Origin of the sequence: Paenarthrobacter sp. NCHU4564, from assembly GCF_052156435.1 — a bacterium.
Classification (GTDB): domain Bacteria; phylum Actinomycetota; class Actinomycetes; order Actinomycetales; family Micrococcaceae; genus Arthrobacter.
In genome coordinates this window covers 114,548-156,391 of record NZ_JBQLIS010000011.1, presented here as the reverse complement: position 1 = coordinate 156,391, position 41,844 = coordinate 114,548, and the positions used below count along the sequence as shown (strand labels likewise).

Genomic DNA, 41,844 nt, shown 5'->3' with positions numbered 1-41,844 from the left:
ACAGGTTCGACGCCGGGCTCGGCGCCGGCTGCGGCAATGACCGGGATCGCCGCGGTAGCGGGTTCGGGGACAGGTTCCGGCTCGGCAGTGGATGCTGCAATGACCGGGATCGCCGCGGTAGCGGGTTCGGGGACAGGTCCCGGCTCGGCGGGTGCGGCAATGACCGGGATCGCCGCGGTGGCGGGTTCGGGGGCAGGTTCCGGCTCGGCGGGTGCGGCAATGACCGGGATCGCCGATGTTGGCGGTCCGGGTGTGGTGGATTCGGCGCGGGTGGGCACAGGGACGGCAGGGATGGCGGCAGTCCGGGCCTCTGCTCCAGCAGCGGGACCGCTGGCGGGGGCGCCGGCAGTTTCCGCAGCCAGAACCGCCTGTGCTGCGCGCTCGCGCTCGGCCGCGCGGGCCGCTGCGCGCGTCATGGGCGCCTGGGTGGGAGTGGCCGCGGTGGCGGGTGCCGCCGTCGTGGTTTCTTCACCGGTGACCTGTCCGCTGGGTTGGGCCCGACGGCGTCCGGTTGGCTTGGTGCGCTCGGCGGCCCCTGGGGCACGGCGCGGCTGATCCATGGTTGGGGACATGGTGTTTGCCTCTCAACGCCTGCGAGGTTAGCTGTCGGGTTCGGACGAGGCCGTCCGGCCGCGCATGGCGACTTCACCCCAAGGGCCTGCGGAGAACAGGCCCGGGAACTCTGGGTCCCCCGTCTCTGCCGCGGATCTGGCGGATTCCGGGATGCGGCAGAGCTCGGCGTCAGCCCGGAAGCGGCCCAGCGGAGATTCGGGTCGCCCTTCGAAGGTACAGGAGCACGGAAGTAAAGTCACATTAATGTAACGGACGGAACGCCTAAGGGTGGTCCGGGTCCGCGGCGCCTACCCTTCGGGGTCCGCCCGGGAGTGCCCTGTTTATGCACATAGGGGATTGCACCCTAGCTTTGGGCAGGTACGGGCCGGTAGACATGAGCTATGGATCTTCCCGTGATGCCGCCCATTTCGCCCATGCTCGCCAAGTCCGTCCCGAACATCCCGGATGTCGGGCACTATGAACCCAAATGGGACGGGTTCCGGACCATCGTGTTCAAGGACGGGGATGACATCATCCTGGGCAGCCGCAACGAGAAACCCATGACCCGCTACTTCCCTGAACTCGTGGAGGCGCTGAAGAAAAACCTGCCGGAGAAGTGCGTGGTGGATGGCGAGATCATTCTCATCTCCGGCAACCGGCTGGACTTTGAGGGCCTGCAGCAGCGCATCCACCCAGCCGACAGCCGGGTCCGGATGCTCGCAGAGAAAACGCCGTCCTCCTTCGTGGGGTTCGACCTACTTGCCCTCGGTGACGAAGACTTCACCGGCAAACCGTTCAGGGAGCGCCGCTCGGCGTTGGAAGACGCGCTTGCCGCGGCCGAACCGCCGGTGTATGTGACGCCTGCGGTCACCGACTTGGAGCGGGCTCAGGAATGGTTCGTACAGCTTGAGGGAGCAGGGCTCGACGGCGTGTTGTCCAAGCCGCTCGACGGCATCTACCAGCCGAACAAGCGGGTGATGTTCAAGACCAAGCATGAACGGACAGCGGACTGCGTGGTGGCCGGGTTCCGGTGGCACAAAACGGCGGACGTTGTCGGGTCCATGCTGTTGGGCCTCCATGATGATTCCGGCAAGCTCCATCATGTGGGAGTGGTGGCGTCCTTCCCCATGGCAAAGCGGAAGGCGCTCGTGGAGGAGTTGGAGCCCTACAAAGTGGACATCGGCGACCACCCGTGGGGCGAGTGGGCCAGCCAGGAAGCGGGTGCCGCGGTCAATTCGAGGATGCCGGGCGCCCAAAGCCGGTGGAGTGCGGGCAAGGACTTCTCGTTCGTACCGCTGCGGCCCGAGCTCGTGATCGAAGTGGCCTACGACTACATGGAGGGCGACCGGTTCCGGCACACCACCCAGTTCCGCAGGTGGCGGCCGGACCGGACGCCTGCCAGCTGTACGTACTCACAGCTGGAAGAGCCCGCAGATTACGACCTCGGGGAGATCCTGCGGTTGTCTTAGCGCTACTCCTCGTGCCCCTGGTCCATGCTCATGCTGTCCTCGGCCGGTGGGGTTTCTCCGGGAGGAACTCCGCCGCCCGGCTCAAGGCCGGTCACGTTACCGTTCTCCGGGTCAGGGTTGGCTGAGGCTGCGGGATCGCTGTTTTCGTCCTGGCGCAGGTCCGGGTCTTCGTGGATGCTGTCGGGTTCGGCTGCTCCACTTGCGCCGAAGGTCTGAGGGTCGTCTTCCGGGTCATAGCTGGTCATCGTCAAGCCTTCCTAAGTAACCTTATGATCATGCTTGCACCGCCAGCCTAGCCGGGTGGTCCGGCAGGCAACAAGGGGCGCCGCTGCCGCCTGCCGTCGTCGTACTCCCGATCCTAGGTGTGCGGAGATGTTGCCGACACGAAGCTGCGGATGGCGTCCGCAACCGCCTTCGGGCGCATGTGCTGGGCCACGTGTCCCACCCCCGGAATCTCCACCAGCCGCCCGTGCGGGACCGCCCGCGAGAGGCGCAGCGACCATTCAGGTCCGGCCACGTGGTCGCGGCTTCCGCGAAGAACCAGCACCGGCACATTGACGTGCGACAGGCGCTGTTCAGTGGGGTAGTCCATCATGACCGGCAGTTCGGTGAGGTACCAGCGCGGACCGCAGCGGAGGTAGTCGGACACCACGATCCAGTTGGACGTCGGGCTTTCCCTGAGGAGGCCGTCCAGGAAGAGCGCCAGCGATTGGCGTCGCAGGTTCTTATGCCGGGAATCGACCACGGGCCCCATGAGGACCAGGTGGCGGATGCGGTCGGGCTCGTACAGGGCGGCCTCGATGGCGAACTGCACGCCCATCGAGTGCCCCACCAGGACGTAGGACTCGATTCCGCTGGATTTGAGGGCCTCGGCGATGTACCGCCCATAGTCCTCCACGGAGAGTTGGTGGTCGGGCTTGGGGGTGCCGGCGAATCCGGGCAGGTCCAGCGAGTACGTGGTAGCACCCTCGGCCAGGACCGCGTGGAGCCGGGCGAGGTAGCGGTGGGAGACTCCAATGCCGTGGATCAAAATGTACGCAGGCCCGGCTGGCCGCGGCGCTCCAGGTGCCATGGCAGGGGGCGGTTGGGTTCCCTCCGTCCAGAGGATACGGCCGGTCAGCCCGGAAACTTCGACGTCGGCAGACAGCAATGTTGTCAGCTTCCCCTTGCGCCCGGCCTGGCTTGCCAATCGATCATCCTCGCTGTCTGTGGTGGTGTGTTCAGGACCGTTGCAGGAACACTGCGGCTCCGGGTCCGCTGAGTTCATTGTCCGCTACCGGCCGTCCTGAGACGGCCAGAAGCAGGGAGATGGCAGGCCCCTGCACTTCAGGACCGTGCCCGTGCCTGAAATCGGTATCCGTGGCCACCAGCGTCCATCCGGTGGCGAACTCCTTGCCGCCTCCCATTGCGGTGGTCGTCCGCGCCTGGTATCCGAGGGCGGTGGCTACCGGCGCAGGCGGGTAGCTGCGGGACAAACCCAGCGGACGACGGATGTCCTCGCCGTGGACGAATGCTTCCACCAGCCGCGTTTGCGGCGCTGCCGGCGGTCCGGACGTCCGGCTGGCTGCAGCGCCAAAGGCCCGCAGCGTGCCCTGCGGGTCGTGGGTGCGCTCGCGGGCAACACCCTCGGCATTGTCCCGATCGAAGTCGAAGCGCGCGGTGATCATGCGGCGGATGAAGCCCCAGCGGGTGGTCTTCGCCGTATCCACGAGGTGGGCCACGACATCGTGGACATCCCAGCCGGGACACAATGATGGTGTCCTCCAAAGGTGGTCGGGCAGCGACTGGAGGTCGTCAATAAGCGCGCGGCGTTCCTGATGCACTGTGGGCCAGATGCTGGAGCGGGGACTCAACGCCATACAGCCATTGAACCCCATCCTGTCACGCGGGTGGTTACTCCCGTGCCGCGTCGTCCGATTCCGCGGCATCGTTGGCGTTGTGCGGCCGTGTTCCCGGCGCCTGCGGTGCGTTTGCAGCGTCAGCAGCGTCCCGGCGTCGGGCGATCTTTGATTCGGTCCACATGGCCACCGCGACGAAGACCACGCACGCGAACATGAAGGTGGCCACGAAGTTCAATCCCAAGGCCGATCCCAGGGGTGCGGCAAGGGCCATGGCGGCCAAGCCGGCCACTATATGCCACCCTTTGAAATTGCCCACCAAACAAGCGTAACCCCGGCCTTTATGGGTGCTGGCCCGTTGGCTGGGATCGTTGCTTGATCCTTATCACTCCGACGTCATCCCGACGCCTGTTGCGTGCCGTCCGACGGGGCCTTGGAACCGGCCTCTTCCTGCTTCCGTTTCTGGGTTTCCAGCCAGGTCATGATCGCGGCCTGGCGGATGCGGCGGTGCGTGCCGCGATATTCCACGGGGATCTCGCCCCGATCGGTCATATTGCGCAGGTAGGTGTGCGAGATTCCCGCCAGCTCCGCTGCCTGGGACGTCGTGAGCATTTCTTCCACGCTGCCCACGGTGACCGCTTCGCCCCGGCTGAGGCGTGCGAGAAGATCCACGACGGCGTCCCTCGCCTGGTCGGGGAGGCGATGGACCGTGCCGTCCACAAACACGGTGATGTCGTTGCTGTCCTGCAGGGAGCGCGCGATTTTCCGGGCGTCCTCGGCCGGGAGCCCGGGCGTGACGCGGGGAGCTATCAATGCCATGGCAGAAGCCTAGCGCGCCACTTTGCCCGCCATGACGCCGTTCCGCTGCAAGCACTGGCCGTGCGCAGTGCAGGGTATCCGGCCGCGCCATGAAAACGTGTCAGGAGGACCCGTTGACAGTCAGGAGGTAACGCGCGTAACCTGAATCACACGTTCGAAGTAACGCGCGTTACCTAATCAGGATCCCGGAGCATTCAATGGCGAAAAGCACCACCCCCAAGCAAGCTGCAGCCGTGCGGCAAAGGGGCGTCACCATGAATGACGTCGCCAAGCACGCAGGCGTCTCCAGGACCGCAGTCTCGTTCGTGCTGAGCAACCGCGAAAATGCCAGCATCTCCGAGGAAACGCGCACCCGCATCAACCAGGCCGTGCAGGATCTGGGCTACCGCCCCAATGCCGGAGCCCGGGCGCTGGCATCCCAACGCAGCGACTGGTACGGGATCGTCACCGAGATCGTCACGGCACCGTTCGCCGTGGACATCATCAAGGGAGCCCAGGACCAGGCGTGGCTTGACCGGCGGTTCCTGCTGATCGCGCCCTCCGACCAGGCCGACGCAGCAGGACCCAACCAGGGCATGGAAGATGCAGCCATCGAAAAGCTGCTGGAACAACGAGTGGAAGGACTTCTTTACGCGGCCACGTACCATCGTGGCGTTCACGTCCCGCAGAGCGCCAACGAGGTACCCACCGTACTGATCAACTGCTTCGACGCCGACGGAAAGCTGCCCTCGATCGTCCCGGACGAACGCGCCGGGGGACGGGTCGCCGTCGAGCGTTTGCTCCAAGCCGGCCACCGCAGGATCGGCGTTATCAACCTGGACCCGGACATCCCCGCAGCAGTGGGCCGGCTGGAGGGTGCCCGCGAAGCACTCGCCAACGCCGGGCTGGAGCTGGACCCTGACCTGGTGGTTTCCGGGAACGCGACCGCGGACGGCGGCTATGAGGCAGCCGGCCGCATCCTGGACCACTATCCGGTGGGTGCAGGCAGGCCGACCGCCCTGTTCTGCCTCAACGACCGCATGGCGATGGGCGCCTACGACGCCATCAAGGAACGGGGCCTGACCATCCCCGGAGATATCGCCGTGATCGGCTTCGACAACCAGGAACTGATCGCGGCCTACCTCAGGCCAAAACTGACCACGGTTGCGTTGCCGTTCGAACAAATGGGCGCCCTGGGAGTCAGGACGCTCGCCGCTCTCACAGCAGGACAGCCGATCACTGCCGACCAGCAATTGGTCGACTGTCCGCTGCTAGAACGCTCCTCGGTCTGACCGCGAAATCACTTCCGAAGAGCAAACCCCTCACCCATTCCTTCACCTCGGACGATGAAGACAGGAAAGAGATACCCATCATGACACAACCCCGATTCCTCAGGGCTGCCCGGATCACGGCGGCCGGCCTGGCGGTGGGCGCCATGCTGCTGACCGGCTGCGCCGCCACGGGCGGAAACAAGAACAACGACGCCGGAGCGAACGCGAGCGCGCTCCTCACCATTCCGCGCGAGGACATGGGCACGTTCGTCCAGAACTTCAACCCGTTCGCTCCCACGGTGAACCCGATGGTCCAGCAGTCCATCTACGAATCCCTGCTGATCTTCAACCCTGCCAAGGGCGACACAGTGCCGTGGCTGGCAACGGAGTGGAAGGCGGCCGAGGACGGCAAATCCATCACCTTCACCCTGCGCGATGGCGTGAAATGGTCGGACGGCCAGCCGCTGACAGGCGATGACGTGGCCTACACCTTTGAACTCCAGAAGAAGCTCAAGGGCGGTTTCGAATACCTGGACACCGTGACGGCAGAAGGCAACAAGGTCACTTTCGCCTTCAACAAGCCGTGGTCTCCGGCCTTGTACGACGTCGGCCAGCTCACCATCCTGCCCAAGCACATCTGGTCAGCCCTGGCGGACCCGGAAAAGGACCCGAACGCCAAGCCTGTGGGCACCGGACCCTACACGGAGGTGGACAGCTTCCAGGCCCAGTCCTTCGTTCTGAAGAAGAACCCCAACTACTGGCAGCCGGAAAAGCAAAAGATCGCCGGCATCAAGATGCTCGCCTTCGCGGGCAACGACGGCGCCAACCTCGCCGCTGCGAACGGCGACGTTGACTGGGCCCCGCAGTACATCCCGAACATCGAAAAGACGTTCGTTTCCAAGGACAAGGAACACCGCCAGTACTGGTTCCCTCCCACGGGCGCCATGATCAACTGGCAGCTCAACACCACCAAGGCGCCGTTCAACGACGTTGATGTCCGCAAGGCGCTCAGCATGGCCGTGGACCGCGACCAGGTGACCAAGATCGGCATGAGCGGTTACGCCAAGCCGGCAGACTGCACGGGCCTCTCCGGCAACTACGAGACCTGGAAAAACAGCAAGGTCAAGGACAACTGCACCTGGACCAACCACGATGTCCAGAAAGCCAACGAACTCCTGGACAAGGCCGGCTACGCGAAGGGCGCGGACGGCAAGCGCACGCTGAAGGACGGCACGCCGTTCGAGTTCAAGATCTCCGTGGGCGCTTCCTCCTCCGACTGGCTGTCCGTGGCCAACGTGATCGCCCAGAACCTCGCTGAAATCGGCGTGACCGCCAAGGTCGATTCCCCGGACTGGGCTGCCGTGGTGGCCGGGTACGAGACCGGCGACTTCGATTCCGGCATCGTGTGGTCCGCCAACGATCCCAGCCCGTACAAGTACTTCAACACCTCCATGGGTTCGGCGACCGTGAAGCCGGTGGGCACCAAGACCTTCGACAACTACCACCGCTTCGGCGACCCCAAGGCTGATTCCCTGCTGGCCGAGTTCGCTGCAGAGTCCGATGAGTCCAGGCAGAAGGACATCGCCAACAAGCTCCAGGAAGAGTACAACGACGTGGCACCCCTGGTGCCGCTCTTCTCCGGCCCCGAGTGGGGCGCGTTCAACGACACCCGCTTCACCGGCTGGCCCACCCAGGACAACCCGTACGCCACCCTGTCCGTCCGGGCTCCCACCACGGTGCTCGTCCTGACCACGCTGGAACCGCGCAAGTAGCATAGCCGGCTATCCACCGCACGCCCGGCGGCCTCGTCGCCGAAGGACAGCCCGCCGGGCGTGCCCCCAAACGTCTCCGCAATTCCCGAATTGGAGGGAAACCGTGCGCTTCATCCTGCGCCGACTGGGTTTCTACCTGATCGCCTTCTGGGCATCCATCACCTTGAATTTCCTGCTCCCGCGCTTCATGCCCGGCGACCCCGTGTCCCGCATGTTTGCCCGCTCCCAGGACAGAATGCAGCCCGAACAGATCGAGGCCCTGCGCAAACTGCTGGGCGTTGACGACCGTCCCATCTGGGAGCAGTACGTCGACTACCTGCACAACGTCTTCACCGGCCGGATGGGCGTCTCCATTTCCCGGTTCCCCACCCCGGTGACGGAGGTCATCTCCTCCCAGATCGGCTGGACCCTCCTGCTGGGCGGGACCGCGCTGGTGATTGCCGCCGTCGTGGGCAACCTGCTGGGGATCGTGGCAGCCTGGCGGCGCGGCGGGGCGATCGACTCCGCACTCCCGCCGGTGCTGGTGTTCATCGGTTCCTTTCCGTACTTCTGGCTGGCCATGGGGGCGCTGTACCTGTTCGGCGTGGTGCTGGGCTGGTTCCCGATCCGCCACGCGTTCTCCGACGGTTTGGAGCCCGGGTTTACGTGGGAGTTCATCGGCGACGTCGGTGCGCACCTGGTGCTGCCCGCGTTGACGATCGTGCTGGTCTCGATCGGCGGCTGGATGTTGGGGATGCGCAACACCATGATCGCCACGAACTCCGAGGACTACATCCTGATGGCCGAGGCCAAGGGGCTTCGCCCGGGACGCATCATGCTCCGCTACGCCGCCCGCAACGCCATGCTGCCGTCGGTGACGAGCTTTGGGATGGGCCTGGGGTTCGTGGTGGGAGGTGCGCTCCTCACCGAGGTGGTGTTCGCCTACCCCGGCGTCGGCTACCAGCTCCTCAACGCCGTGCAGGGCCTGGACTATCCGCTCATGCAAGGGCTGTTCCTGACCATCACCGCCGCCGTGCTGCTGGCCAACTTCCTGGTGGACATCCTCTACGTCCGCCTCGACCCCCGCGTGCGCAGCAACTAGGAGGAACATCATGGCAACCGCAATCCTGCAGCAGCCCACCAAGGCCGCTGCCAAACCCAAAACCAACCGCAGTTTCCTCCGCGGGCTGCTCGGCAACAAGAAGGCCTTGTCCGGCATGGCCGTGATGGTCGTGTTCATTGTGCTGGCCCTCCTTGCCCCCGTCTTGTTCCCGGGCGATCCTTCCCGGATCACGGCGATGGCTTCCATGGAGCCCGACGCCGAACACCTGCTGGGCACCACCGCCAAAGGACAGGACGTGCTGGCCCTGACCATCCACGGAGCCCGCAGCTCCCTGCTGGTGGGACTGACGGTCGGCTTCGCCTCCACCTTCATCGGGATACTCGTAGGGCTGGCCTCGGCGTACTTCGGCAAGTTCATCGACGATGCCCTGTCGCTGGTAACCAACGTCTTCCTCCTGCTGCCCGGCCTGCCGCTGCTGGTCATCCTGGCAGCATTCCTCCCACCGGGGCTTGGCACCGTGATCCTGGTGCTGATCGTCACCGGGTGGGCCGGCTCCGCCCGGGTGTTGCGCTCGCAGGCCCTGTCCATCCGCTCCAAGGACTTCGTGGCAGCCGCCGTGGTCTCCGGGGAACGGGCAGGCCGCATCATGTTCCGCGAAATCCTGCCGAACATGGCATCGATCGTCATGGGCACGCTCCTGGCCTGCGTCATCTACGGAATCGGTGCCCAGGCGGGCCTGGAGTTCCTGGGCCTGGGCGATGTCAGCACGGTCTCCTGGGGCAACAACCTGTTCTGGGCCGGCAACGAGGGCGCACTGCTCACAGGAAGCTGGTGGGTCTTCGTGCCATCCGGGGTGTGCATCGCGCTCGTCGCTTTCGCCCTGGCCCTCATCAACTACGCCGTGGACGAGATCACCAACCCCCGTCTCCGCAAGATCCGGAAGCCAACCGCCGTGTCCACGACCCGCGGAGCCCACGCCACCGCAGAAAGGAGCGCGGCACTGTGACTGTTTCACAGGTTTCCTTCGGCTCCCACGAGCCCGTCCTCGAGGTCAGGAACCTCACTGTCCAGTACGTCGGCGACACCCGCTCCACCACCGCCGTGGACCGCGTCTCCTTCAGTATCGGCACGGGCGAGGTGTTCGGCCTGGCGGGTGAGTCCGGGTGTGGAAAGTCAACCATCGCCAACTCGATCATGCGCCTGCTCAAGGACCCGGCAAAGATCGCAGGCGGCAGCATTTCCTTCGGCGGGAAGGATGTCCTGGCCATGGGCCCGGAGGAACTGCGGAGGTTCCGGTGGCAGGACGTCGCCATGGTCTTCCAGTCCGCCATGAACTCCCTCAACCCGGTCCTGACCATCGGTGAGCAAATCGTGGACATCTTCACCACCCATGCCGGCTACTCGCGCAAGGAGTCGCTGCGACGGGCCGGCGAACTGCTGGAACTGGTACGGATCGACCGGTCCCGCCTCAAGTCCTACCCGCACCAGCTCTCCGGCGGCATGCGCCAACGGGCCGTGATCGCCATGGCCGTGGCCCTCAAGCCCTCCCTGCTGATTCTCGACGAACCCACCACCGCCCTGGATGTGGTGGTGCAGCAGGAGATCATGGCCCAAATCAAGGACCTGCAGCGCGAACTGGGCTTCTCCGTCCTCTTTATCACCCACGACATGTCCCTCATGGTGGAACTGTCCCACCGCATGGCCGTGATGTACGGCGGGCGCATCGTGGAAACCGCCAAAGCGCAGGACGTCTACAAGGACCCCCGCCACCCCTACACGCAGGCCCTCATGGGAGCGTTCCCGCCCCTCACCGGTCCCCGGCTTCCGTTGGCGGGATTGCCCGACGGCGTGAAGTTCCGGAACATCCCCGACCTCGCCGAAGCAGCACCCGGCCATTTCGTGGCCCCCTTCAATGCCGACGTCACCACTTCCGATCCGCTCTCCCTGGAAGGAGCTGTCCGATGAGCCACGCGGCCGTCCAGGCAAACACATCCACGGCACCTGCCGGCCAGGCGCCAGCCCTTGAAGTCCGCGGACTGGGCAAGTCGTTCCCTGTCGGTGGCCTGTTCTCCCGCCAGTCCGTCCGTGCGCTCCACGGAGTGGACCTGTCAATCGGCCGCGGCGAGATCGTTGCCTTGGTGGGGGAGTCCGGTTCCGGCAAAAGTACCCTGGCCCGGTGTGTGGCACGGCTGGAGAAGCCGAGCGAAGGCGCCATCCTGGTGGACGGCGTGGATGTCCTCAAGCGCGACCGTTTCCAGGCCTCACGGGCGTTCCGATCCCAGCTGCAAATGGTGTTCCAGGACCCCTTCGGCTCCCTGAACCCGGCCCACAGGATCGAACATTTCCTGCGGCGCTCGCTGGCCATCCACGGCAAGGGCGGTACCGGCACAGGCGGTACCGGCACAGGAATCCAGGAGCGGCTGGAGGAGCTCATGACCACCGTGGGCCTGCAGGCGGACATGCTGAACTCCTACCCGCACGAGCTCTCCGGCGGGCAACGGCAGCGCGTGGCCATTGCCCGTGCGCTGGCGGTGGAGCCCGCGGTGATCCTTGCCGATGAGCCCACCTCCATGCTGGATGTTTCCGTCCGGATCGGCGTGCTGAACCTGATGCGGAAGCTGCGGGACGAGCAAGGCATCTCCATGCTGTACATCACCCACGACCTCGCCTCCGCCCGATACCTGGCCGACCGCACGGCCGTGATGTTCGCCGGGGAACTGGTGGAGGAAGGGGAGTCCCTGGACCTGCTGGCCAACCCTGCCCATCCGTACACGCAGCTCCTGGTGTCAGCGGTTCCGGACCCCTCGCGCGCCGGGTCCTACGACCCCGTCCGCCGCGCCGAACTGCGGCAGGCCGTCATGGCCTCCACGCACTGCCCGTACAACGGCGACCTGGACCAGCCGTGCTCGGCCCACCAACCGGTCCGCCACCGGATCGGCGACCCTGCCGGCAGGCACTGGGTCCGCTGCCACCTCTACCGGCCCAGCTCAGGCGCGGGCGGTCACGCGCTCGCCAGTGAACCGGCAACCGGGCAGCCCGCTGGACCCGGCCACCCGGCGTCGAACCTTAACGAAAAGAAGGCTTCCGCATGACTGAACTGACCCACCCGCTCGCCACGGTTCCCCGCGACGAGCTGGTTGCCCGTGCCGAAGCCGACCCGTTGCGGCCGCGTTTCCATTTCGTTGCACCGGCCGGCTGGCTCAACGACCCCAACGGCGTCTGCCAGTGGGACGGCACCTACCACCTCTTCTACCAGTACAACCCCGAGGGCGCCTTCCACCACCGCATCCAGTGGGGCCACGCCACCAGCACCGACCTGGTCACCTGGACCGACCAGCCGGTGGCGCTGGAACCGTCGGCGGGTCCGGATGCGGACGGCTGCTGGTCCGGCGTGTTGGTGAACGACGGCGGCACGCCCACGATCGTCTACTCCGGCCGCCTCGGCGAGCGCGAACTGCCGTGCGTCGCCGTGGGGTCGCCCGATCTGGCCACGTGGACCAAGATTCCGCAGAACCCCGTCATCGCCGCCCCGCCCGCCGGCGTGGACATCACCGCCTACCGGGACCACTGCGTGTGGCGCGAGGGCACCGTGTGGCGGCAGCTGGTGGGTTCTGGCATCCGCGGGCGGGGCGGGACGGCGTTCCTCTACGAGTCCGCGGACCTCCGGACCTGGGACTACGTGGGTCCGCTGGTGATCGGGGATGCCTCCCAGGGCGACCCCGCCGGCAACCACTGGACCGGCACCATGTGGGAATGCGTGGACCTGTTCCGTGCCGGGACTGGTTCCCTGGGGTCGGTGCCGGAGGATGGCTCACCCGATGTGCTGGTCTTCTCGGCATGGAACGACGGCGACACCCGCCACCCGCTGTACTGGACCGGCAGGTACGCGGGGGACTCGTTCGAACCCGCTGCCCTGCACCGCCTGGACTACGGTGGCCGGTTCTTCTATGCGCCCCAGTCTTTCCTGGACGAATCCGGGCGCCGGATCATGTTCGGCTGGATGCAGGAAGGGCGGTCCGACGCAGCCATGGTGGAGGCCGGCTGGTCCGGTGTGATGAGCCTGCCGCGCGTGGTATCGCTGGCGGACGACGGCACCCTCAAGTTTGCCCCGGTGCCTGGGATCACCGCGCTGCGCCAGGAGCACGTGACCCTGCCGGGCCGGGTGCTGGTGGGCGCCGGGACGCCCGTGGATACCGGAGTCCGCGGCAGGCAGCTTGACCTGGAACTTGAGGTGCAGCTGTCGCCGGGGGCGGTGTTCCGGTTGGCCGTGCTCACGTCCGATGACGGTGCCGAGACCACGGTGGTGGAGCTGTCGCGGCCTGTGGATCCAACGCAGCCGGACGGCGTCCTGCGCCTGGACCGCACCCGGAGCAGCCTCGCCCCGGCTGCTGGGGCGGCGGCCCCGGCACTGGATGAGGTGGATGTGGAGGAGAAGTCCGGACCCGTTCCCTTGGTCGACGGGCACGTGTGCCTGCGCGTCCTGGTGGACCGGTCCGCCGTCGAGATCTTCGCCAACGGCAAGCCGCTCACGGCCCGGGTGTATCCCAGGCTCGGCGGCGGGAACGTCACCGTGTCAGCGGCGGCCGGAACCGTACGCCTGCTCAGCTTCGACGCCTGGACGATGGCCGATATCTGGACCGCCCCCACAGCCCCAGCCACCCAACCCCAAGCCGCCCAACCTCAAGGAGGTACCCGCACCCTCTTCCCGTAGCACCAACGCTCTATCACCTAATCGACGTTTTCCCCGGACCCTCTCTCACTAAAACGCAGGTTCCGGGGAACGCTCTCTCACTTCGAGATCAAAGGCGATCTGTTATGCACAAGAGAATAGTTGCGGGCCTCACAGCAGCGGTCCTCGGTGTCGGCTTCGCGGGGACGGGAGTCACTGCCCCGGCAGTGGCGCTCAACCCCGCGCCCGTCACCCTCAACAGCACCACCAGTCCCATCCCCGACGTCGCCGGCACCAGCGGCACGTGGACCCGGACAGCGCAGGGCGGGTACACCGCCGTCGCGCCTTCCGGGCAGAACGCGGCGGCAACCAGCGAGCAGGTGATTGCCGGCACCGCCCGCTACACAGCCTCCGTAAAGGTCGACGGCGGCAGCCCTTACGGTGTGGGGGCGCTGGTTTTCCGGGCGACTCCCGACGCCGGCGCAGGCTACGCAGCCACGATCGACCCCAACCTGGACCGGGTGAGGTTGTTCGACCTCGCGAACGGCCAGGACATTGTGGCACCCGTACCGCTGCCGCTGAACACCGGGCAGTCCTACAGCGTGGATGTCCACGTGGACGGGCCGCGGATCTACGTTGCAGTGGACGGAGTCTCCCGCATTGACGCCACGGACCACCGCTATGAATCCGGCCGGGTGGGACTCCACGCGTTCAACGGGACTGTGGCCTTCGGGACACCGGGCGTCCGGACCATCGATGCGAATGTCCACGGGTGGGGCCTCACCGGGGGCGGATGGTCGGCCACGGCTACCGGCTTCCGCGGCGCCGCTCCGGCGAACACCAACATCCGCGCCATCGCCACCGGCCAGTCGCCCACGGACGTGGACTTTGCCACGGACATCCAGGTGACGTCCCAGTACGGCGTGGGCACGGTGTTGTTCCGGACCAACGCGTCGGGTACCAACGGGTATGCGGCAGAGGTCGATCCCAACGCAGGAAGGCTGCGCCTCTACCGGGTTTCCGACAACGCCACGCTGGGAACCTACACAACGGCCATCGCCCTGGACAAGGTTTACCGGCTCCGGGTCACAGCCCTGGGCAGCAACTTGGCAGCCCACTGGCAGACCGACTTCCTGGACCCCAACGGTGCCACCCCCTCGATCACGGCCACGGATTCCACGCACGCTTCCGGGCACGTGGGCGTCGGCTCCTACAACGGGACTGCGGTCTTCCAGAGCATGACATTGCGCGGGCTCGAGACCTCCTTGCAGGGGTGGCGTACTCCTGCCGGTTCGTGGGAGCCGGATGCGGCAGGGCTTCGCGCCTCTGCGGCGAGCGGCACCGCGGTCCGGTTTATCCCGGCGGTAGCGTCCGACGTCGTTGCCTCCTTGGACCTGACCGTCACCTCGCCCTCGACCGCCTCAGTGGTGGTCCGCAGCGGTGCCGACGGTGCGGGCGGGCTGGAACTCAGGGTGGACCCGGCGACGGGAACCGCCAAACTGTACAACCGGGCCAGTTCCGCGCTGCTGCTCTCCGGCGCCCTGCCGGGCCACAGCTTCAAAGCGGGGCAGCTCAACCGCGTCCAGTTGACGGCCCGCGGTACGGAAGCCTCGGTACTCATCAATGGCACCCCCGTACTGAATGGCCAGGTTCCAGCCGCTGCAGGCACGGGCTTTGCGTTGCTGGCCACCGGCACGGCCTGGTTCCAGAGCGTCCGCGCGGACAACGTGGACCAGTACATGAACGGCCTCTACCAACCCGGCTACCACTACACCCAGAACTCCGGAAACAGCTCCGACCCCAACGGCCTGGTCTACCTGGACGGTGAGTACCATCTCTTCCACCAGGACCGTGGACGCTGGGCCCACGCGGTGAGCTCCGATCTCCTGCACTGGAAGCAACTGCCCATCGCGTTGCCGCACATGGCGGCGGGGGAATCGTGGTCAGGGTCGGCCGTGGTGGACGCTTCCAACGCGAGCGGGCTGTTTCCGGGTGGGGCCGGACTTATCGCCTACTACACGAGCTTCAACCATGATGCTCCCAACGGAAACCAGTCGGTCCGTGCGGCGTACAGCACGGACAAGGGCCGCAGTTGGCAGACCGTCCAGGCCGCACCCGTGGTGGAAAACCCGGGCGGCCCCAATGGCGGCTGGGACTTCCGGGACCCCAAGGTCGCCTGGGACGCGACCTCCGGCAGGTGGGTCATGGTGGTGGCCGGCGGAGACCACATCCGCTTCTATTCCTCCACAGACCTGCTCCACTGGACGTTCAAGAGCACCTTCGGCTACGGCGACTGGGTGCGGGGCGGGGTCTGGGAGTGCCCGGACTTCTTCGAACTCCCTGTGGAGGGACAGCCCGGCGTGAAGAGGTGGGTCCTGTGGTGGAGTACAGGGGCAGTACGCGCCACCAACGGTTCAGCCGCGCAGTATGTCACCGGAAGCTGGAACGGTACGTCGTTCACCCCGGACACCCCTGCCTCGACCGTGCTGCAAGCCGACCATGGCCGGGACTACTACGCCGCCATGAGCTTCTTCGGTGCCCCTGACAACCGGCGGATCATGATCGGCTGGATGTCCAACTGGGACTACGCCTTCAGCCCGCCCACGGGCCGGTGGAACGGGCAACTGTCCGTGCCGCGCGAGGTCAAACTGGTGGACGTACCCGGTGCCGGGCTTCGGCTGACGCAGGCTCCCGTGGTGGAGGAACAGTCGCTGCGCAGTTCCACCTGGCAGGTTTCGGATGTCCCGGTAACGCCGGCCTCCGCGAACCCGTTGGCCGGAGCCTCCGGACGTTCGTTCGAGCTGGAGGCCGAGGTCGGAATCCCATCGTCCGGCGGCGCTTCCTCCTTCGTCTTCGGGCTCCGCAAGGGGACTGGCTCCACCGGTGCGCAGGAGACCAGCGTGAAGTACGACGCCGGAGCTGCCGCCCTGACCGTGGACCGCGGAACCTCCGGGCGGGAGGACTTCACCCGGTACTTCGCCGGCTCGGCGCAGGACAATTCCACGGCGCCATGGGCTTCCACCACGGTGGGCTCTGAACGGCGGATCAAGCTGCGGGTCCTGGTGGATGCTTCCTCGGTGGAGGTCTTCGGAGGTAACGGCACGGCAGCCATCACATCGCTGATCTTCCCGGACCCGTCCTCCACAGGGCTGTCCTTCTCGGCCACCGGAGGGAATGCCCGGCTGGTGTCCGTCAAAGTACACCAGCTCAGCGACACTGCCCGCCTGACCAGTGCGCCGCCGTCGGGCATCCTGCCTCCCGCCACCGGATCAGCCCGCCACAACCTGGGCGCGTATGCGGTGGTGCCCGGCGGGACATGGGAAGCCACGGGCGCAGGGTTGGCCGGAACGTTCGACAAGGACTCCACAGCCCTGAGCCAATCCACCTATGCCAACGTGCGCGTCCAGGCCACAGTGCGGTTCGGCGGCGAGGCCTTCGCCGGTGAACTCCTGAACCGCGACCTGGCTCCGGAGAAAGGCTACGGCGGTGCGGGTTCCATGCTGCTTCGGTCCTCTGCGGACGGATCCAGTGCCTACTACGTGAACCTGGACCCCAACCTCCGCGTAGTGCGGGTGTTCAAGCTGGTCAACGGCGTGTTCACGGTCCTGGCGAGCGTGCCTTCCGCCGTGGGCCATGGGGTGGGCTACTCCGTGGATGCCGCTGTCATCGGCAGCAGGATCACGGTGTCGGTGGACGGTGCGCAACTGATCGACGTCACGGACACGGCCCTGTCCTCGGGCAGGGTGGGCGTGAACGTCTTTGACGGCCGGGCCGCCTACCAGGACGTGCTGGTGACGGCCTTGCCATAGCCCGCGAAACGGACCTGGGCAGTACAGCTAGACGGCGTCCAGGTCCGTTTCCAGCAGCTTCACCAGCGCATCCAGCGCAGCGTCGGCACCCTCACCCTCTGCCCGCAGCACCACGACGTCGCCCTTGGCAGCCCCGAGCGTCATCAGGGACAGGATGCTGGCGGCGTCCATGGCTTCGTCAGCGGGTTCGCCCTGCATGGCGATCGTGACATCCACGGGCTGCTCGCCTGCTGCCTCCGCGAAGAGGGCGGCAGGACGGGCATGGAGGCCGGAGCTGCTGGCGATGGTTGCTGTGCGTTCGGGCATGGGTTTCTCCTTGCGGTTGGTCGTGGCTGAACTGGTCGTGCGGGACTAGAGGCCGAGCTCTTCGAGCACGGGGAGCTTGGCGCGGACCCACTCGCGGGCCTCGGTGGCGCTGGGCGCTGAGAGGGCCAGCCGCGCCAGTTCCTGTGCCTGTTCCAAGGTGACCGTCTTCAGGACGGTTCCGACGGCGGCCAGCGAGCGGGCGGTCATGGACAGGGTGGAGACACCCAGTCCGGCGAGGACGACGGCGAGGGCCGGGTCCGCGGCAGCCTCACCGCAGACGCCGATCGGCTTGCTGTCCCCTTCGCGGCCGGACGCTTCCAGCGCCGAGCCTTCCACGGTGAGCTGGACCAGCCGGAGGACCGCCGGCTGCCACGGAGTGTTCAATTCCGCGAGCGGGCCGAGCTGCCGGTCCGCAGCCATGGCGTACTGGGTGAGGTCGTTGGTGCCCAGCGATGCGAATCCCACTTCCCGGAGCACGGACGCCGCAGTCAACGCTGCCGAGGGCACTTCCACCATGACGCCGGGGGTCTTGAGGCCGGCCGCGGCACACAGGGACGCGAACCGCCCTGCTTCGGCTGCCGTGGAAATCATCGGTGCCATGACCCAGACATCGGCTTCGGATTCCGAGGCAGCCTGGGCGATCGCGGAGAGTTGCCGTTCCAGCACGCCCGGCGTGGTGAAGTCGGTGCGGTAGCCGCGGACACCCAGCGCAGGGTTGGGCTCGGTGGCATCCGTGAGGAAGGGCAGCGGCTTGTCGGCGCCGGCGTCCAGCGTGCGGAGGACCACTTTCTTGCCGGGGAAGGCATCGAACACGGCCTTGTAGGCCGTGGCTTGCTCATCCACGGAGGGCTCGGTGTCGCGTTCCAGGAAGCAGAATTCCGTGCGGAACAGGCCAACGCCTTGTGCGCCCAGGCCTGCAGCGGCCACGGCGTCCTTGGCACCTCCGACGTTGGCCAGGAGCGGCACCAGGTGGCCGTCCGCCGTCGTGCCGTTTCCGTCGAAGGAGGCAAGCGTGGCGGAGGTTTCGGCCCAGGCGGCGGCGGAAGCGCGCTGTTCCCCCGAAGGAGAGGCTGCGACAAAGCCGGCGGCGCCGTCCACATAGATTTCGGTGCCGTCGGCGATCCCGTCCACACCGTGCGCCGCCACCACGGCAGGCAGCCCCAGGGAGCGGGCGATGATGGCGGTGTGGGACTGCGGGCCGCCGCCGGAGGTAACCAGCGCCTGCACGACGTCGGGATTCAGCGTTGCGGTGTCGGCGGGAGCGAGGTCTTCGGCCACGAGGATGAACGGCGTTGTGGAGGCGGGGATGCCGGGAGCAGGGACGCCGCGGAGTTCGGCCACAATGCGGGCACGGACATCCAGGACATCGGTGGCGCGCTCGGCCATGTAGCCGCCGAGGTTGTGCAGCATTTCGGAGACGGATGCACCGGCTTCCCAGATGGCGCGCTCGGCCGAGGTCCCGCCGTTGATGAGCTTGGTGGCCGACTTCAGCAGCATGGTGTCCTTGGCCATGAGTGCGGTGGCTTCGAGGACCGCCTTGCCATCACCGGAGGCGGATTCGGCACGGTTCTTCAGTTCGTCATGGACGGATTGCGCTGCTGCCTTCAAGCGCGCGACGGCGTCTTCCGGACTTGCGTCCGCGGCGAGCCGTTCGCCTGACGGTGGTTCGCTGACTGGCTTGGGCATCTGGCGGACCGACCCGATGATGCGGCCCGGGCTTACCCCTACTCCCTGGAAATTCTGCACTGAATCCTCTGTTCCTGCTGGTTGGTCAAGACCCCCCGGCGTCGGCACCGAGAGCCTGCGAAACTTAGCTTACAAAATTCCCTTGTGAGCTACTTCATATAGCAATGCTATAGGTGCTAGGGTAGCGGTTATGAGTTTCGATGACCAGCTTCCGCCCAAAATTCGGTTGCTTCGCGCAGCTGCCGAATTGCTGGCGGTTTCTGAAGGGTCAGCGGTCTCAACGCGCCAGATCACCAAGCTTGCCGGGGTCACGGCGCCAACGCTTTACCACCACTTCGGCGACAAAGAGGGCCTGTTCGACGCCGTTGTTTCGGCCGGTTTCGAAGAGTATGTGGCCGGAGAGCGCGATTTTGCACCGTCCGGGGAGCCCCTGGAGGATGTCCGGCGGATGTGGGACAACCACGTCCAGTTCGGCCTCACCCAGCCCCACCTGTACTTGGTGATGTTCGGCAACATCCGTCCGGAAAGCCGCCCGTCCATCGTGGCCGACGCGGAAGCCCTCCTGGAGGAAATGCTGAACAAGGCCGCCATCGCCGGTCAGCTCAACGTGCCGCCCCGCGAAGCTGCACGCAGCATCCTCGCGGCCAACGTGGGCGTCACGCTCATGCTGATCGCAGAACCGGTGGAAGAGAGGAACCTGGAGCTTTCCACCATGACCCGGGATTCCATGATTTTTGCCGTCTCCACGGACACCGCCCGTGGCGCCGCAGCGGAGGATTCCGGCAAATCCTCCGTGGTTGTTGCGGCAATCGCCCTGAATGCGGCACTGCAGGCCTCGCATTCGGACCAACTGTCCAGCTCTGAACTGAAGCTCTTCCTGGAATGGCTTCACCGCATTTCCAGCAGCTCCTAAGGCTGCTCTCTCGATCTATATCGACTGACCCCGCGCCGCCGCGGGACACACGTTAGGAATTCACATGGCAACAGAGACCGTTGCGAAGCCCCGCACCAGCCTGCGCGTTGGCGTCCAAAAGTTCGGAACCTTCCTGTCCGGCATGATCATGCCCAACATCGGCGCTTTCATCGCGTGGGGCCTGATCACAGCACTCTTCATCGAGAAGGGCTGGATCCCCGTTCCTGCCCTCGGTGGCTTCGGCACGAATGCCGAGGGAGTTCCCAACGTGGGCCTGGTTGGCCCCATGATTACCTACCTCCTTCCGCTGTTGATCGGTTACACCGGCGGCAAGATGGTCTACGACGTCCGTGGTGGCGTGGTGGGTGCCATCGGAACCATGGGTGTCATTGTCGGCGCCGGTATCCCCATGTTCATCGGCGCCATGATCATGGGCCCGCTGGGTGGCTGGACCATGAAGCAGCTCGACCGCATCTGGGACGGCAAGATCCGCCCCGGCTTCGAGATGCTGGTCAACAACTTCTCTGCCGGTATCTGGGGAGCCATCCTCGCGCTCCTCGGGTTCTACGGCATCTCCCCGGCCGTCACGGTGTTCAGCCAGGGCGCCGGAAACGTAGTGCAGTTCCTGGTCAACAACGGCCTCCTGCCGCTGACCAGCATCTTCATCGAGCCGGCCAAGGTCCTGTTCCTCAACAACGCCATCAACCACGGAGTCCTGACCCCGCTTGGCATCCAGCAGTCGCTGGAGCAGGGCAAGTCAATCCTGTTCCTGCTCGAAGCCAACCCCGGCCCGGGCTTGGGCATCCTGCTCGCGTACATGTTCTTCGGCCGCGGTGCAGCCAAGGCGTCGGCGCCGGGCGCTGCGATCATCCACTTCCTCGGCGGCATCCACGAGATCTACTTCCCGTACGTCCTGATGAAGCCGATCCTTATCCTCGCTGCCATCGGCGGCGGCATGACCGGCATCGCCACCCTGGCCATCACCAACTCCGGCCTTGTTGCTCCCGCTGCACCTGGATCCATCATCGCGGTGATTGCACAGACCTCGCGCGACAGCTACATCGGCGTGATCCTCTCGGTTGTCCTGGCCACCGCCGTCTCCTTCCTGATCGCATCCCTGATCCTGCGCACGTCCAAGAACAAGGGCGAGGACGACCTCAGCGAGGCAACGTCCCGCATGGAAGCCATGAAGGGCAAGAAGAGCTCCGTTTCCTCCGCGTTGGTCGGTGAAGGCGCTGCGGCCACCCGCGGCGAGGGCACTGTCCTGACCCGCCCGGTCCGGAACATCGTGTTCGCCTGCGACGCCGGCATGGGTTCCAGCGCCATGGGAGCCTCGGTGCTGCGCAACAAGATCAAGGCGGCCGGTTTCCCGGACGTCAAGGTCACCAACTCGGCCATCGCCAACCTGAGTGACACGTACGACGTGGTGGTGACCCATGAGGATCTCACCGAACGCGCCCAGCCGCGCACCTCAAGTGCCGTGCACTACTCGGTGGACAACTTCATGAACAGCCCCAAGTACGACGACATCGTCGAGTTGGTCCGCTCCAGCAACAGCGGTGACGCAGGCACGACGGCGGAAACCACCGCCGGTGCGCCCGCCGCCGCAGCTGCGGGTACCGGAGCTGCCGGTACCGCGCCGGGGACGAGCCATGGTGCCCATGCCGCTGAGCCGGCTGCCGCCGTCGGGGGCAAGGGAGTGCTGCTCCGCGACAGTGTGGTCCTGAACGGCAAGGCCGGCGACCGCGATTCCGCGATTGACGAGGCCGGGCAGCTCCTGCTGGACCGTGGTGCCGTGGACGTGAGCTACGTGCACGCCATGCACGAGCGCGAGGAATCCGTCTCCACGTACATGGGCAGCTTCCTGGCGATCCCGCACGGCACCAACGACGCCAAGGACCACATCAAGCATTCGGCAGTGTCAATCGTCCGTTACCCGGAGGGAATCGACTGGGGCGGCAAGCAGGTCAAGTTCGTGGTCGGAGTGGCCGGCCTGAACAATGAGCACCTCCACATCCTGTCCACCATTGCCAAGATCTTCACCAACAAGGCCCAGGTGGCCCAGTTGGAGGAGGCAACCACGGCGGATGAGGTCCTGGAGCTGTTCGGAAAGGTCAACGCATAGTGAAGGCAGTCCATTTTGGGGCGGGCAACATCGGACGCGGATTCGTGGGGCTCCTGCTGCACGAGGCCGGCTATGAAGTGGTATTCGCGGATGTCGCGGATGCGCTGATCAGCCAGCTTGCATCCGCTGACAGCTACGACGTGCACGAGGTCGGCGAGAACGCCGCGGTCAAGACCGTGGACGGTTTCCGGGCGCTTAACTCGGGCACGCAGGAAGCCGCGGTTGTGGAGGAAATCTCGACGGCGGACGTGGTCACCACTGCGGTGGGGCCGCACATCCTGAAGTTCGTGGCGCCGGTGATTGCCCGGGGACTGGCCGCCAGGTCCGCTGACCTGGCGCCGCTGCAGGTGATGGCCTGCGAGAACGCCATCAACGCCACGGACCTCCTGCACCAGGAAGTCCTGGCTGCCTGGGACGAGTCGGCCGGGGACCTCGATTCCCTGGCTGTCTTCGCCAATACCGCGGTGGACCGCATTGTCCCCAACCAGGCGCCGGGCCAAGGCCTCGACGTCACCGTGGAGACCTTTTACGAGTGGGTGATCGACCGGACTCCGTTTGGCGGGAACGTCCCGGTCATTCCGGGTGCAACATTTGTGGATGAGCTGGGGCCGTACATCGAGCGCAAGCTGTTCACGGTGAATACCGGGCACGCATCGGCGGCGTATTTCGGGTACCAGGCGGGGCTGGAGAAGATCTCCGACGCCATGGCTGACCCTTCAGTGGCAGCGAAGGTCCGTGCTGTCCTGGAAGAAACCAAGGAACTCCTGGTCGGCAAGCACGGCTTCGAGGAAGCTGCGCAGGAAGCGTATGTGCAGAAGATCCTGTCGCGCTTCACCAATCCGCACTTGCCGGACACCGTTGTTCGTGTGGGCCGTGCGCCGCTGCGGAAGCTGGGCCGGCACGAGCGTTTCATCGGCCCCGCGGCTGAGCTCGCCGAGCGTGGCTCAACTCCGGTAGCCCTGCTCGAGGCCATGTCAGCGGCCCTTCGTTTCGACGATGGCTCCGATGACGAGGCCGTAGAGCTTTCCACCATGCTCGCCGAGCTTCCTGCTGCCGAACTGGTGGAGCGCGTCACGGAACTGACCCCGACGCATCCGCTGTTCCCCGCCCTGGAGAAGCTCGTGGTGGACCGCCAGGCCGAATCCTGATCCTCTCTCACCAAACACCCCCTTAAGGCCGACCCTCTCTCACCAAAGCCCCCCTTAAGGCCGACCCTCTCTCACCAAAGACCCCCTTAGGGCCGACCCTCTCTCACCAAACACCCCCTTAAGGCCGGCCCTCTCTCACCAAAGACGCTCGTAGGGCCGGCCCTCTCTCACGTCCTTCCGGAACGCTGGATTCACGTGAGAGAGCATCGCCGGAAAGGGGGTGTTTGGTGAGAGAGCATCACCGGAAAGGGGGTGTTTGGTGAGAGAGCGTTTGGGTCTACGAGGGGAGAAAAAACGTGACTTTGGCCACAATCGCCCCGGGGAGAGGCTTTCGGTTTTGAAGTTAGCCTCACCTTACTAATAGAGTCACAGGAGCAATTAGGCAACGTAACTGTGACGTATTAGTGAGCGGAGTACCGGCGTGAAAAAGAGGCTGTCAAGCTACATCGGGGCAATGGCTGCAGGGGCGGCCTTGCTGGCCGTGACTGCGTGCGGAGGCGGGGCCACTGCGTCCTCGCAGGCCGGGGAAGCCACGACCATCACCATCGAGCACGCCCAGGGCTCCACCGCCAACGTTCCCGTGAACCCGCAGAAGGTGGTCACGTTCGACCTCGGCGTCCTGGACACCATGGACGCTCTCGGTGTCGACCCCACCGGTGTACCCGAGGCCAGCTACCCGGACGCCCTCAAGAAGTACTCCGACGCCAAGTACTCCAAGGTTGGCTCCCTCAAGGAACCCGACTTCGAAGCGGTCAGCTCCGCAGCCCCGGACCTGATCATCATTTCCGGCCGCACTGCCGGCGCCTACGGTGAATTGAGCAAGATCGCCCCCACCATCGACCTCTCAATCGATGCGGCCAAGCCCATGGAGAGCTTCAAGGAGCAGACCGAAAAGCTTGGCAGGATCTTCCAGAAGGAAGACGACGTGGCCGCCAAGCTCGCCGAGGTGGACAAGACCGTTGCCGACACCAAGACCAAGGCTGCTACCGCCGGCAAGGGCCTGATCGTCCTCACCTCGGGCGGCGAAGTCACCGCATATGGCGCCGGCTCGCGCTTCGGCATCATCCACGACGTCCTGGGCGTCCCCACGGCCGCCGACGTCAAGTCCGAGGGCTCCCACGGTGAGGCCGTTTCCTTCGAGTACATCAAGGAAACCAACCCGGACATCCTCTACGTGATCAACCGCGACACCGCCATTGGAACCGCCGGGTCCGCTGCCAATCCGATCCTGGACAACGAACTCGTAAAGTCCACCAACGCAGCCAAGAACAACAAAATCGTCAACCTCGATCCCGCCGGCTGGTACATCGTGGGCTACGGACTGAACAACGTCCAGGCCATGGTCACCGCAGTGGCCGACTCGGTCGCCTGACTCTTCCTGAGGTGACAACTACAGCCGTGCGCGCCACGGCACCAGCACGCCGCAACCGGACGGGCCAAACAGCCCGCCTGGTTGCGGCCGCTGCCGTTGTGCTGGTGATCGCGGTTGGCAGCATCTTCGTTGGCGTCAGCGACGTCTCGCTCCAGTCGTTGTTGGCGAACGACGCCGGAACCTGGGAAATCTTTTGGGTTTCGCGGGTGCCGCGCACCTTGGCTGTGGTCCTGGCCGGGATGGCGGTGGCCGTCGCTGGACTGATCATGCAACTCATGGCGCGGAACCGGTTCGTGGAGCCCTCCACGGTGGGGACCGTGGAATCCGCGACGCTGGGAATTTTGGTGGTGACCGTGCTTGCCCCGGAGTCTCCGATCCTCACCAAAATGATCGTCGCCAGCGTCTTCGCGATCCTTGGCACGGCCCTGTTCCTGGCGATCCTCCGCCGGCTCCCGGCCCGCAACACCCTGCTCATTCCTTTGGTGGGCATCATGCTGGGCGGCGTCATCGCGGCTGTCACCACCTTCTTTGCCTACCGCTTCGACCTCCTCCAAACGCTCAGCAACTGGATGATTGGCGACTTCTCCGGTGTGCTGCGTGGCCGTTACGAGTTGTTGTGGATTGTGGCCGTCCTGGTTTTGGTGGGCCTCTTTGCCGCGGACCGGTTCACTGTGGCCGGCATGGGCCAGGACTTCACCACCAACCTTGGCCTCAACTACGCGCGCACCATGCGGCTCGGCCTGATGATCGTGTCGCTGATCTCAGCCGTAGTTGTGACAACCGTTGGTGCCGTTCCGTTCCTGGGGCTCGTGGTCCCCAACATCGTGTCCCTGCTCTTTGGTGACAACCTGCGCCGCGCTGTTCCGTGGACCGCCTTGTTCGGTGCCGCGTTCGTGCTGGTCTGCGACATCATTGGCCGCACCATCAGGTTCCCGTACGAGGTTCCGGTGGGCATGGTCATGTCGGTGCTGGGTGCCGTGATGTTCCTTTTCCTGCTGTTGAGGAAGCGAAATGCCTGAAACCTCGCTCATGCCGCCGGTTTCCCCGGCATCACTGTCCGTACGGACCCGCCTGCGCGAGGCCGCCCGAAGCACCCCGCCGGGACTGGTGGTCACTGTGCTGGCGATTGCCGCCGTCGTGCTTGTTGCCGTTTTCCTGATGATCGACCTCAAGGGAAACGTGGCCTATGTCCTGCCGCGACGCGGGATCAAGGTGTCCGCCATGCTGCTGGTGGCCGTGGCGGTGGGTGTTTCCACGCTGCTGTTCCAGACCGTAACGGCCAACCGCATCCTGACCCCGTCCATCATGGGTTTCGATTCGCTGTACATCCTGGTGCAGACCGCCCTGGCGTTCGTGGCCGGAGCAGCGACGTTGGCAGCCGCGCCGTCCACGGCAACTTTCGGCCTGGAAATTCTGCTGATGGTGGGGTTCAGCGCATTCCTGTACCGGTGGATGTTTACGGGGGCTGCGAGGTCGTTGCATCTGCTGCTGCTGGTGGGCGTGGTGTCGGGCACGCTGTTCCGGGGTATGTCCTCGCTGCTGCAGCGGCTCATGGAACCGAGCGAGTTCATCATCCTGCAGGACTTGTTCTTTGCGAGCTTCAACAATGTGGACCCGGGCCTGCTGGGCGTTTCTGCGCTGCTGGTAGCGGCCGTCTGCGCGGGAGTCTGGCGCATGCGGCACACGCTCGATGTCCTGGCATTGGGCCGCGACGTGGCGATCAATGTGGGCGTAGACCACAAGCGCGTGGTGATGCGGGTGCTCCTGATGTGCTCGCTGCTCGTGGCGGTTTCCACTGCCCTGGTGGGGCCGGTGACGTTCTTCGGGTTGCTCGTGGTCAGCCTTGCCTACCAGGTTTGCCGCGGATTCCGGCATGCCTGGTTGCTCCCGATCGTGGTGCTGCTCGGCGCGATCGCGCTGGTGGGCGGGCAACTCATCCTGGAACGGGTTTTCGGTTTTGCAACGGCGCTGAGCGTGATCATAGAATTCGCCGGCGGCATCCTTTTCCTCTACCTCCTGCTGAAAGGCTCGCTGAAATGACCGGGGTCCGCCCATGATCACCGTCCGCAACGTCACCAAGCGCTACGGTGGCCAGACCGTCCTGGACGATGTCAGCTGCGACATTCCGCGCGGGGGCATCACCTCCATCATTGGCCCGAACGGTGCGGGGAAGTCCACGCTGCTGTCGCTGATCAGCCGGCTCCAGCCGATGGACGCCGGAGGAGTCTCGGTGGCCGGCCTGGACGTCACGGCCACGCCCAGCAAGGAATTGGCCAGGACCATGGCCATCCTGCGGCAGGAAAACCACCTGACCATGCGCCTTACCGTGCGGGACCTGGTGGCGTTCGGGCGTTTCCCGCACAGTGGCGGCAGGCCTACGGTTGAGGACCTGGCCCACGTGGATGAGGCCATCCGGCACCTGGACCTGGAGTCCATGGCGGACAAGTTCGTGGATGAACTCTCGGGCGGGCAGCGCCAGCGGGCCTACATTGCCATGGTGCTGGCGCAGGACACGGAGTATTTGCTGCTCGACGAGCCGCTGAACAACCTGGATATGAAGCACTCCGTGGAGATGATGCGCCTGTTGCGGCGGTTGGCGGACGAGCTCGGGAAGACCATCGTCCTGGTGGTCCACGACATCAACTTCGCCTCCTGCTACTCGGATACCATCCTGGCGATGAAGGACGGCCGGATGATTCACCAAGGCGCGCCTGCGGACATCATGCACCCGGGGATGCTGCAGGATGTCTACGACATCGATATCCGGATCGAGGAGATCGACGGGAACCGCATCGGCGTGTACTTCGCCTGAACAGTGACAGAGGGTTGCGCCAAACGGGCGGTTAGGTGAGAGAGCGTCGCGCCAAAGGGGCGGTTAGGTGAGAGAGCGTCGCGCTAAAGGGGCGGTTAGGTGAGAGAGCGTCTCAAACGGCAGCAGAAAGCCCGACGCCGGCACTCAAGCTGAGTGCCGGCGTCGGGCTTTCATGGTTGGCGGCTTAGCGCGCTGCCGCGGTTTCGCGCTCGGCCATTGCCTTCCACTCCGCAACGCGGGCCTGGTGCAACGGGGACTTGCGGACCACGGCGTAGGCCACGCCGAGGACTGCAAACCAGATGGGCGTGACCAGCAAGGCAGTCAGCGTGTCCGGCTGCGTGGTCAGGGCCCACACCAGGAAGGCGAAGAAGGCGAACACCACCCAGACCATCGGGACCCCGCCGGGCATCTTGAAGGGCGACGCGGCGTGCTGCTCCGGACGACGCTTGCGGTACACAAGGTAGCTGGCCAGGATGATCGACCAGACGAACATGAAGCAGACGGCGGACACGGTGGTCACCATGTCGAACGCGGCACCAACGTCTTTGCCCGCGTACAGCAGGACGACGCCGGCCAGCAGTAGGATGCAGGACAGGAACAGGGCGTTCTGGGGTACTTTGCGGCGGGAGAGGCGGCTGAAGACCTTGGGGGCGTCGCCGTCGTTGGCCAGGCCGAACACCATGCGCGAGGTGGAGTAGATGCCGGAGTTGGCGGAGGACATGGCGGACGTGAGGACCACCAAGTTCACGACCGTCGCTGCCATGCCGAGGCCGGCCAGGGAGAACATGGCGATGAACGGGCTGTGGCCGGCCTTGAACTCGGTCCACGGGGTGACGGACATCAGGATGATGAGGGCGCCTACGTAGAAGAGCATGACGCGCAACGGGATGGCGTTGATGGCGCGGGGGAGGTTGTGCTCGGGGTTCTTGGTCTCAGCCGCGGCCGTTCCAACGAGTTCGATGCCTACAAAGGCGAAAACAGCAATCTGGAAGCCGGCTACGAAGCCCATGAATTCCTTGGGGAAGAAGCCGCCGTGGCTCCACAGGTTACTGAAGCTCGCGGTGCCGGCGTTGGACTGGAAGCCGGTGAAGATCATGACCAGGCCCACCACAATCAGCGCCACGATGGCGACGATCTTGATGAGGGCGAACCAGAACTCGGTCTCGCCGAACGCCTTGACCGTGGGGAGGTTCAGGAGCAGGAGGATGAGGATGGTGGCCAGGCCCGGGATCCACAGGGGAATGCCCGGCCAGAGCTCGTTGGCGTAGCCGGCAATGGCGATGACGTCGGCAACGCCCGTGACCACCCAGCAGAACCAGTAGGTCCAACCCGTGAAGAATCCGGCCCAGGGGCCCAGGAGGTCGCCGGCAAAGTCGCTGAATGACTTGTAGTTCAGGTTGGACAGCAGGAGCTGGCCCATGGCGCGCATGACGAAGAACAGCATGAAGCCGATGATCATGTACACGAAGATCACGGAGGGTCCGGCCACGGAGATGGTCTTGCCCGAACCCATGAACAGGCCCGTGCCGATCGCGCCGCCGATGGCCAGGAGCTGGATGTGCCGGTTGCTGAGCGAGCGTGACAGGTGGGGCTCGCTGCCCCTGCTGGAGGCATGGAGCTGCCCCTGTGTTGTCTGGTCAGACATTGATAGAACCCTTCGGAAGGCCCGTCACAAAAGTGACGACCGTTACAAATCTGGTGTCACCAAGCTATAGGGAATGCCCTCCGGTTAGCCAATCGGCCCATATGGCGAAAGCTCCCGCCGGATGGTGGGAGCTTCGCCTGCCGGTTTTCCTACGCTGTCCGCCTCCGGTACACAGCCATGGCTCCGGCGTAGGCGACGACCAGGATCCCCACGCACCAGGCCAACGCGATCCAGATGTCACCGCCCGCCGGCCGCTGTGCGAGCAGGTCCTGGATGGTGTTGACGATGGACGTGACAGGCTGGTTTTCAGCAAACCACCGCACCGGGCCTGGCATGGTTTCCGTGGGTACGAAAGCCGAGCTGATGAAGGGCAGGAAAATCAGCGGGTAGGAGAACCCGCCGGCTCCGTCCACTGACTTGGCTGAGAGCCCGGCGATAATGGCAAGCCACGTCAGGGCCAGCGTGAAGAGCGCCAGGATTCCAGCCACTGCCAGCCACTCCAGCAGGCCTGCAGAGGTGCGGAATCCCATCAGGAGCGCCACGGCCACAATGACCACCAAGGTCAGCCCGTTTGCTGCCAGGGAGGTGAGCACATGGGCCCACAGGACGGAAGAGCGCGCGATCGGCATCGACTGGAACCGTTCAAAGATTCCGCCCTGCAGGTCGGTGAACAGCCTGACCGCCGTATAGGCGATACCGGACGCGATGGCGATCAGCATGATGCCAGGCAGGAGGTAGTTGATGTAGTTGTCCGTGCCGGTACGGATCGCTCCGCCGAACACATAGACGAACAACAGCATCAGGGCGACGGGGGTGATGGCCGTGGTGATGATGGTGTCCGGGCTCCGGAAGATGTGGCGCATGGAGCGGCCGGTCAGGACTGACGTGTCCGCCAGGAAGTGGGTGCTCATGACCTGTCCTTTGCTGGTGCTGTGCTGCCCACCAATGCCAGGAAGATTTCCTCCAGCGTGGGCTGTTTTTCCACATATTCAACGGTGGCCGGCGGCAGGAGTTGTTTCAGTTCCCGGAGCGTACCGTTGGCAATGATGCGGCCCTCATGCAGGATGGCGATCCTGTCCGCGAGTTGCTCGGCTTCGTCCAGGTACTGCGTGGTGAGCAGGACCGTCGTTCCTTGTCCGGCCAGTTCCTTGACGACCTCCCACACTTCGAGCCGCGCCTCGGGGTCGAGGCCGGTGGTGGGTTCATCCAGGAAGATCACATGGGGATCGCCGATCAGGCTCATGGCGATGTCCAGCCTGCGGCGCATGCCACCGGAGTAGGTGTCTGCCCTGCGGCTGCCCGCTTCCGTGAGGCTGAAGCGGGACAGCAACTGGTCGGCAATTGCTCCGGGGTCCTTTTGGTGCCGGAGCCTGGCCAGAAGCACCAGGTTTTCCCGGCCGGTCAGCATTCCGTCCACGGCGGCGAACTGTCCGGTGAGGCTGATGGCTTCGCGGACCTGCTGCGGTTGGGCCGCCACATCAAAACCGTCGACGGCGGCCGCGCCGGCATCCGCTGTGAGCAGGGTGGAGAGAATCCTGACCATGGTGGTTTTTCCGGCGCCGTTGGAGCCGAGGAGGGCGAAGATGCTGCCCGGCGCCACGTCGAAGTCCACGCCGCGGAGAACCTGGAGGTCCTTGTACGACTTCTCGATCCCCCTCACTGCTATGGCTGGCGCGGTCATGACTCTGCCTCCTTGGTTTTTGCGTGGTCCACGGCTTCGATCAGGCGTGTGCGTTCCTTGTCGATCCAGCGCTTTCCGCCGTAGGCCTGGGCGAAAGTTTCGGCGAACCCGACCGGGTCGTCACCCACGATCCCGCTGACCGGCGTGCCGTCAACGGCTGCGCGTTCCCACAGGTCTGCGAGGTCGATGAACATCTGTACGATCGTGTCGCCTTCGGTAACCCCGCCGTAGTACGTGAGGTACCGGTTGTAGGCGTTGGCGACTGACCGGTAGGGCTCGGGGAGTGCGTCGAGCCGGGCCTTGGCCTGCTTGTACTGCTTCTTCTGTTCGAGTGATCCGGTGACCAGTTCGATCCATTTGGCTGCCATGGTTATTTCCCTTCTTTACGGAGCTGTTCCAGCCGTTCGGACAGGAAGCTCCAGGTGTTCCAGAATTCGTTTAGTTCCTTCTTGCCTTGGGTGTTGAGCGTGTACACCTTGCGGGGCGGTCCCTTTTCGGAGGGGCGCTTTTCCACATCCACCAAGCCCTTTTGCTCGATCCTGACCAGCAGGGCGTACACCGTGCCTTCGGCGATCTCGGTGAAACCCTGTGCCCGGAGCAGCGTGGTGATTTCGTAGCCGTAAGCCGGGTTTCCCGTGAGGAGGGCCAGTACGATGCCCTCCAGCGTCCCCTTGAGCATTTCGGTCATTTGCTTGCCCATCCAGGACACCTCCTTCAGTACTCAGTATTGCTAGCTACCACTACATAGTAGAACTAGGTACCGGTACTTAGCAATACTTACTTCCCACGAAAGTGCGATGCTTTGATGATGACCGCCAAACCTGCCGTGCCCCCTCTGCTGACTGCCGCCGTCGAACCTGGAACCTTCACCCTGAGGCGTGCGGCAAGAGCGGATCTGCCGCAGATTCTTCAATTACTCGCCGATGATCAACTGGGTGCGGGGCGGGAAAGTGCCGACAAGCTGGCGCCCTACGAGGCGGCTTTTGACGCGATCGACGCCGATCCGGCCCACCTTCTGGTGGTGGGTGAGTTGGGTGGCGAGGTAGTGGCGACGTGCCAGCTCAGCTTCATCCCCGGCCTCTCCCGAAAGGGTTCCTGGCGTGCCCAGATTGAGGCAGTCCGTGTGTCCAGTGGGCTGCGCGGCCACGGTGCAGGTGCGCTGATGATCCAGTGGGCCATTGACCAGGCGCGTGAGCGTGGCTGCGCGCTGGTCCAGCTCACCACGGACAAGTCCCGCGTGGGTGCCCATCGTTTCTATGAACGCCTTGGGTTTGTCGCCAGCCACGAGGGCATGAAGCTCACCCTCTAGCCCCCCCATACCCAACTGGGTCGCACTTGTGCGCGTTTTGAGCCGGCATAACGCGCACAACTGCGACCTACTTGGGTTCCGTTCGGATTGACTATTAGGTGTCCTAACTATTAGGGTACCTAAATATGAGCGAAGACCATGACAGCCTCCTCGACCTCGCCCAGGAATTCCGTGAATCCCTGCGCCTTGGCGTGTACATGTTCCGCCGGCTGGACCCGGAAGGTGAACTCACTGCCGCCCAGCTCAGCCTGCTGTCCATGATTTCCGACGGCGGGCTCCGCGTCGGTGACATCGCGCGGAACCTGGGGATCAAGGTGCCAAGCGCCACAGAGCAGATCATCAAGCTCGAACGCGCGGGCCTTGTCCGTCGCCAGGCCGACCCCGACGATTCCCGCGCCGTCCAGGTGGCTGTCACACAGGCGGGGGTGGCCGCCGTCGAATCCGCCAACCTGCGCCGGAACTCCATGGTGGCAGCCCTTCTCCAGGAGCTCAGCCGGGAGGAAAGAGAGCATCTGGCTGCTGCCCTGCCCGTCATCACCAAGCTCAACAACGCCTTCCAGAACTGAACCGCACCGTAAGGAGCCATTGAATGTCACGCCAGCTGGCTGACGCTTCAGCAAGCGCCGAAACAACACTCGAAGCCGAAAAAACCTCACTGCTCAAGCAACCCAAGGCTGTGTGGGCAACGGCCCTGGCCGCCGTCTTCGCTTTCATGGGAATCGGGCTGGTGGACCCCATCCTCCCCGCGATTGCCAAGAACCTGGAAGCCTCCACCAGCGAAGTGTCCCTGCTCTTCACCAGCTACTTCCTGGTGACCGCGGTGGCGATGCTGATCAGCGGATTCGTGTCTTCGCGCATAGGCGGCAAGCGGACCCTGCTGATCGGGCTTGCCGTCATTGTGGTGTTTGCATCCCTGTCCGGCCTGTCCGGAAGCGTTGAACAACTGGTGGGCTTCCGTGCAGGCTGGGGTCTGGGCAACGCCTTGTTCGTGGCCACGGCGCTGGCGGTGATCGTTGGCGTGGCCAGCGGAGGAACGGGAACCGCGATCATCCTCTACGAAGCCGCCCTTGGCCTGGGAATCTCACTGGGGCCGCTCCTGGGTGCGTTGCTGGGTGGTTGGCAATGGCGAGCACCGTTCTTCGGCACCGCGGTGCTCATGGCTGCGGCATTCCTGGCGCTGTTGGCCCTCCTGCCCAAGACCCCGGCGCCGGCAAAGAAATCGCGGTTCCGGGATCCCCTGCTCGCCCTGGGGCACCGGGGCCTGAGCACCACCGCCGCCAGCGCGCTCTTCTACAACTACGGCTTCTTCACCATCCTCGCCTTCACCCCGTTCATCCTGGGCATGGACGCCTACGGGATCGGGGGAGTGTTCTTCGGCTGGGGTGTTGCGGTGGCTGTGTTCTCGGTCTTCGTGGCACCGGTCCTGCAGAACCGCTTCGGTGCCGTAAAGGTCCTGAGCGGCACGCTCTTTTTGCTCCTGCTCGACTTGGTCGGGCTGGGACTGGCGGCCGGGCACTCGGTGATTGCCGTCGTCGTGCTTGTCATCGTGGCGGGGGCGCTGCTGGGGGTCAACAACACGATCTATACCGAGCTGGCCATGGGTGTTTCAGACTCGCCGCGGCCGGTGGCGTCGGCCGGCTACAACTTTGTCCGTTGGATGGGCGGTGCGCTTGCGCCGTTCGCCGCGGCCCAGCTCGGTGAGCACTTTGGCCCGCAGGTTCCGTTCTTTGCCGGGGCCGTGGCCATGGCGGTGGCGATCCTGGTGGTGTTCGGTGGGCGCAAGTACCTGACGTCGCACGAGCCCCACCTCGTATAACCCCAACTGGGTAGCAGAAGAGCGCGTTATGAGCAGTCATAACGCGCTCTTCTGCTACTTACTTGGGTTCGTTGCCCACGGGCAGCGGCGACACCGGTGCGCCCTTGGGAACGAACAGCGTTTCCGCCTGCTCCAGGGACATGCCGTTGGTTTCGGGCACCTTGAACATCACAAAGAAGAACGACGCCGCAGCGAACGTCGCGTACATGGCGTACGTCAGCGGCAGCGAACCTGCCGCCATGATGGGGAAGCTGAGCGTGATGGCAAAGTTGGCGATCCACTGGGCCGCCGCTGCCAGCCCCAAAGCGCGGGCACGGATGCGGGAGGGGAAAATCTCGCCCAGCAAGACCCACACCAGCGGCCCCCAGGACGCACCGAAGCTGATCACGAAGACGTTGGCGGCGATCAAAGCCACAGGTCCCCAACCGCCGGGAAGTGTGATGTCGGTCCCGGTGCCCGTTGCGGACGAGAACGCCACGGCCATGACGCCCAGCGAAACGGCCATGCCGATGGAGCCGGTCAGGAGGATGGGCCGGCGTCCCACCCGGTCCACCAACGCGATGGCCACCAGCGTGACCAGAATGTTGGTGATGGACGTGGCCACGGAGATCGTGAGCGAGTCCTTCTCCTGGAAACCAACGGCCTTCCACAGCGTGGTGGAGTAGTAGAAGATCACGTTGATGCCCACGAACTGCTGAAGCACGGACAGGATGATGCCGATCCACACCACGGCCTGCAGCCCGAAGGTGTTGCCACGCAGGGAGCCCTTTTTGCTGGAGAGCTGGTCCTGCTGGATGGATTCGCGGATGTCCCGGATGTGCCGCTCGGTGTCGTCCACCGGGATGATCGTGTGGAAGATTTTCCGGGCCTGGTCTTCCTTGCCGTTGAGCACCAGGAAATGCGGGGATTCGGGGAGGCGGAAAGCGATCCAGCCGTAGACGGCCGCGGGAACTGCGCAGGCGATGAACATCCAACGCCACGCCTCAATGCCCAGCCAGAGTGTGTTGGCGGCGCCGCCGGCCGAGTTGGCCAGGACGGCGTCGGACAGGAGTGCAGCGAAGATGCCGGTGGTGATTGCCAGCTGCTGCAGCGATGCCAGCCGTCCGCGGACGTGGCGCGGGGAGATCTCGGAGATGTAGGCCGGCGCGATCACGGAGGCGAGCCCGATGCCGAGTCCTCCCACCAGGCGCCAGAAGACGAGGTCCCAGACGCCGAAGGCGAGTCCCGTGCCCACGGCGCTGACCAGGAACAGCAGCGCCCCGATCTTCATGGCGGGAATGCGCCCGTAGCGATCGGCCACCTTGCCGGCGAAGTAGGCACCCAGCGCACACCCCAACAGGGCAACGGCCACGGCGAAGCCGGTGATGGCCTCACTCATCATGAACTCGTCCCTCATGGCATCCACGGCGCCATTGACCACGGACGAATCGAACCCGAACAGGAACCCGCCCACAGCTCCAGCGACGGCCAGGCCGATGACTTTCCGGGAAACTGGCGGCGCGCCTTCTTTGGTGCTGGGACTGGACATGGGTCTCCCTTGGGGCAGGTGGTGTGGGATCGCGGTGCGGGACTTCGTCGGCTGTCCGACGGGGACGCCGGTGCACTCGCGCTACACAGTGTGGCATGTCATATCAGCCAAGTTCCAGTCACAGTGATGGACATGACATGCATTTACCTTATGAACGCATGAACCTCTCGCTGAAGACTGAAAGTCCGCTGGGAGGAGGCAATGAGGCGCAAATGGTGCCTGACCGGGCCTTTGGCTCAACTTTATGAACGCAAAGCACGACGGCGGCAGGTGCCGTCCGTAGCGAGGCCGGGCTGCAGGGAAATGAAAGTACGGCGGCAGTCCATGGACCGCCGCCGTACTTTTGTGGGTCGCGGCCCTAGTGCGCCGGGACGGACTCCTTGGCTGCTGCCTTGGGGTCGGTGAGCTTCTTGTTCGGCAGGGCGAAGCTGATGAGGAACGCCACCAGCATCAATCCGGCAGCGGTGAGCATGACGACGTCGATCGCTTGGGCGAAGCCCTCGGTAATGGGCCGGGTCAAGGTGCTGTTGGCGGAGTGGAGCCAGCTGGTGTCATTCAGGGAGTCGTTGTTGGCGCCATTCTTGAAGAAATCGAAGAGCTTGGCGTTGGCGGGATCGGAAGCCACCGCCGGGTCCTGCATGACAGCCTGGTAGTCCGGATTGGAAGCGGCATCCTTCATGGCGTCGGCAATCTTGTCCGCTGCCAGGCTGAAAAGCATCGAAATGAAGACCGCCGTACCCACGGCTCCGCCCATGGACCGGAAGAAGGCAGCGGTGGATGTCCCGACGCCCATGTCCTTGGGCGGCACGGATACCTGCATGGCGAGCGTCAGCGGCTGCATGCAGAAGCCCAGCCCAACTCCGAAGAAGACAGCAATGAGCCCCGGTACCCAGAGGCCCGTGTCAACGCCCAAGGACAGCCCCATTACGACTGCTGCGCCGGCAAGGACGGCGGTTCCGAGGATCGGGAAGATCCGGTAGACACCGGAGGATGAGATGGTGCGCCCTGCCGTGATGGAACCGAAGAGGATGCCGACGGTGAAGGTGATCATCATCAGGCCTGCCTCAGTGGGGGTAAGCCCCTTGACCAACTGCAGGTACATCGGGAGCATCGCGATGGCGCCGAACATGCCGATGCCGATGATGAAGTTCAAAAGTGAGGAGAGCCCGAACGTCGCGTTCCCGAACAAACGCAGCGGGATCAGGGCGTAGTCTCCCGCCCTCTTCTCAGCCAAAAGGAAGGCCACGATCCCGATGGCACCCAACGCGTAGCAGAGCAGGGAAGCGCCTGAAGCCCAGCCCCAGACCCGGCCCTGCTCCGCCACGAGCAACAGCGGGACGATGGCCAGCGTAATGGCCGCGGCGCCCCAGTAGTCGATCTTCTGCTTGACGTGCCGTGCGGGGAGATGGAGATACATGAAGACCACCACCAGTGCCGCCAGGCCGATGGGAAGGTTGATGAAGAAGACCCAGCGCCAGCCGTCGAAGCCAAGGATGTTGGACGTGCCCGCAAAGGCTCCGCCAATCACGGGACCCAGCACGGACGAGATGCCGAAGACGGACATGAAATAGCCCTGGTACTTGGCCCGGTCCTTCAACGCCACGATGTCGCCGATGATGGTCAGGGCGAGTGCCAGCAGGCCGCCGGCGCCCAGGCCCTGCACACCACGGGCCAGCGCAAGTTCCGTCATGGAGTGCACCGAACCGGCATACAGCGAGCCGGCCAAGAAGATCACAATGGCCACGAGGTACAGCGGGCGCCGGCCGAAGATGTCGCTGAGTTTTCCGTATAACGGTGTGCTGACCGTCGACGTGATCAGGTACGCCGTGGTGGCCCATGCCTGGAGCGACAAGCCATCGAGGTCGTTGGCAATGGTGTAGATGGACGTGGACACAATGGTCTGGTCCAGCGAGGACAGGAACATGCCGAGCATGAGTCCCACCATGACGGTGAGGGTCTGACGATGGGTCAGGACCTCGCCGGCAGCCCGGACGGGCGTGGTTTTGGACATATCTTCTCCAAGGGATGGCAGATCAGGAATTAAGCAGGATAGTTGCTTTCAGTAACTATCCTAATGTCTCATTGATTCCCGGTCCGATGAAGTTTCGCTGGACAGCAGCCGCCGGATAGGTCACTTCTCCACAAGGATGCCGTCCGGGTCGCAATAGATCATGGCGCCCGGCCGGATGCGCACACCATCCAATGTCACGTCGACGTCCGTCTCACCCGCCCCGTTTTTGGCGCTTTTCCGCGGATTGCTTCCCAGGGCTTTGATGCCCAAGGGCAACTGCGCCAGAGCCTCACGGTCCCGGATGGCACCGTGGATCACCACGCCTGCCCAGCCGTTGGCGACCGCGCTGTCGGCAATCATGTCCCCCATCAAGGCTGTTCCCAACGAGCCGTCGCCGTCGACCACCAGCACGCAGCCATTGCCGGGTGTAGCAAGCGTGGACTTCACCAAGGCGTTGTCCTGGAAACAGCGGATGGTCCGGACGGGCCCGCTGAAATGGGTGCGTCCGCCCAGGTCCTGGAACTGCACCGAAATCGAGTTGAGTTCCTCTCCACGCTGGTCGTAGAGGTCGGCCGTGTTTACCTGATCGTTCATGGGATTCTCCTTCGGGGTTTGAGCCCACACTACGTTCGGATCGGTGGTGCGGCACGGCATGTCTACGCCTATGTGGATAACGCCGCCACAAAGGGCTCCACGCCTGTCTGCCGCGCTAGGCTGAATCCAAGCATCGAAAGTAGGGGGAACCTGCCATGAGTCTGTCCGATCTGCCGGGGCCGGTCCCGGATCCCCTCGTCGTTCGCGGCAGCACGGCCACGGCACTCGCCGAGCCGGTGGACCGGGTCCGCGGGCTTTGGGTGACCGGCGTCGTCCTGGTCAACCTGGGTATCAACGCAGCATTTTTTGGCCCACTCCAGGTTTTGCTGGGCCAACAGGCCGCCCACTTTGACGAAGGCGGAAAGGAAGCCATCCTGGCGTTGGTGACAGGGTGCGGAGCGGCCGTTTCCATGGTGGCGAACCCCTTGTTCGGTGCGCTGAGCGATCGTACGGTCTCCCGGTATGGCCGTCGCGTTCCCTGGGTGGTTATCGGTGCGATCCTCGGCGCGGTCGCCCTGGTGGCCCTGGCCGGTGCCCCCGATGTAGCGGTCATGACTCTGTTGTGGTGCGTGGTGCAGGCCGGAGCCAATGCCATGTACGCGGCAATTACGGCTGCCGTTCCCGATCGTGTTCCTGTTGTCCAGCGCGGGACCGTGGGTGGCCTCGCCGCCATGGGGCAAACAGTCGGCATCCTCTTGGGAGCGGTGATCGCCGCCGTTGTGGCCGGCGACTTCGCCGTGGGCTACTGGCTGTGCGCCGCGGCGCTGCTGGCCGGCGTCGTGCTGTACCTGGTCAAGAGCGACGACCAGCCGCTGCCCCAGGAAGCCCGGCCGCAGTTCCGGCTGCTGGAATTCATCAAGGGCTTTTGGGTGTCGCCAAGGCGCAACCCGGACTTCGCGTGGGCCTGGCTCACCCGCCTCCTGGTGAGCACCGGCAACCATATGGTCACGCTGTATCTGCTCTACTTCCTCAGCGACGCAGTGCACCTTGAGGAAACCGAAGGCATCAAACCCGAGTTCGGTGTGCTCATCCTGACGGGCCTGTACGCGGTTACCGTGATCATCACCAGTGTGCTCGGCGGGCGGCTGAGCGACCTGATGGGCAAACGGAAGCCCCTGGTCATAGCCTCGTCCGTCATCATCGCCGTGGCTTCCCTGATCCTGGCTTTTGCGCCCACATGGATCGGCGCCCTGTTGGGTGCAATAGTGCTGGGAATCGGCTTCGGCGCCTACCTGGCCGTCGACTTTGCGCTCATTACGCAGGTCCTTCCCACAGCGCTGGACCGCGGGAAGGACCTCGGAGTCATCAACATCGCGAATTCGCTGCCCCAGGTGATCGCACCCGGAATCGCGTTCCCGTTCGTGACGTACTGGGGCGGCTATATCTCGCTGTACGTGGCTGCTGCCGTGATCGGCCTGCTGGGTGCAGTGTTTGTGGTGAAGATCAAGAGCGTGGCATAGCCGCCTCAGAAGACGGCGGTGAAGCCGCCCCAGCCCCAGCCGACCACTGACTGGCCTTTCCAGATGTTGCCGGGCAGGCCGGTGGCCAGATAGTCAGCGCCGTTTCCGTAATACATGTTGAGGTTGCCGGCCTTATCAATAGCGAACACATCCGTTTTGTCATCACCATTGAAGTCACCGGCCGAACCAATGGGGCCAACGGCATCCCACCCGGTGCCCAATGCCCAGCCCGCGTAGCGGTCAAACCACCCATTCCGGGGTGATTCGAACGACCGAAGGAACCCATAGGGTCCCCGTGCAGCGATAACCAGGTCACTCCTGCCCTGGAAGTGGTTCGCGCTCATGAGGTTGTCGTAGCTGCCCCAATTCCACCCAACGGTGTAGGAGGCCAGCCATCCGCCCCTTCCATTGCCAGGGTAGAGAACAAGATTGCCGGAGGCGTCCCGCGCCATAACATCGTTGGTGCCATCTCCATTGAAATCCCCCGCCCCAAAAATGGCGTTGAATCCTTGCCAGCCTTGGCCAACCTGCAGTGCCTTCTTCCAGCCTCCGGAACCATTGCCCTGGTAAAGGAACAGCCGCCCTTGGGAATCGCGTGCCATCACATCGACAGTGCCGTCGTTATCGAAATCCCCCGGTGAGAACAGGTGGTTGAAGGCGTTCCACCCGGTTCCGATCACCTGCGCGGGCTGCCAGTGTCCACGTCCGTCGGTCGGATACAGCCAGAGCCGCCCGGACGTGTCACGGGCAAACATGTCCAAGGTGCTGTCACCGTTGAAACCGCGGGCACGGGGTTTTGCAGCTATGCGAAGGGATTCCCGCGCCTGAAGGGTCAGGACTGACTCTGCGTCGTACGTGACTGTGACGAAGGCCGTTACCACTGTGCCGTAATCGTCCATAGTCGCCCGGTACGTCTGACCGGTGGCTCCCCGAATGACTTGACCGTCCCTGGTCCATTGGAAGGAGAGAGCAGGGCTTCCGCCCTCAGGAACAACCGTGGGCGTGGTCCAGCTGAGATCAGCCTTCAACAATCCGCCTACGGTCGGTTCCCCGGTGAGTTCGGGCGGTGCCATGTAGATCTGGCGGAGCGGGACAGCCACCGATGGTTCAGACGCATGGACGGGCAGGCCGGCAGCGAGGAGTCCGAAGGTCAGAACGGAGGCAGCCACCAGACTGGCGAGACGACGCCAACGGTGTGGTGTGACGTTATTGAGTTTCAAGAATCCTCATAAAAAGTTGCACGAAAGCGGTTGGACCCGGGTGGTGGGACCCGCTAGAAAACTGCGTTGAAGTCGCCCCAGCCCCAGCCGACTACCCCGGAACCCTTCCATCCGCCGGAACCGTTGCCGTAGTACATGCGCATCTGGCCGGCGGTGTCGATTCCCCAGACGTCGTTGGCGCGGTCGCCGTCGAAGTCGCCAACGCCGCCCAGCTTGGTGATGGCGTTCCAGCCTTGGCCAATCACACGGCTGGTGGTCCATCCTCCGCGCCCGTTGCCGCCGTAGAACACCAGGTTGCCGGCGCTGTCGCGGGCCAGGACGTCGGGCTTGCGGTCACCGTCGAAATCTCCCGGGGAGAAGATCGAGGTCATGCCGTTCCAGCCCCATCCCACGGTGGACGCGGACAGGAAGCCGCCGTGACCGTTCCCTGGATACAGAACCAGCTCTCCGTTGGCTTTGCGGGCCAGGAGGTCGTTGTTGCCGTCGCCGTTGAAGTCGCCGGCGGCGAAGATGGAACTGAAGACATGCCAGCCCCACCCGATTTGCTGGCGCGGGAACCATCCACCGTGCCAGTCGGCGGGGTAGAGATAAAGGGCACCGGAACCGTCACGGGCAATGACGTCGTTCTCGCCGTCGTTGTTGAAGTCGCCGGCGGCGAGCATGAGGTTGAAGATGTTCCAGCCGGAACCGACCTCGTAGGCCTGCTTCCACGTTCCGTTTCCTCCGGTGGGGAACAGGCCGAGGCGGCCCCAGGGGTCCCGGATCAGCAGGCTCATGGTGTAGTTGTCCCAGTACGCATCGCGGTAGAACCCGCTGGTGTGGGGTCGGTCGATGCTCACGGAAGTGACGTAATTGAAGTCCAGGGCCTCCAAGGTCACCGCCGCAGTACCCGAGGCTGGAAGGTTCCCGGAATTGTGGACTATGGATCCGTCCCGCCAGTAAGCAACCACGTTGCCCACCTCGGTCCGTGCTTCGACATACTGGGCGCGGTAGGAACC

The 41,844-nt window shown here is 64.7% G+C and carries 37 protein-coding genes, 1 pseudogene and 1 riboswitch (1 of these 39 running past the window's edge); of the genes and pseudogenes, 20 read left to right on the top strand and 18 right to left on the bottom strand.

What is annotated here, in order from left to right; translation table 11 throughout:
* Nucleotides 1–560 (bottom strand): annotated as a pseudogene (locus ACSVIE_RS13125) (hypothetical protein); the annotation flags it as partial.
* A 14-nt stretch (nt 561–574) separates the two neighbouring features.
* Nucleotides 575–724: riboswitch (cyclic di-AMP (ydaO/yuaA leader) on the bottom strand.
* A 229-nt stretch (nt 725–953) separates the two neighbouring features.
* On the opposite strand from ACSVIE_RS13125, the gene ACSVIE_RS13120 reads away from it, so the two are divergent.
* Nucleotides 954–2,021 (top strand): ATP-dependent DNA ligase, encoded by a 1,068-nt coding sequence (locus ACSVIE_RS13120; protein ID WP_442424130.1) that lies wholly within the window; start codon nt 954–956, stop codon nt 2,019–2,021.
* Between the two features lie 2 nt (nt 2,022–2,023).
* Here ACSVIE_RS13120 and ACSVIE_RS13115 read toward each other — a convergent pair whose 3' ends face one another.
* The 5 genes from ACSVIE_RS13115 to ACSVIE_RS13095 form a co-directional block, all read right to left on the bottom strand.
* A complete protein-coding gene (locus ACSVIE_RS13115) occupies nt 2,024–2,266 on the bottom strand; it encodes a DUF6480 family protein (protein WP_442424129.1) in 243 nt (80 codons plus the stop codon).
* A gap of 113 nt (nt 2,267–2,379) precedes the next feature.
* Nucleotides 2,380–3,180, bottom strand: a complete 801-nt coding sequence (locus ACSVIE_RS13110) for an alpha/beta fold hydrolase (protein WP_442424133.1) — start codon at nt 3,178–3,180, stop codon at nt 2,380–2,382.
* A 61-nt stretch (nt 3,181–3,241) separates the two neighbouring features.
* Nucleotides 3,242–3,880: a maleylpyruvate isomerase family mycothiol-dependent enzyme gene (locus ACSVIE_RS13105; RefSeq protein ID WP_426004639.1), complete on the bottom strand. Its 639-nt coding sequence runs from the start codon at nt 3,878–3,880 to the stop codon at nt 3,242–3,244.
* A 34-nt stretch (nt 3,881–3,914) separates the two neighbouring features.
* Nucleotides 3,915–4,178, bottom strand: coding sequence for a hypothetical protein (locus ACSVIE_RS13100; protein WP_442424128.1), 264 nt, complete (start codon nt 4,176–4,178; stop codon nt 3,915–3,917).
* A 77-nt stretch (nt 4,179–4,255) separates the two neighbouring features.
* Complete coding sequence (locus tag ACSVIE_RS13095) at nt 4,256–4,678, bottom strand: helix-turn-helix domain-containing protein (RefSeq protein WP_442424127.1); 423 nt, start codon at nt 4,676–4,678, stop codon at nt 4,256–4,258.
* Nucleotides 4,679–4,875: 197 nt separating this feature from the next.
* On the opposite strand from ACSVIE_RS13095, the gene ACSVIE_RS13090 reads away from it, so the two are divergent.
* The 8 genes from ACSVIE_RS13090 (at nt 4,876) to ACSVIE_RS13055 (ending at nt 17,220) form a co-directional block, all read left to right on the top strand.
* A complete protein-coding gene (locus ACSVIE_RS13090) occupies nt 4,876–5,949 on the top strand; it encodes a LacI family DNA-binding transcriptional regulator (protein ID WP_442424126.1) in 1,074 nt (357 codons plus the stop codon).
* A gap of 80 nt (nt 5,950–6,029) precedes the next feature.
* Nucleotides 6,030–7,700: an ABC transporter substrate-binding protein gene (locus tag ACSVIE_RS13085; RefSeq protein WP_442424125.1), complete on the top strand. Its 1,671-nt coding sequence runs from the start codon at nt 6,030–6,032 to the stop codon at nt 7,698–7,700.
* A 103-nt stretch (nt 7,701–7,803) separates the two neighbouring features.
* Nucleotides 7,804–8,781, top strand: coding sequence for an ABC transporter permease (locus ACSVIE_RS13080; protein WP_426004632.1), 978 nt, complete (start codon nt 7,804–7,806; stop codon nt 8,779–8,781).
* A gap of 10 nt (nt 8,782–8,791) precedes the next feature.
* Nucleotides 8,792–9,748 (top strand): ABC transporter permease, encoded by a 957-nt coding sequence (locus ACSVIE_RS13075; RefSeq protein WP_442424124.1) that lies wholly within the window; start codon nt 8,792–8,794, stop codon nt 9,746–9,748.
* The gene (locus ACSVIE_RS13070) at nt 9,745–10,707 is read left to right on the top strand and encodes an ABC transporter ATP-binding protein (RefSeq protein ID WP_442424123.1); all 963 of its coding nucleotides are present in this window, start codon (nt 9,745–9,747) and stop codon (nt 10,705–10,707) included. Before ACSVIE_RS13075 ends, ACSVIE_RS13070 begins: the two co-directional genes overlap by 4 nt.
* On the top strand, nt 10,704–11,834 hold the full coding sequence (locus tag ACSVIE_RS13065) for an ATP-binding cassette domain-containing protein (RefSeq protein ID WP_442424122.1): 1,131 nt from the start codon (nt 10,704–10,706) through the stop codon (nt 11,832–11,834). The genes ACSVIE_RS13070 and ACSVIE_RS13065 overlap by 4 nt, the downstream gene beginning before the upstream one ends.
* Entirely contained in the window at nt 11,831–13,453 is a 1,623-nt protein-coding gene (locus tag ACSVIE_RS13060; RefSeq protein WP_442424121.1) for a glycoside hydrolase family 32 protein, read from the top strand. The genes ACSVIE_RS13065 and ACSVIE_RS13060 overlap by 4 nt, the downstream gene beginning before the upstream one ends.
* A 104-nt stretch (nt 13,454–13,557) precedes the next feature.
* Entirely contained in the window at nt 13,558–17,220 is a 3,663-nt protein-coding gene (locus ACSVIE_RS13055; protein WP_442424120.1) for a GH32 C-terminal domain-containing protein, read from the top strand.
* A 27-nt stretch (nt 17,221–17,247) separates the two neighbouring features.
* On the opposite strand, the gene ACSVIE_RS13050 is transcribed toward ACSVIE_RS13055, so the two are convergent.
* Both ACSVIE_RS13050 and ptsP read right to left on the bottom strand, forming a co-directional pair.
* Complete coding sequence (locus ACSVIE_RS13050; protein WP_426004625.1) at nt 17,248–17,526, bottom strand: HPr family phosphocarrier protein; 279 nt, start codon at nt 17,524–17,526, stop codon at nt 17,248–17,250.
* Between the two features lie 45 nt (nt 17,527–17,571).
* Complete coding sequence (gene ptsP, locus ACSVIE_RS13045; protein ID WP_426004624.1) at nt 17,572–19,272, bottom strand: phosphoenolpyruvate--protein phosphotransferase; 1,701 nt, start codon at nt 19,270–19,272, stop codon at nt 17,572–17,574.
* A 130-nt stretch (nt 19,273–19,402) separates the two neighbouring features.
* Between ptsP and ACSVIE_RS13040 the strand changes: the two genes are divergently transcribed.
* From ACSVIE_RS13040 to ACSVIE_RS13010, 7 genes are all read left to right on the top strand, one after another.
* Entirely contained in the window at nt 19,403–20,125 is a 723-nt protein-coding gene (locus tag ACSVIE_RS13040; protein ID WP_426004623.1) for a TetR/AcrR family transcriptional regulator, read from the top strand.
* 64 nt (nt 20,126–20,189) lie between these two features.
* Complete coding sequence (locus ACSVIE_RS13035; RefSeq protein WP_442424119.1) at nt 20,190–22,250, top strand: PTS mannitol transporter subunit IICBA; 2,061 nt, start codon at nt 20,190–20,192, stop codon at nt 22,248–22,250.
* Nucleotides 22,250–23,398 carry a mannitol-1-phosphate 5-dehydrogenase gene (locus ACSVIE_RS13030; RefSeq protein ID WP_426004621.1) on the top strand — a complete coding sequence of 383 codons (1,149 nt, stop codon included), beginning with the start codon at nt 22,250–22,252 and terminating at the stop codon, nt 23,396–23,398. The genes ACSVIE_RS13035 and ACSVIE_RS13030 overlap by 1 nt, the downstream gene beginning before the upstream one ends.
* Nucleotides 23,399–23,819: 421 nt before the next feature.
* Nucleotides 23,820–24,770: a siderophore ABC transporter substrate-binding protein gene (locus ACSVIE_RS13025; protein WP_442424118.1), complete on the top strand. Its 951-nt coding sequence runs from the start codon at nt 23,820–23,822 to the stop codon at nt 24,768–24,770.
* A gap of 11 nt (nt 24,771–24,781) precedes the next feature.
* Nucleotides 24,782–25,789, top strand: coding sequence for an ABC transporter permease (locus tag ACSVIE_RS13020; RefSeq protein WP_426004618.1), 1,008 nt, complete (start codon nt 24,782–24,784; stop codon nt 25,787–25,789).
* The gene (locus ACSVIE_RS13015; protein WP_442424117.1) at nt 25,782–26,810 is read left to right on the top strand and encodes an iron chelate uptake ABC transporter family permease subunit; all 1,029 of its coding nucleotides are present in this window, start codon (nt 25,782–25,784) and stop codon (nt 26,808–26,810) included. The genes ACSVIE_RS13020 and ACSVIE_RS13015 overlap by 8 nt, the downstream gene beginning before the upstream one ends.
* Nucleotides 26,811–26,823: 13 nt before the next feature.
* Complete coding sequence (locus ACSVIE_RS13010) at nt 26,824–27,582, top strand: iron ABC transporter ATP-binding protein (RefSeq protein WP_442424116.1); 759 nt, start codon at nt 26,824–26,826, stop codon at nt 27,580–27,582.
* Between the two features lie 184 nt (nt 27,583–27,766).
* Here ACSVIE_RS13010 and cycA read toward each other — a convergent pair whose 3' ends face one another.
* The 5 genes from cycA to ACSVIE_RS12985 all read right to left on the bottom strand — a co-directional run bounded on the left by cycA (nt 27,767) and on the right by ACSVIE_RS12985 (nt 31,608).
* Nucleotides 27,767–29,227, bottom strand: coding sequence for a D-serine/D-alanine/glycine transporter (cycA, locus tag ACSVIE_RS13005; RefSeq protein WP_442424115.1), 1,461 nt, complete (start codon nt 29,225–29,227; stop codon nt 27,767–27,769).
* A gap of 149 nt (nt 29,228–29,376) precedes the next feature.
* Nucleotides 29,377–30,138 carry an ABC transporter permease gene (locus ACSVIE_RS13000; RefSeq protein WP_442424114.1) on the bottom strand — a complete coding sequence of 254 codons (762 nt, stop codon included), beginning with the start codon at nt 30,136–30,138 and terminating at the stop codon, nt 29,377–29,379.
* Nucleotides 30,135–30,908, bottom strand: coding sequence for an ABC transporter ATP-binding protein (locus tag ACSVIE_RS12995; RefSeq protein ID WP_442424113.1), 774 nt, complete (start codon nt 30,906–30,908; stop codon nt 30,135–30,137). The genes ACSVIE_RS13000 and ACSVIE_RS12995 overlap by 4 nt, the downstream gene beginning before the upstream one ends.
* Nucleotides 30,905–31,276, bottom strand: a complete 372-nt coding sequence (locus ACSVIE_RS12990) for a DUF1048 domain-containing protein (protein ID WP_426004611.1) — start codon at nt 31,274–31,276, stop codon at nt 30,905–30,907. The genes ACSVIE_RS12995 and ACSVIE_RS12990 overlap by 4 nt, the downstream gene beginning before the upstream one ends.
* A 2-nt stretch (nt 31,277–31,278) precedes the next feature.
* Nucleotides 31,279–31,608 carry a PadR family transcriptional regulator gene (locus tag ACSVIE_RS12985; protein WP_442424112.1) on the bottom strand — a complete coding sequence of 110 codons (330 nt, stop codon included), beginning with the start codon at nt 31,606–31,608 and terminating at the stop codon, nt 31,279–31,281.
* Between the two features lie 105 nt (nt 31,609–31,713).
* Between ACSVIE_RS12985 and ACSVIE_RS12980 the strand changes: the two genes are divergently transcribed.
* From ACSVIE_RS12980 to ACSVIE_RS12970, 3 genes are all read left to right on the top strand, one after another.
* The gene (locus ACSVIE_RS12980; RefSeq protein WP_442424111.1) at nt 31,714–32,217 is read left to right on the top strand and encodes a GNAT family N-acetyltransferase; all 504 of its coding nucleotides are present in this window, start codon (nt 31,714–31,716) and stop codon (nt 32,215–32,217) included.
* A 125-nt stretch (nt 32,218–32,342) separates the two neighbouring features.
* Nucleotides 32,343–32,783, top strand: coding sequence for a MarR family winged helix-turn-helix transcriptional regulator (locus ACSVIE_RS12975; protein ID WP_426004606.1), 441 nt, complete (start codon nt 32,343–32,345; stop codon nt 32,781–32,783).
* Nucleotides 32,784–32,806: 23 nt separating this feature from the next.
* A complete protein-coding gene (locus tag ACSVIE_RS12970; RefSeq protein ID WP_442424110.1) occupies nt 32,807–34,033 on the top strand; it encodes an MFS transporter in 1,227 nt (408 codons plus the stop codon).
* Between the two features lie 58 nt (nt 34,034–34,091).
* Here ACSVIE_RS12970 and ACSVIE_RS12965 read toward each other — a convergent pair whose 3' ends face one another.
* From ACSVIE_RS12965 to rraA, 3 genes are all read right to left on the bottom strand, one after another.
* Nucleotides 34,092–35,561, bottom strand: a complete 1,470-nt coding sequence (locus tag ACSVIE_RS12965) for a sugar porter family MFS transporter (RefSeq protein WP_442424109.1) — start codon at nt 35,559–35,561, stop codon at nt 34,092–34,094.
* Between the two features lie 358 nt (nt 35,562–35,919).
* Nucleotides 35,920–37,572: an MDR family MFS transporter gene (locus ACSVIE_RS12960; protein WP_442424108.1), complete on the bottom strand. Its 1,653-nt coding sequence runs from the start codon at nt 37,570–37,572 to the stop codon at nt 35,920–35,922.
* A gap of 120 nt (nt 37,573–37,692) precedes the next feature.
* Complete coding sequence (rraA, locus tag ACSVIE_RS12955) at nt 37,693–38,166, bottom strand: ribonuclease E activity regulator RraA (RefSeq protein WP_442424107.1); 474 nt, start codon at nt 38,164–38,166, stop codon at nt 37,693–37,695.
* Between the two features lie 155 nt (nt 38,167–38,321).
* Here rraA and ACSVIE_RS12950 point away from each other — a divergent pair, with 155 nt between their 5' ends.
* Nucleotides 38,322–39,626 (top strand): MFS transporter, encoded by a 1,305-nt coding sequence (locus ACSVIE_RS12950; protein ID WP_426004600.1) that lies wholly within the window; start codon nt 38,322–38,324, stop codon nt 39,624–39,626.
* 5 nt (nt 39,627–39,631) lie between these two features.
* On the opposite strand, the gene ACSVIE_RS12945 is transcribed toward ACSVIE_RS12950, so the two are convergent.
* Together ACSVIE_RS12945 and ACSVIE_RS12940 are read right to left on the bottom strand one after the other, a co-directional pair.
* The gene (locus ACSVIE_RS12945; protein ID WP_442424106.1) at nt 39,632–40,846 is read right to left on the bottom strand and encodes an FG-GAP repeat domain-containing protein; all 1,215 of its coding nucleotides are present in this window, start codon (nt 40,844–40,846) and stop codon (nt 39,632–39,634) included.
* Between the two features lie 53 nt (nt 40,847–40,899).
* On the bottom strand, nt 40,900–41,844 hold the 3' portion of the coding sequence (locus ACSVIE_RS12940; RefSeq protein ID WP_442424105.1) for an FG-GAP repeat domain-containing protein. 339 nt of this gene lie beyond the right edge of the window; 945 of the gene's 1,284 nt are visible here — the last part of the coding sequence; its start codon lies beyond the right edge, outside the window; its stop codon occupies nt 40,900–40,902.

Coding starts and splice junctions, on each gene's coding strand:
- ACSVIE_RS13120 (WP_442424130.1), top strand. CDS start 954: ATGGATCTTCCCGTGATGCCGCCCATTTCGCCCATGCTCGCCAAGTCC.
- ACSVIE_RS13115 (WP_442424129.1), bottom strand. CDS start 2,266: ATGACCAGCTATGACCCGGAAGACGACCCTCAGACCTTCGGCGCAAGT.
- ACSVIE_RS13105 (WP_426004639.1), bottom strand. CDS start 3,880: ATGGCGTTGAGTCCCCGCTCCAGCATCTGGCCCACAGTGCATCAGGAA.
- ACSVIE_RS13095 (WP_442424127.1), bottom strand. CDS start 4,678: ATGGCATTGATAGCTCCCCGCGTCACGCCCGGGCTCCCGGCCGAGGAC.
- ACSVIE_RS13090 (WP_442424126.1), top strand. CDS start 4,876: ATGGCGAAAAGCACCACCCCCAAGCAAGCTGCAGCCGTGCGGCAAAGG.
- ACSVIE_RS13085 (WP_442424125.1), top strand. CDS start 6,030: ATGACACAACCCCGATTCCTCAGGGCTGCCCGGATCACGGCGGCCGGC.
- ACSVIE_RS13075 (WP_442424124.1), top strand. CDS start 8,792: ATGGCAACCGCAATCCTGCAGCAGCCCACCAAGGCCGCTGCCAAACCC.
- ACSVIE_RS13065 (WP_442424122.1), top strand. CDS start 10,704: ATGAGCCACGCGGCCGTCCAGGCAAACACATCCACGGCACCTGCCGGC.
- ACSVIE_RS13060 (WP_442424121.1), top strand. CDS start 11,831: ATGACTGAACTGACCCACCCGCTCGCCACGGTTCCCCGCGACGAGCTG.
- ACSVIE_RS13055 (WP_442424120.1), top strand. CDS start 13,558: ATGCACAAGAGAATAGTTGCGGGCCTCACAGCAGCGGTCCTCGGTGTC.
- ACSVIE_RS13050 (WP_426004625.1), bottom strand. CDS start 17,526: ATGCCCGAACGCACAGCAACCATCGCCAGCAGCTCCGGCCTCCATGCC.
- ACSVIE_RS13040 (WP_426004623.1), top strand. CDS start 19,403: ATGAGTTTCGATGACCAGCTTCCGCCCAAAATTCGGTTGCTTCGCGCA.
- ACSVIE_RS13035 (WP_442424119.1), top strand. CDS start 20,190: ATGGCAACAGAGACCGTTGCGAAGCCCCGCACCAGCCTGCGCGTTGGC.
- ACSVIE_RS13015 (WP_442424117.1), top strand. CDS start 25,782: ATGCCTGAAACCTCGCTCATGCCGCCGGTTTCCCCGGCATCACTGTCC.
- ACSVIE_RS13010 (WP_442424116.1), top strand. CDS start 26,824: ATGATCACCGTCCGCAACGTCACCAAGCGCTACGGTGGCCAGACCGTC.
- cycA (WP_442424115.1), bottom strand. CDS start 29,227: ATGTCTGACCAGACAACACAGGGGCAGCTCCATGCCTCCAGCAGGGGC.
- ACSVIE_RS13000 (WP_442424114.1), bottom strand. CDS start 30,138: ATGAGCACCCACTTCCTGGCGGACACGTCAGTCCTGACCGGCCGCTCC.
- ACSVIE_RS12995 (WP_442424113.1), bottom strand. CDS start 30,908: ATGACCGCGCCAGCCATAGCAGTGAGGGGGATCGAGAAGTCGTACAAG.
- ACSVIE_RS12990 (WP_426004611.1), bottom strand. CDS start 31,276: ATGGCAGCCAAATGGATCGAACTGGTCACCGGATCACTCGAACAGAAG.
- ACSVIE_RS12985 (WP_442424112.1), bottom strand. CDS start 31,608: ATGGGCAAGCAAATGACCGAAATGCTCAAGGGGACGCTGGAGGGCATC.
- ACSVIE_RS12980 (WP_442424111.1), top strand. CDS start 31,714: ATGATGACCGCCAAACCTGCCGTGCCCCCTCTGCTGACTGCCGCCGTC.
- ACSVIE_RS12975 (WP_426004606.1), top strand. CDS start 32,343: ATGAGCGAAGACCATGACAGCCTCCTCGACCTCGCCCAGGAATTCCGT.
- ACSVIE_RS12970 (WP_442424110.1), top strand. CDS start 32,807: ATGTCACGCCAGCTGGCTGACGCTTCAGCAAGCGCCGAAACAACACTC.
- ACSVIE_RS12965 (WP_442424109.1), bottom strand. CDS start 35,561: ATGTCCAGTCCCAGCACCAAAGAAGGCGCGCCGCCAGTTTCCCGGAAA.
- ACSVIE_RS12960 (WP_442424108.1), bottom strand. CDS start 37,572: ATGTCCAAAACCACGCCCGTCCGGGCTGCCGGCGAGGTCCTGACCCAT.
- rraA (WP_442424107.1), bottom strand. CDS start 38,166: ATGAACGATCAGGTAAACACGGCCGACCTCTACGACCAGCGTGGAGAG.
- ACSVIE_RS12950 (WP_426004600.1), top strand. CDS start 38,322: ATGAGTCTGTCCGATCTGCCGGGGCCGGTCCCGGATCCCCTCGTCGTT.